Consider the following 48,101-nt stretch of genomic DNA (forward strand, 5'->3'; position numbering starts at 1 on the left):
ATATTTGGAAACAGCCCGTGCAGGAACGTATTACTATGGTGTATGCAGCTGCAATGGCAGCTATTACAGCCGTACGGATACGAATACTAACCCGAACAGAAAGGTGGAATATAATGAATAAATGGCAGGAATTCCGACAGGCTTCAAGAATGCACTTTGTGCCGCTGATGGCGATCTGTATCGTACAGGGGACACTGGCCGCCTGGGTCTGGAATGGAACGTTTAATGTATGGATTGCACTGATTACGATGATAGGAGCCTGTGCAGCGCATATTTTCTCCATGATGATTAATGATCTGTGGGATTATCGCAGCGGCGCAGATCAGGCGGCCTATGAATCGGATGAAGCGATCTCGACCGATTCGGGATATCTGACTTCCGGCAAATGGAGTGAGCGCAATTATGAAATTGTCTCCTGGTGTGTACTGGGAGTCGCACTGATCTGTGCGGTCGTGCTGTATATCATCAGCGGATGGGGAGTGCTGTTGCTTGGCGGGCTCGGCTGTTTTATGGCGCTGTTTTATGTGGTGCCGCCGGTACGCTATGGATATGTCGGCAAAGGCATGAGCGAGATGGCGCATCTGCTGTCATTCGGTATTTTCCCGGTGATGGGTTCTTATTATGTGCAGACCGGTTATTTTGATCCCCGGCTGTGGGTACTATCGCTGCCCATGGGCATACTGACCACACTGACTTTTTTCAACCATCACTTTTTACACTGGAAAACGGACAAGCAGGTAGGTAAACGTACACTCGTCGTAAGATGGGGCGTTACCAAATCCTTCTACTTCTCTGTGGTTCTTCTGTCGCTTGCTCTGCTGAGCATCATCATGTGCGTAGTTACCGGCGTTATACCGGTCTATGGCATACTGGCACTGATCGTCGCCTGGCCGCTGTGCCGGATGTACAGGGAGATGAAGGGTGAGAAGCGCAATCTGCAGAATCATCAGCGGCTGCTCTGGCTGTCACTGCGAACTTCTCTGCAGTTTGGCGGTCTGCTCATTTTGCTGCAGCTGATTAGCCGCTGGTTTGGAAGCTGATTGGTGCTGCTACAGAGTATGTGACAATAAGGTTGGCAGCAGGAAAAGGAATGCATTACAGGTGCATACTCATAATCCAAATCCGATCGAAAAGCGGTAACACACAATACATCGCATAACTAACGGCGCAGTCCTGGATCCAACAGGCTGCGCCGTTTTGGTCTGTGCGGTGATAGCCCAATTACTACGTAATTTGCCGGTTTGCTGATGAACTTGGGAATTAGCATAGACATCCATTCAAAAGTTTCTTAAAATGTATGTACAACTCTATTTAAATGCAATAATTCCAAAAAGTCATACATACAAGTAAAAGGCGATTTGGAAATGTAAGCGGTATCTTTGGGTGGTGAGATCAGAACGGCGGCATTCAATGCATCAATGAGCAGTATCCGGTCAAAAGCCAGACATATGTCGTTATTCCGCTCTATGGTAAAATAATAAAAATAAAATGTATACGTTCGGAGGAACCATGGCTGCAAAATACAGACAAGTAAGAGATGAAATACTTTCCTGGATTCACTCTTCCCGATTGCTGCCGGGCAGTCGTTTGCCATCTGAACATGAGATTGCCGAGCAATTTAGTGTCAGTCGGCAGACCGTGCGTCAGGCACTGGGAGAGCTGGTGCGTGAAGGCTGGTTGAACCGGATGCAGGGCAAAGGGACATTTGTAGCCGATCCGGTTGCCAAGCCGCAGGAAGATAATCGTATCGTGGGAGTTATTACAACTTATATTTCGGATTATATTTTCCCGCAGATCGTACAGGGAATTGAGACACGGCTGCGTGCAGAAGGCTATCGTCTGCTGCTGGCGAGTACCGAAAATGATCCGGTCAAGGAACGGGAATGCCTGGAGATGATGCTCAACCAGTGTCCGGCTGCACTGATTGTGGAACCGACCCGCAGTGGGGAACGCAGTGCGAATCTCAACTATTTTCTGACGATGGAGAATCGCGAGATTCCCTATCTGATGATTAATGCCAGTTACGAAGAGATGGATTCTCCCTGTTTGCGCATGGATGACGAACAGGGCGGATTCCTTGCGGCAGAGCATCTGATTGAACTGGGCCACCGCCGGATTGCCGGATTTTTCAAAACGGATGATATGCAGGGAGTACGCCGGATGCGCGGCTTTGTCGCTGCTCATCGCAAATATGGTATTCCGCTGCAGCCTTCATTGATTTTTACCTATACTACCGAGGACAAACATATCGCTCCGCTGGAACAGACCCGTCAACTGATCCGTCAGTCCGAGCCTGAGCGGGCGACCGGCTGGGTGCTGTATAATGACGAGCTGGCGATCAACCTGCTGCAGATCGTTCGTGAAGCCGGATTGTCCGTACCAGATGATCTGTCGATGGTTGGATTTGATGATTCTTTCCTGGCTACAGCGACAGAAGTCAAGCTGACCACGCTGAGTCATCCCAAGCATGCGCTCGGGACAGCAGCAGCCGACATGATTTTGCAGATGATGAACGGGGCCAGCAGCTGGGAAGAGAAGATTCATACCCCTGAATTGATCCAGCGGGATTCCACCTCGGCGCCTACGGTTGTGTCCAGCTGAGATGTGACTGTTGGGATTAATGCCATAGACGAGCTGACGATAAGCTGAATATGGCTGGCCGAAGCAGGCAGGAGATTATCACCTTTCCGGGAGCCGTTCGGCAGCAGGCAGATCAGTAGATAAAATATGTACATTTATAGGTATAAAATCGTATAAAACGCGTCTAACCGGATTAAGTTTTTAATCAGCTTATTAAATGTCCAGACAAGTAAAGCCCCGCCTGGCACCCAAAACGGTGAGTAGGACGGGGCTTTCTTTTTTATCCTGTACAGTGGACTCTATAGACGCCCCTGTTTAAAGCTGTATTTCTGCCAACTCCGGTTCACTCTCTTCTCCCAACACACAATCAGCGAACAAAACGGATTTTGGAATACGGAAAAACTGTTCCGTTTTCTCCTGGAAAGCAGGGGATGGCAGAGTGGCCTGATGCAGCCATTTGCGGAATGTTCCCGGATGAACGCCGATCCAGTGGCTCACATCGGTAACGGAAAGATCATGGACCATGCATAAGCCGGTAAGAATATGATTACGCACTGGTGAACGAGTAATAGTCCGTTTCATAAAACGGGACGGGGCTTGCTGGCAAATCACCGGACTGTTATTAATAACCTGTTGGTTGAACAGGATATGATGCGGGTATCCGAGTTCCCGGCAGACTTTCTCAAGGTTGGCTTTGCCCGGTAGACGGCCTTCGTAGACCCAGGCGCTAACACTGCGTGATGAGACCGATAACCGTTCCGCAAGCTCGGATAACTTAATATCCTTCACCATCAGTACAGCCAGTAAAACGCGATTGCGGACCTGGCAGCGTGTAGGTCTGCGGAATCTCTTGACCCGGACACCTTTGCCTAGGTATTTACGGTTGATCAGAGACCACGCCTCTATAAAATGTCGTTCTGGTTGATTAGGCATATTTCCTCCGATAAATAATTATTCATATTTTTGCAGGTGGTTTTATGGTCCTTTCAACATCCTACAACACCCGGACGCTCGTTTCAAGCAGACTTTTACTAAAATAAATACCATTCTTAAAGGAAATTTAACACAATAATTCAACTTGTATACAAAATGACATAAACCTGAGTATTATTGTCTGGCGATAAATGATTATTGCCAGTCAGGGATGAAGATGGTTACATAAATTAAGAATAATCATATTGCAAAAGATGATACTGCTTATCATTCAGCAAGAGATACGTTCAATACATTTTTCTTAAAAAATTCAGGGGGGGAAACCGCTGCCAGAGCTGGTCTTACGGCAATACACATTATGAAAAAAAGCAGCAGGGTGATACAAATATCGTCTATGCGGGTACATAAGAATAATGACCAGTAGCTCTATCACTGGATCGATTGCACTATGTGAATAGCAAATATCGTTCATAATTTAGGGAGGTCAATACTTATGAGTACAAACACGAAAATTCAAGCCGAAAAACGTGAAGAAACAAAACATTCCGCCATTCGTGCGCTTCGTCAAAGCGGACGTACACCCGGCGTAGTATACGGACCTGATCTGGGAAGTATCCCGGTGCACGTAGATAGCAAGCAGCTGCAGGCCCAGGCTCGTCGCGGAGGCGCAGATATTTTCTCGCTGACACTCAGTGACGGCAAAAATGTTCAGGTACTGCTCAAGGATATCCAGCGCCAGGAAGGACGCATTCTGCATGTGGACTTTATGCAGGTGTCCTCCAGCAAATCCATCAGCATTAACGTGCCGCTGGATTTTCACGGTACAGCAGCCGGCACCAAAGCAGGCGGTGTATTCCAGCATCAGACGACAGAACTGGCATTGTCCGGTCTGGCCAAAGATCTGCCTAACATCCTGACCGTTGATATTTCCAATCTGGAAATCGGCGATAGCATTACAGCCGGCGATGTGGAACTGCCATCCGGCGTAACCCTTGATTCCAGTCCGGAAGAGATTATCGCTTCCGTAGCCGTACCGCGTGTAGCGGATGAAGATGTAGAAGCCGATGAAGGGGCTGCACCTGAAGGCGGCACAGACGCCGAGTAATTCAGGCATATGCACCGTATGCAATGTTCTGGATGCAGAACTGGACACCGCTATCGGAGCATATACCATGAATGCAGCCATTTTATAACAAATACAGTACAGTTATGATCAACCATCATCAATAAAGAAGGGAACCTCTTTCGTAGAGGTTCCCTTTATTTTTGCACAGTGGCATATATACAATTTTGCCGGCAGCAGCATATCCCGGTCTGCATCTCCGGGTGTGAAAGATTTCATTTAATAAATAAGGGTGGAATATGATACCATAATAGAGTACATATTCCGGTGAACCGTATGCTGGAATGGAATCCCAACTATCAAAGGAGACATTCTTGTTATGATCAAACATATTGTACTGTTCAAATTCAAAGAAGCTTCCCCAGCCGTGATCGATACGGTTGTTTCCGGACTACGCAATCTGGAAGGCAAAGTGGAATCCCTGCGTTCAATCGAAGTGGGGATTGATCTGGTGCGTAGCGAGCGTTCCTATGATGTGGCCCTTGTGACTACATTTGATGATATGGATGGACTGCAGGCTTATCAGGTTCACCCGGAGCATGTCAAAGTAAGCGATTATATCGGTACGGTCAAAGAATCGACGATTGCTGTTGATTACGAATATTAAGGCGGTGCTGCACTATGTATTATGTCAATCGTGAACAGATCGAACGCCGCATCCGGGCGCTGGATGATGTACGGACCGCATTAACACAGGTATCTTCCGACTGGGATGGCAGCCTGACCTCCGGCATGGTACAGGAGCGTGCGCTGCATCTGGCTGTGGAGTGTGTAACCGATATCGGCAGTTATCTAATCGATGGATTCATTATGCGGGATGCCAGCAGTTATGAGGATATCGTGGATATTATGCTGGACGAGAAGGTTGTCGATCCGGATACCGCTGCCCGACTGATGGAGCTCGTTCGTCTGCGCCGTCCGCTTGTGCAGGATTATTATGACTGGCCGCGCAGTGAGCTGCATCCGCTGACACCGATTATGCCAGAGACGCTGCACACTTTTATCCAGCAGATCAGCAGCTATCTGGATCAGGAGCTGGGAACGTCCTCATCTTCCTGATGGCTGCAGCCGCTGACAGCATTTGCCGATTAGATGAGTTTTGAATTTACATCCCCAACCGGATAAGCTACAATAACGGTATTATTAAAGGGATGATGTGACCCTTTTCGCTGACAACGGCGAACAGGGTCATTTTTATTTTAATGCAAGGGGGTCAGGGGATGAAATCCAACCAGGAGCCGTCGACCCGGCGTACCATCATGATGATTTTAAAAACCCGGGGCCCGGCAAGTGTAGCCGATCTGGCCGGTGAGCTGAATCTTACCGAAATGGCGGTTAGACGTCATATTCAGGCGCTGGAGCAGGAAGGCATGCTGCTGGCGGAGACGGTAAAGATTCCGACAGGACGACCGTATCTGCGCTTTCGTCTCAGTGAACGGGCAGAGGAGCATTTTCCGCATAATTATCACCAGCTGGCGCTCGATTTGCTGGATGAGTTGGGAGAAGAAGAGATTACCAGAGTATTTGAAGGCCGCAAGCGCAAGCTGCTCAGTCGTTACCAGCCGCTGATGGAACAGCAGACTCTGGGAGAGCGGGTCGCCACATTGACCGAGATTCAGCAGAATAGCGGCTATATGGCGAGTTATGAGCAGACCCGTCCGGATGAATTTACGATCTATGAATTTAACTGCCCGATCAACCGGGTGGCCGATCAATATAATGTCGCCTGTCATTGTGAACAGGAATTGTTCGAGACTCTGCTGGACGCCCGGGTGACGCGCACAGAATGTATCGCCAAAGGCGGACAATGCTGCGTCTATCGTATACAGAAATAAAAAACAGCCTTTTCTCGGGATCAACCGGGAAAAGGCTGTTTTATGTAAACATGAGCAGTACTGGATTCATATGCCGTTGAGCCTGTATTTGGCGGAATTTTTGATTCCAAAGACATAAATATGTGTCCGTTTTCACAAAAGTGGGATAATTGCTATCTATGTGGGTAATATAGAGCAGAGTACATTTTACGAGAATGGGAGAGATAATAATGGAACAGCAAACATCGAAACTGGTATACGGTATGATCGCAGGAGCATTGATTGGCGCAGGGGTAGCAGCACTGCTGTCTCCAAAAACAGGCAGAGAAATGCGTGCCAGCCTGATGGAACTGGCTGAACTGGTCAAAGAAAAAGGACCGGTAATGAACGAAAAAGGCCATGAAGTTACCGAGAAAGGCCGCGAGGTGGTCGAAGTGGTCAAAGAATCCATCGGCGTAGCCAAAGAGTGGAAAGAGCAGATTCAGACAGCTACCGAAGAAGTGAAAACAGAACTGGCCGAGTTCAAGGAAAGCCAGGACGAAGACAGCAGTTCGGAGCAGTCTTCCAATTCCGGTTCTACAGTATCCGCTGGCTCGACTTCATCTTCCAGCAGCACATCGACCGGATCTTCCACACCAACAGGCGGTGCCAAAACAGGTACAACGCCGCCAGCCGGCACAAACAAAAACAGCAACTACAGCGTCTAATCCGCACATAACGGATAATGGACCAAATGCAGATATAAATCAAAGCGCCCATCCAGTGGATGAGGCGCTTTTTTGTGGAAATCAACTGCATTTATAATTCCAAATACTGGTTGAAGCGTTTATATTACCAGATACTATGGTTAATTATGTAAGTAATTAAAAGGAACGGACTATACGACTAAAGGAGGTGTATTTCTGATGAAATACAGGATTATCGCATTGCTGATGGCCTTATTCCTCTATATATTCGTACATCTGAATGATACGAATACAGTGCACCAGTCGTATACGTACAAGCAGGCAGCTGCAGGCGCCTCGTACAGCAAGTCTTTAGCTGTCCAGCAGGATGGACCTTTTTATTATCCATGGCGGATGTGGAGACAATTATTCAGCCCGGATTAAAATGAATTTATACAAAAAAATGAAACTTTTTGACAGCCAAACGTATTATACGAAGAGATGTCCCTATGTCAGCTACGCTTTTGGTGTGCGGTGAGGATGTCTTTTTTTGCAGGAAGATAAATTAATTCTAATTCACATATATAAGGGAGAGATCTGACTTGTCAAAATGGACCCGATTATTCTCAGCCAAACAATGGATGAATGTTTTCAGAAAACTGCCCGGACTGCTGACTTCCAGAGAGCTTCCGCTGCGGGAGAAACTGCTGTTTGCCATACCGGTACTGGTATACTGGGTAATGCCCGATGTGATGCCTTTTATGCCGATTGACGATATTGGAGTGACGCTGCTCATGATGAACTGGTTCGTATCCAGAGCGGAGACCAAGCTGGCACCGATCGACTATAATCCACAGCGCTAAGGCCTGGTTTATCCTTGCGTAATGCAGATGCCGGTTATACAATAGTAGTATTGTGTCCTGCTCTGCTGCAGGCAAGTTGATTCCAAGGAGCTGATCTCATGAAAGTCAAAATTACCCGTAATGCTGTCAAAGTTCTGAAAAAAGAAATAGACAAGCCGGAAAATGAAGGCCTGAAACTGCGCGTGTTTGTAACGCATTCTCACGGAGACCATGTGCATTATGGTCTTGACCTCGGCGAGCCGCAGGCGAACGAAGTCATCGTAACTACCGATAAAGAAATTGATGTGGCTGTTGATCCTAACGAATCCTGGCTGGATGGCGTCAAAATCGACTATCTGTACACCGGAGAAGAAGGCTTTGTTATTACGAATCCTTCCAAAGGCGACCACGGTCATCATCACCACTAAGATGATCAAGAAGGGACATTTTCATGGCTAACGATATACGCGTATGTGATGAATGCAATCATATCCGTCTGAAAACGATACTACCCAAGCTCGAAAAGCTGGCACCGGATGCCGAGATCAAGATCGGCTGCAAATCCTACTGCGGGCCCTGCGCCAAGCGTGCCTTTGTATTTATCAATGGCAGATACGTCAGCGCTCCAACCGAAGATGAAGTACTGGAGAAAGTCGCCAAGTTTGTCAAAAAGCCTTCGGCTCAAGCATAAACTGTAGCGTCTGATCCTTTGCAATCGAACGTTCCCATTACAGCTGATAGTTCAGCAGCCATAGACGGCTGCATTCAGTGGTGATGATCAACAAAAGCCTCCGTTCTACTACTCCTGCGGGAGAAGTGAACGGAGGCTTTTTGGTTTAGGATTACTTTATAAAAAGCAGAAGTACAGGCTTGGCAGTATCCGGATGATCGACTCTGCTGCTTTATTTGGCAGCTGCCTCATTGTGGAACTCGCGAATCAGATCATGAGTGATCACTTCATCCGAGACGTTCAGCCGCTTCTGAGCTTCGTCATAGCTGTCACGGGCACGCTCGACATCGGTAAGCTCACGGGTCTTCATGTCGTAGGCGGTACCATGTTCGAAGATACCATCGGCTGACGGGATGTAGAACACTTTGCCATCGGCAAAGGCTCCGGTACGCAGCACAACCAGTTTCTTTTCCTTATCATTGAACATATCATTGCCCATCAGGTAATATGGACTGGCATTCACACCAAGCAGGTGCAGGATCGATGGCGTCATATCCAGCTGTCCGGTTGGAATGTCGTACGTACCGGCATGTTTGCCATCCGGCAGGTGAATCAGCATCGGTACCTGATTCATGAGCTGTTCCATATCCAGATCGGTCAGCGGCTTGCCGAGAAATTCTTCCATCGGTGCCTTGTCCTTGAGTGAATTGTCATGATCGCCATAGAACAGCAGGATCGTATTATCCCACAATCCCTTGTCCTTCATTTCCTGTTCCATTTCACCAAGAGCGGCATCCACATAATGAAGAGACTGGATATAGTCGCCAAAAGTTGTACCGGTCAGATCACCCATATCCAGCTCCTGCACCGAAGCGGGCAGTGTATACGGGTGATGGCTGGACAGCGTGATCAGGAACGAGTAGAAAGGCTGCTTTTCGGCAGACATTTTCTCGATTGACTGGCGGAAAAAGGATTTGTCACCGAGTGACCAGCCGAGCGGTTCATCGATCGTAAAGTCCTCTTTGCTGTAGAAATGGTCATAGCCCATATTCTGGTACATGACCGAGCGATTCCAGAAGCTTGGCTCATAGGCATGGAATACATACGAACCATAGCCTTCTTTGTGGAGAATCGATGGCAGTGTATCATACTGATGATCCGCATACCGGGTGAAAATGGAACCGGTCGGCAGCGGATGCAGGGAAGCATTGGAAGCCATATCCGCATCGGATGTGCGCCCTTGTCCGGTCTGATGATAATACTGGCTGAAATACATGCTGCTCTTCATCAGACGATTGATATTGGGTGTGATCTCCTGGCCGTTAAAGCTTTTGCCGACCACAAAGTTCATAAATGCTTCACCCTGCACAACGATTACATTGCTGTCCTTGTAGGCACCAAACAGAGCATCGTCGCCTTTTTGGGCACGATTTTTCTGCTTGTCGTCAAACCACTCTTTGACTTCGTCTGTCGCCTGGGCGGACAGCTGGTTGCCGTTGCCCCAGTGATCCTGTGCATAACGATATACATCATAGCCATGGAAGCCGAGCAGTCCGGTTACATTGTACAACGACATATTCCACCAGTTGCCGACGAACAAGCCAACCGCCCACGTAGACGTGGCATATTTGATCGGGGCAAAAGTCAGCACCCATCCGAGCGCGAAAATCACTGCTCCCTGAATAAGGCGTGTTACGATACGACGGCTGCGGCTCTGCGCATAACCGTTATCCGCTCTGTACGTGCCGGCACGGTAGTCACGGCGACGTCTGATTCGGCGTACGATTCCATATACCGCCGCACCGATCAGCACGATCCAGTCTGCGAATAGCCATACATCCGAAGTATGGATCAATTCACGAATGCTGCCACCCAGCGATTCGACCTGACCAGCCTGCATCAATACCGGAATCGTAATGAAATCCTGGAAATAACGGAAGTAGACCAGATCCGCGAACATGAGGAAGCTCAGCAGCACATCCAGTACAATTAGTGCGGCGATACGTCCTCGTCTGGGCAGCCATAATGTCCAGAACGAAGCCAGCAGCACCGAACCGAGTGCAGTGACTTTATCAAGTGTATTCATATCAATATTTTGCACATGCAGGTTACTGTGCAGATAAATCAATTTGCCCATCATCAGGATCAAAAAGAGAAGATAGTCTATTCTGACCGGGGCAAAGGGCCACAGTATACGCTGAAGCCAGCTTTTTCGCTGTGGACGGGAAGATAGATATTCCAAAATATAGCCCCCTTGCTGAAAAGCCAGGTGTTCTGCAATATTTTCTTACCTGGCGTTTACATAATAAGATAAGTAAACACATAGCACAGCGGCGAACCGGGCTGCTATAAGCAGAATTCGCCGCTGTGCGGTGTGTAATATGGAGTACTACCGGTAACCCGGATTTAACACTCTGTTTTCCAAATTAATCTGTCGTTTACAAATAATAGTGTGCAGAGGGCCCAAGGCCATCTGTACAGGCGTTGCTGCTTCAGGCAGGGCAATGATTGCTTCCGCCGCTGTATCATTTTGTATTTCCGATAATCAGCGATGCAGCACCAACCATAAACATATGATTAATGTGCAGCGGATTCTTCCTTATTGGGACGCGGTGGCAGCGGACCGAGATACTGAAGGAACTGACATTCGATCCGGCCGTTATACAGCTTGCGGCGCTTGGTTGCTTTGCGGCCAAAGAACTGTTCAAAATGACGTGTTGGCGTGATAACAAACACGGACCAGTCCGGCAGGTAAATCGAGGATTTACCCAGATCGCGAATCATCGCTTCAACTTCCTTACTCTCACTCAGACGCTCGCCGTATGGCGGGTTCGTAACGATACAGCCGAATTTGCCCTGCGGCTGGATGCGTGATACCGGCATTACTTTGAACTCGATCTCGTTGCCGAGTCCGGCACTTTTGGCGCAGGCTTTGGCGATTTCGATGGCTTCCGGATCAATATCACTGCCGGTAATCTGCAGTGGAATATCATCTTTGACCGCATCAAATGCTTCATCACGGGCTTGTTCCCACAGTTCATCGGGGATAATGCTCCAGCCTTCGGACGGGAAGGTACGGCGCAGTCCGGGTGCGATATTCCAGCCGATCATGGCGGCTTCAATCAGCAGGGTACCGGAACCGCAGAATGGATCATACAGTGGGCGGTGCGGGCCCCAGCGGCTGAGCAGGATCAGTGCGGCAGCCATTGTTTCCTTGAGCGGGGCTTCGGTCGCATGCTTGCGGTATCCACGCTTGTGCAGGGAAGGACCGGTGGTATCCAGGGTAATCAGCGCCGTATCTTCATACAGCGATACATCGATCGAGTACAAAGCGCCGTCTTCCTGGAACCATTCGGTACCATAGGTCTGAGTCAGCTTGTCCACGACTGCCTTTTTGACAATCCCCTGGGAAGCCGGAACACTGCTGAGCTGCGATTTCTGGGAGCGTCCGGATACGGGAAATTCGCCATCTTCCGGGATAAAGTCTGCCCATGGAATCGCTTTGACCCCTTCAAACAGTTCGTCAAAGGTTGTTGCCGGGAATTCACCCATTTTGATGACGACCCGATCTGCTGTACGCAGCCAGTAGTTACAGCGGCAAATATCGATAAAATCACCGGTAAATCGGACACGTCCATTCTCGGTGCGGGTATCTTCATAACCGAGCAGTTTCAATTCACGTGCAACCACAGCCTCGATACCCATCGGGCAGGTTGCAATCAGTTCCAGCTGTTTCATTATATATGTTCAACTCCTATAGCTTTTCACAATTCAACTTGTGAGTTCGGTCTCAAAACCATACAATCTAGTATAGGTGAATGCCGGAATACTTACAAACGTTTCTCCAAAATTTTGGCGGAATTTATTTATTCATCGGCAAAATGAATTTCGACGGTCTGCAGGCTCTCAGTACAGTATCGGCAGACTCGGACGAAAGATTAGGATTGAAGGAGCTAAATAAGAGATGACAGACAGAAATGTAATAGGTGCAGAAGAATATATGGAGCAGCTGATCGAGGAAGATGAGCTGCTCCTGCAGATCAAACAGACGATTCGTGAAAAAGGCATGCCCGAAGTATCTGTTGTACCGGGCTACGGCAGGCTGCTGACCATGCTGATCCAGCTATCCGGAGCCAAGCGGGTGCTGGAGATCGGTGCACTGGGCGGCTACAGCGGCGTATGCTTGGCCCGTGGACTGGAGAAAGATGGGAAGATTGTCTCGCTGGAGCTGCAGCCAGCATATGCCCAGCTGGCTCATGAGCATCTGCGTCTGGCTGGATACGGTGATCAGGTAGAGTACCGCGTAGGTGAGGCGATGAAAAGTCTGCATCAGCTGAAGGAGGAAGGACAGCGATTCGATTTCTTCTTTATTGATGCGGATAAACTGAATTATCTGAATTATCTGGATTATGCTATCGAGCTGGCGAACCCCGGTGCGATTATCGCCGGAGATAATCTGCTGCTGCGGGGCAGAACGCTCAATCTGGACCGTAATGGACCTGCCATACAGGCGGTACGCGAATTTAACCGCCGCATTGTATCCGATCCGCGTCTGACGGGAACGCTGCTGCCGGCTTTTGATGGGTTGGCACTGGCACGGGTCAAAGGCTAATCTAATACAGGGTTTGAGCAGACTGCTGCATAGGGCGGCATGAGCGCTTTGTTAATCGGCTGTTTCTTGATGCTGAAGAGGTGAGTCAGCATCCTTTACAGAATGGGATTAGATCATGTCCTCCGGTAGAATCAGGAAATCCGCAATGGAAGAGAAGGTGGATTCCCTGGCTTCAAGGTCGTCCATTGACCCAATTCCCATTTCTTCACTCTGATGTAGTATTCACTAAAAAAAGAGGCTTCACGATCCTGGTGATGGGATCGGAAGCCTCTTTTTGCGTTATGGAGATGGGAGAATATGCTAAAAAATAAAATGTTGGCATATCCGCGGTCTAAGCAGAACGATGATGCTTGCCGGCAGTTGGGCGGGTATACAGTTTGGTTCGTACCCATAGCATATTGAGCAGCAGCATGATCCCCGACATGATGAACAGCCCCTCGATACCGATAAATCCTGCCAGTACACCGCCCATGATGGAGCCGGTCATATTGCCGAGTGCGGTTGTACTGCTGTTAAAGCCGAAAGCCCGGCTCTCCATGCCGTCCGGGGTATAATATCGAATCAGTGAATTGACGCTTGGCAGCAGACCGCCCATACATAAACCCATCAGGAAGCGTACGGCAATAAGCTGGCCGACGTCCTGCACAAAAGCCTGTGGGATGAGCATCAACCCGGCGCCAATCAGGGAAAAGGTAAGTACCCTGTGGGCTCCATATTTGTCGCTGACTTTGCCGAGTATCGGAGCCATCAGCATATTGGACAGACCGGTCACCGCGCTGACAAGACCTGACCAGAAAGCGAGATTCTCCACACTGCCCTGCAGCTTTTGCACATACAGCGGCAGCAGGGTCATCGGACTGATCATGGCAAACTGCAGCAGCAGGGTGACCGTGAACAGTGCCGGCAGCTGCGGAGTCAGACTCAGCTCGCGCAGCCCGGATAATACGGATACCTTGGGCATCTGGGCTGCAGCAGTGCGGTCGAATTTCTCCCGAACGAGGAACAGGGCCAGCAGACTCGCCATAAAAATACAGGCGCCTGTAATATAGAAAATATAGCGGAACCCCACGGTATCCGCCATAATCCCGCCGATCAGCGGTCCGAGAATGCTGCCGGCTACGGTACCGGATTGGCTGATCCCCATCGCAAAGCCCATCTTTTCCTTGGGCGTATTGCTGGAGATCAGTGAGGTGGACGCCGGGTTAAAGCCCGAGATCGTCCCGTTGATCAGCCGCAGCACCAGCAGATGCCAGGCCTGGGTGGCAAAGCCCATCGCGGTAAATACGATCGCCATCCCGAAGCCCGAGCGCAGCAGCATTACTTTGCGTCCGTACTGGTCAGACAGCTTGCCCCAGAGTGGCTGAAAAATAAACGAAGTTACGAAGTTAGCCGCAAAGATCACTCCGGACCAGATCGCAATCTGATGTTCACCCTGCACACCGATGTCCTGCGACAGATACAGGGCAATAAAAGGAACGATCATCGTCGTACCTGCGTTAACGAGAAATTGGCCAAACCACAGCACCATCAGATTGAGCTGCCAGGCTGCCAATTTTGATTTTGAAAAGCGCATCCTGTTTCACTTCCTTAAAAAAGTCCATTCTATAATTATACCATATTTTATACCCACTCCGCCGGGGTTATAGCAGATTAATGCAAAAAAATAAAACCTTTTTTCACCTATTGAAACTTCCGGCTGTATTTATTTTATTTTTGCCTCCCTTCGCTTGTCCATCCCCGTTCATAGGATTGTCATTGGATATTCATAGTAGGGAGGTTGTTACCTCTCCGGAAAAAGCGCATAATTAACTTGTGAATATTTTTATTGCGGAAAATAATTTGGATGTGTTTGACAGCAGGAACGTCAAGCTCATTAACTACTGACGCGGAGGACCCATTCATGACCTATAATGACTCCTTCATACGCGCCTGTCGCAAGCAGGATATCGACCGTCTGCCGGTCTGGTATATGAGACAGGCAGGGCGCTATGATCCGGACTATCAGAAAATCAAAGAAAAATACAGTCTGCTGGAAATCTGTCAGCAGCCTGAGCTGGCGGCCGAAGTGACCCTGATGCCTGTTCGCAAGCTGGGGGTCGATGCGGCCATTTTATATTCGGATATTATGAATCCTGTCGCTTCGATTGGCATTGATTTTGATATCGTCAAAAATATCGGACCTGTGATCGACAACCCGATTCGCACGGCAGCCGATGTGGAACGTCTTACCCCGATAGATGTGGAAGGCGATCTGTCCCATGTGCTGGAGACAATCCGTATTCTGGACCGGGAACTGGATGTGCCGCTGATTACCTTTGCCGGCGCACCGTTTACCATTGCCAGTTATCTGATCGAGGGACGTCCATCCAAGAGCTACATCCGTACCAAGACGATGATGTACAGCGAGCCGGAACTGTGGCACAGTCTGATGCGCAAGCTGGGCGATATGGTCGCCACCTATCTGCGCAAGCATGTGGAGAACGGCGGCAAAGCCTTCCAGCTGTTCGACAGCTGGGTCGGTGCGCTTTCGCCACTTGATTTCAGAACCTATGTACTGCCGACCATCCGGTATATTTTTGATGAACTGCGCGATCTGGATGTACCGAAGATTTATTTCCCTGGCGTAAGCTCAGGCGAACTGCTGCCGGAGCTGAATGGTCTGCCGGTGGATGTGATCGGTCTCGACTGGCGCGTCTCGATTAATGAAGGACGCCGCCGACTGGGCGGCAGTTATGCGGTACAGGGCAATCTGGACCCTTATGTGCTGACCGGTCCGTCCGAGCTGATTCATCAGCATGCCAAGCGCATTATCGATGAAGGACTGCAGCAGCCGGGCTATATTTTCAACCTCGGCCACGGGCTGTTCCCGGAAGCTTCGATTGATAAATTAAAAGAATTGACCGACTATGTGCATGACTATTCTGCACAGGTCCTGAAGCAGCGTACAACATCCCAATGACCGTCTACTACTTTGACTGAGGTGATCTGTAATGGTAAAGAAAAAAATTGGTGTTCTCGTAATGTCTTATGGTACTCCTGCCAGCCTGGAAGATGTTGAAGCGTACTACACGCATATTCGCCGGGGCAATGCGCCAAGCCCGGAACAGCTCAAGGAACTGAAAGACCGCTATGAAGCGATTGTCGGCGGGGTATTCCCGCTGCGTGAAAATACGGACAACCAGGTAGCCGGTATGCAAAACGCGCTGAACGAGCTTGCAGCCGATACCGATGTGGAATTTGTATGCTACCAGGGGCTCAAGCATGCATTTCCGTTTATCGAAGACGGTGTGGAGCAAATGGTAAAAGAAGGCATTACCGAAGCGATAGGCATCGTGCTGGCTCCTCATTATTCGACGATGAGTGTAGGTACGTATATCAAGCGTGCCAAGCAGACCGCCGAAGAGCATCATTTGAATATCTCGTTTATCGAGAGCTATCATATGCATCCGAAGCTGATCGAGACGCTGTCCAATCGTGTCAATGCCAAGCTGGAGCTGTTTGAAGAAGCGGGCGCTACACGCGATCAGGTACGTGTACTGTTCAGCGCGCACAGTCTGCCGGAACGCATCCTGAGTATGGGCGATCCGTACCGTGATCAGCTGCTGGAGACTTCAGCGGCGATTGCGGAGCGCGCCAACGTGCCATCCTGGCAGTTCACCTGGCAGAGTGCCGGTCGTACAGCCGAGCCATGGCTGGGACCGGATGTGCTGGATACGATGCAGGAACTGCGTGAGGAGCAGGTCGAGTACGTACTCGTCGCTCCGATCGGATTCGTCTCCGATCATCTGGAAGTGCTATATGATCTGGATATCGAAGCCCAGGAGCTGGCACAGGAGATCGATATGCGCCTGATGCGGATTGATTCCCTGAATACGGACCCGTTATACATGGAACTGCTCGCTGACGAAGTGCTGCGCAAATATAAAGAGGTGCATGTGTAATGACTTCATCCGAACGTCGTGTCGTAGTGATAGGCGGCGGAATTACGGGGCTGAGTGCCGCTTTTTATATGCGTAAATTTCTAATGGAACAGCAGCTGACACCGCAGATTACGGTTGTGGAGCAATCCGGAGCGCTCGGCGGCAAGGTGCATACGTTGCATCGTGACGGGTTTGTGATCGAGAAAGGGCCGGATTCCTATCTGGCCCGCAAGACGGCAATGACCGAACTGGCCGAGGAGGTAGGACTGGGAGACGATCTGGTAACGACCAATCCGAATGCCAAGAAAACCTATATTCTTCATGATGGCAAGCTGCATCCGATGCCATCGGGTCTGGTGCTCGGCATCCCGACCGAACTGCGTCCATTTATGGAAAGCGATCTGATCTCGATGGACGGCAAGATCCGCGCACTGGAAGATTTCCTGCTGCCGCCGAAAATGGACGGGGAAGATGAGTCGCTGGGCGACTTTATCGAGCGCCGTCTGGGCAAAGAAGTATTGGAAAATGTAACCGAGCCGCTGCTGGCAGGCATCTATGCCGGAGATACGCGCAAGCTGAGCCTGCAGGCGACATTCCCGCAGTTCGGCGCGGTGGAACGCGAGTACGGCAGTCTGATCAAAGGCATGAACACCGGGCGCAAGCCGGTTGAGACGCATACAGGCACCAAGAAGAGCGCTTTTTACACTTTTCGGGGCGGACTGCAGAGTCTGACCGAACGTCTGGAGCAGTCGCTGGCCGATTCGGTACAGCTGAAGCTGAATACGGGAGCGGCGTCGATTGAGTATAATAATAGCCGCTATACGGTCAGCCTGAGTGATGGCAGTATACTGGAAGCAGAGCATGTGATTGTAACGGTACCGGCTTTTGCCGCTGCTCCGCTGCTGCAGCCTCATGTGGATACGGCAGCACTCGACCGGATTAATTATGTATCGGTCGCCAATGTGGTCATGGCTTTTGACCGCAAGGATATCGAGACTGAATATGACGGTTCCGGCTTCCTCGTACCCCGCAAGGAAGGACGTACGATTACCGCATGTACATGGACATCGACCAAATGGCTGCATACCAGCCCGGATGATCGTGTATTGATGCGTTTCTACGTAGGCCGTGCAGGGGATGAAGAGGTTGTCGATGAGAGTGATGAGGAGATTACCCGCCGCGTTCTTCATGATATGAAAGAACTGATGGGAATTGAGGCAACGCCGATTTTTACAGAGATTACACGGCTTCATCGTTCGATGCCGCAGTATCCGGTGGGTCACATGAATCATATTGCGGCACTGCGCGCCGAACTGGCGGAGCGGCGTCCAGGATTGATTGTGCTGGGTGCCGGCTATGATGGTGTCGGATTGCCTGACTGTATCCGTACAGCCCGCGATGCAGCTGCTGCAGAAGCCCAGCGTGTTGTGCAGCAGCTAAACTGGGTACGCTAATCAGCCAGGGGTTCTGCAGAATGGATCATCGTATCATTCAACCGGAATATCCAGGCTGCAGAATCTTTCATTTAATGAATAAAACGAATGAACAGAATGAATGAATAAAGTCATACAGCAAAAGCCCTTCATGTTCATAATGAAGGGCTTTTGTATGTGCAGAATAATACACCTCAATTTGCCGATGCAGCAGTGGCAGTATCTATCGCGATATCAGCTATAGGATATGTATCTGACACGTATCCCGTTTATAATTCGGCCATACGCTCTGTGCTTTCCGCCTGTAAGTGTAACCTGCTATAATAGACAGGACGTATCATCAAAGGAGTATTTTATGTATACCACAAGATCAGAACAATCCCGTCAACAGAGACTGGATACCAAAAGACGGCGCAGACGCCGGATTCGGCTATGGGTGATGCTGAATACCGTACTCGCACTTGCGATTGTCCTGGTCGGAGCGTATTACTTGCACGTTGTACAACCACAGGAACAACAGACGGCAGCCGATTTCCCGGCAGCGGAACAGCCTGTCGATTGGTCGGGGCAGTTATCGGATGTGTCTGACCAGATGGCAGCAGCGGCAGATTCTGTCAAAGATACCGCAGCACCATCTGCCAACCAATCAGAATCTTCGGCCGCCGATTCGGTTCATGCCGATAGAGAGTCCGATCAGACTCTCTCCCCACAGGGACAGCCGGACAAATTATCCGCCGAGCCTTCCGAAGGCCTGCAGCCTGCGACCGATACAGCACTATCCGGACAGACCATTACGATGAACTTTGGCGGCGACGTTATGTTTTCCGGTAAAGTCGGTGAACTGCTGGCTCAAAAGGGATATGATTATCCGTATGAGTACATTCACAAGCTCTTCACATCCGACGATCTGTCGGTCGTCAATCTGGAGACGCCGGTAACGGATTCGGCGACCACGGCTGCGGATAAAACCTATGCTTTCAAGTCGTCCCCCCAGGCCCTTCCGCATATGGCCGCAGCAGGTATTGATGCGGTGAATCTGGCGAATAATCATATTCTGGATCAGGGCATTACCGGGCTTCAGGATACGATCAGCCAGCTGGACAGCAGTGGGATCAGCTATGTAGGCGCAGGCAATGACAGCAAGCGTGCCTATCAGCCTGTCTATTTCCAGCGCAAAGGTATCAAAATCGCACTGCTCGGCTTCAGCCGTGTTATTCCGGAGACCAGTTGGAATGCCGGAACCAATCAGCCTGGCGTAGCAACTGCCTACGATGCCACCGCTGCAGAAACGGCTATCCGTGAAGCCCGTAGTGAGGCGGATCTGGTCGTTGTTATCGCTCACTGGGGCGTAGAACGTTCGGATACAACAGCAGCGCATCAGAACGATTTGGCCCATCGCTTTGTCGATGCCGGAGCCGATCTGGTCATTGGTGGACATCCGCATGTGCTCCAGGGACTGGAGCAGTACAAGGGCAAATGGATCGCCTACAGCACTGGCAATTTCATTTTCACCCGTTCCCTGACAGAGAAAACGTGGGATACCGCGGTATTCCAGGCAAAATGCACGGTGAAGGGAGACTGCAGCATGCAGGTTATTCCTTATGCGGCTAATCTGGGCCAACCAGTGCCGATGCCTGAACAACAGGCTCAGGCGCTGCTGAGACGATTGCAGACGCTGTCTGGTACAATCCGATTTGATGTCAAAGGAAACGCCATCTCATAGCTTTCACAGCTTGCATAGATCGAACCAATTCATATACAGAGGAGAATGTTCAATGACTGCCATTCAAAACGTATACTGTGTAGGCCGCAATTACCGTCTTCATGCCGAGGAACTGGGCAATGAAGTTCCTACGTCACCGATGATCTTTTTGAAGCCTTCCCATGCTGCCGTGAAGCTGGAGGGTGCCGAATTGAAGCTTCCTTTTAATCAGGGAGGCATTCATTACGAAGCAGAACTGGTCGTACGGATCGGTCGTGATTATGAGCCGGGCATGACAGCCGAGCAGCTCGTGGATGGTCTGGCGTTGGGCATTGATTTTACCCTGCGTGATGTACAGACGGTGCTCAAGCAAAAAGGGCACCCATGGACCGCAGCCAAAGGATTCAAAAACTCGGCGCCGGTAACGGAATTTATTCCTTTCCCGGACAATGATGCCTGGCTGAATCAGGAGTTTGCGCTGCTCAAAAACGGTCAGCAGGTACAGTTGGGATCGACACGTAATATGATTTTCCCATTGGATACGATCCTTGCGCATATCGGTGAGACATATGGTCTGGCAGCGGGCGATATTATTTTCACCGGTACACCGGAAGGTGTAGGCCCTGTCGCAGCCGGTGATACATTCGAACTGATCTATGCAGGTACGTCTTTGGGAACCTGCCGGATCACGGAATAATGATGGATTGGCTGATTGGCTTCGTATGCGCCGGTCTGCTCGCGGCGCTCGGTTATCACAAGCACTGGCTGTCGACTTCCGGCGCGCTCGCGGCGATGGTAATGGGAACCGTATACTACGGAGCAGGCAATCTGTTCTGGTTCGGTCTGCTGATTCTGTTCTTCATCAGCGGCAGCGTATTATCCCGCATGAAAAGGGAACGCAAGCGCAAGATCGAACAGGATTACGCTAAAGGTTCCCGCCGGGATGCGGGGCAGGTATTTGCCAATGGCGGGCTGGGCATGCTGCTCTGTATCGGCAATGCCATCTGGCCGCATCCGGCTTGGACGCTTGCTTTTATCGGCATTATGGCTACCGTGACCGCCGATACGTGGGCAACCGAGATCGGCAGTCTCAGCCGCAGGCCGCCACGTTCCGTGCTGAATGGCCGTGTATTGGAGCCAGGAGCATCGGGCGGCGTCTCGGTGCGCGGCACGACAGCTGCGGTTCTCGCGGGTCTCATTATCGGCCTAGCGGCCTGGCTGTTTGCGACCCTGTCGCCGCTGCCGACTGCCAGCAGTATGGCGATGGAATCCTCTTGGCTGAACAGCGGCTGGCTGATGCTGGCGGCTGGTCTCGTCGGCGGTCTGGTGGGCTGTTTTGCCGATTCTTATCTGGGCGCGACCGTACAGCTGATGTACCGCTGTGAAGTATGTGGCAAGCAGGTGGAGACCCGTATTCACTGTGGTCAGCCGACCGTATATGATCGCGGCTGGCGGTGGATGAATAATGATATGGTCAATGCGGTCAGCTCCATTATGGGTGGAGCGGCTGCGCTGTTATTTTTAATTTAGCTTAAGCCTGCACCGGATTGGGGTAAGCTGTAGATAGAGGAGGTGGGCGGATGAGCGGCACAACAGGAGACAAACTTGAACTTATACTGGACGCTGCCTATGAACTTTTCGGACTGGACGGTTTTTACGAGACGAAAATTTCAGACATCGCGCATCGGGCCGGAATTGCCAAGGGAACGGTATATTTATATTTTAAAAGTAAAGAGGAACTGTGTCTGGCTGTCACCCGGCGCGACTGTGAGCAGTTCCTGGAGAAGCTGCAGGAAGCGCTGAAGCACTGTCAGCAGTTGGCGGACCAACTGCATGTGATTGCAGCCCATCATACGACGTATCATTTTGAACGGCGCAAGTATACCAAGCTCGTGTTCCGTGCACCGAACAATGATCCGGAACTGATGGCCTACATGCGTGATTTTATTTTCCGGTATATGGAGGTTGTACAGCAGATCCTTATCGACAGCAATGTACAGCAGCCGCGCTGGTGTGCGGAATCCTACATCGGGATGCTGGACCGGGTCAAGATGGATATTATGTTCAACCCCGAGTTTACGGAACAGGAGCTGCATGAGCGCACCTCGTTTGTGGCCGGATTATTTCTGGAAGGGTGCATGCAGCAGATTAACAGGGAAGATCAATTAGCGGGACAACGTTCCCAAGAAGGTGAGTCCACATGAACATATTGACGGTAGAAGCGCTGAGCAAAAGCTTTGGCGATAAAATATTGTTTGATAACGCATCCTTTGGCATGGAGGATCGCGACAAGATTGGCATTATCGGCGTAAATGGTACGGGGAAATCGACTTTTCTCAAAATTATCGCAGGTCTGGAAGAACCGGACAGCGGCAACGTCGTGGTCAATAACAGCGTACGCATCCGCTATCTGGCACAGAATCCGCCTTATGATCCTGAAGCAACCGTACTCCGCCAGGTATTTGAAGGTGGCGGAGAAGAACTGCAGACGGTCAGCGCCTATATGAATGTGATGGAGCAGCTGGAGCTGCATCCGGAAGATACGGATGTACAGAACCGTCTCGTGCAGATCAGTCAGGATATGGACCGTCTGGATGCCTGGTCGCTGGAAAGTGAAGCCAAAAACATTCTGTCCAAGCTCGGAATCAGCCGTTATGACGCTCTGATGGGTACACTGTCCGGCGGTCAACGCAAGCGGGTAGCTCTCGCTTCAGCGCTGATCCAGCCGGCAGAACTGCTCATTCTGGATGAGCCGACCAACCATATTGATCATGATTCGGTGACATGGTTGGAGCAGTATCTGCAGAAACGGCGCGGCGCACTGCTGATGATTACGCATGACCGGTATTTCCTGGATCGTGTAGCGACTGTCATGCTGGAGCTGGATCATGGTCAGCTGTATCGTTATGAAGCCAACTATTCCCGTTATCTGGAGCTCAAGGCCGATCGGGAAGAACGTGAAGCGGCTGCCGAGGACAAACGGCAAAATCTATTCCGGCGCGAGCTGGCCTGGATTCGCCGCGGGGCCAAAGCACGTACGACCAAGCAAAAGGCACGGATCGACCGTTTCGAACAAATCAAAAATGATGCACCCGGCCGCCGGGATGAATCGATGCAAGTATCAACCGTCTCCTCCCGTCTGGGCAAGCAGATTGTCGAACTGGATCATGTCTCCTTAAGCCTCGGTGGACGCGAACTGATTCACGATCTGACCTATCATGCCGTATCTGGCGACCGAATCGGTATCGTCGGACCGAATGGACGAGGCAAGTCAACGCTGCTTAATCTCATTTCCGGCCGCCTGACACCGAGCAGCGGTAGCGTAATTGCCGGACAGACCGTCAAATTCGGCTACTTTACCCAGGAACATCAGGAAATGAATGAGACGATGCGGGTGATCGAATATATCAAGGAAGTGGCAGAAGTGGTCAGTACATCGGATGGCAGCTCCGTAACCGCCTCCCAGATGCTGGAGCGCTTCCTGTTCACCCCTTCGGCCCAGTGGACGCCAATTGCCAAACTGTCAGGCGGAGAGAAGCGCAGACTGTATCTCCTGCGTGTGCTGATGGGCGCACCGAACGTGCTGCTGCTGGATGAGCCGACCAACGATCTGGATATTACGACACTGACCGTATTGGAAGATTATTTGGATGACTTCCCTGGCGTCGTGCTGGTCGTATCCCATGATCGGTATTTCCTGGATCGCACCTGCGACAAGATCTTTGCCTTTGAAGGAAACGGTATCGTCAGTATTCATGCCGGCAACTACAGTGAATACGAAGAACGTACCGCTCACCAGGCCAAAACAGATGCTTGGAATGATCAGGGGATCACAGCTGCTGTAGGCAAAAACAATGCAGCTCCTGCAGCAGCCGGTGATACGGCAGAGCAGGGCAGACGCAGTACTTCCCGAGACAAGTTGAAGTTCAGCTATAAGGAACAGCGGGAATACGAGCAGATCGACAGCATGATCGAAGCGGCCGAACAGAACCTGAGCCGGATCACCACCGAGATGGAAGCTTCCTTCAACGATTCGGTACGTCTGCAGGAACTGATGGCCGAACAGGCCGCAGCCGAGCAGGAGATGGAACGGCTAATGGAACGTTGGACCTATCTGAATGAACTTGCCGAAAAAATCGAGCAGCAGTAATATACAGGTCACTTATCAGCTCCAAATAGACAGGCAATAATCAAAGAACCCTCTGTTCTACGCAGGATTCTCTTATGGAGAATATGCGGAACAGAGGGTTTTTTGGTATGTCATTTTAATGATAATCTGCCTGTATAATCAGACAACTGTTATTTGGAGACTCGGACAAGAGTATAATTATGCTGCATCATTTCAATAGCCAAACGATACTGTTAACCATGGGAAATAGCATCCGCAAGAGCGAATAACAGTCATTACAGATCCGCAGTGCACCTTCAGAATCACTCAACTAACAACCATCTCAAGCCGTAATATAAGAACCCAGCAGACGAGCGGTATTGATAATGGCATCACTGTGCGTACGCTCCATCGAATGTGAAGCATGAACACCCGGACCGATCAGTGCCGCCCGGATATTGTTGCCGGCACGCAGAGCAGCCGAAGCATCCGACCCGTAATGAGGATACACATCCAGGGCAAATGGAATCTGCTCCGCACGTGCCAGATCAGCCAGCTTGCCGGTCATATGATAATCATACGGGCCTGTCGCGTCTTTGACACAGATAGAGACGTCTGTTTCCTTGCAGCTGAGATCATCACCGATACAGCCCATATCGACAGCGATCATTTCATCGATTTCACCCGGAATATAAGCGGCACCATGACCGACTTCCTCATAGTTGGAAATAAGGATCTGTACCCGGTGCGATGGCTTCCAGTTATGGGTATGCGCCGATTCCAGCAATCCGAACAGCGCAGCTACGCTCGCTTTGTCATCCAGATGACGGGACTTCACATAGCCGCTTGGCGTAATGACCGGACGCGCGTCAAAGGAAATATAATCACCGACCATAATGCCCAGCTGTTCCACATCTTCCCTGGAAGAGACAAGCTCATCGATACGGACTTCCATATTCTCTTCGGTACGCTTGTGCTGTTCGGCATCATCATACACATGCACCGACGGCTTGGTCGTCAGAATCGTGCCGGTATAAGTCTTTCCACCGCGGGTATGGATCGTGCAGTATTCATTCTCGATGCTGTTCATACTGAAGCCGCCGACGATGCTCAGACGAATCGTGCCTTCCGGCTTGATCGACCGTACCATGGCGCCCAGGGTATCGACATGACCACTAAGAGCGATCGTCCGGGAATGATCCTGTCCATCCAGAGTAATGATCAGACCGCCTTTATGATTAAGGGAGGTGGTAGTACCGAGCTTGTCTGCTTCTGCACGAAGACGCTCGATTAGATGGTGGGTATAGCCGGTAGGACTTGGAGTGGACAGCAGTTCCTGCAGCAGAGACAGGGTATATTCACGGTTAATTGTAATGGACATGGGCAATCTCCTTTGATCTTAACTAATGTAGATGAAACGAATATATGTGAAAAAATGGATAAAGGCGTTGTCATGAAAAATCCACTTACTGTCCGGCAGAGATACAGATTGCCGGGAAGCAAGTGGATTTTTCCATACGGTAGAGCGGAATTGGATTATAATTTGCGTTCCGAGAAATGCGATGACGAAGCAGTCTCTGTCGTATCATGCATCGCATCAAAGTTCACATCATTCATGGAGGTACGGTCACCTGTTACCGATCCGGCGTTCAGTTCGGCAACCTGCGCCTGAAGCATCTTGATCTGACGCTGCAGACGATACTGACGGTAGATGCCATAAAAGCCGACAATCAGACCGCCGACCAATGCACAGCCCAGAATCAGCAGAATCAGGGGAATCTGTACCATATCAAACAGCAGATTGACCTGTACCGGATCTACGTTAATGACGGCAAACACCGCAATGATCAGCGCAAAAATCAGTCCCAAAATTAATAGCCATTGAAATTTCATTCTAAAATAACCCCCTTCGAGATCGTCTAAGGTCAGCAAACACCTTATTCACTTATATAAAGTATTCGGACCTGACATAAACATTTCCTGCTTGCTTTATTTGGCACCATTAAAAAGGATACGAATAAAAAGCTGGAAACGAATTAATCGCTGGGGGAGAAGTTGTATTATTTCGCCAGCTGCTCCATCTCGCTGACCAGCTTCTCAAATACGCTCATCGCTTCGCGAATCGGTTCCGGAGTGGACATATCCACGCCTGCTTTGGTCAGGATATTGATGGAATAGTCACTGCCGCCGCTTTTTAGGAAGCCGAGGTAGCGATCGACAGCCGGTTGGCCTTCTTCCAGAATCTGCTTGGAGAAGCTGGTCGCTGCGGAGAATCCTGTCGCATATTTGTACACATAGAAGCTGTTGTAGAAATGGGGGATACGTGCCCATTCCATTTCGATATCCTGATCTACGGTCATGCCTTCACCATGATACTTCACGTTCAGGTCATAGTAGATTTTGGACAATTCCTGCGGAGTCAGCGATTCTCCGGCTTCGGCGCGGGCATGTACGAGCATCTCGAACTCGGCAAACATCGTCTGACGGAATACGGTGGTACGGAACTGATCCGCATAATAGGTCAGCAGGTACATTTTTTCTTTTGGATCTGTGGACTTCTTGAGCAGATAATCCATCAGCAGCGCTTCATTGGTAGTGGAAGCGACCTCAGCCAGGAAAATGGTGTACTGTGCATCACGATAGGAGAGCGCATTGTCGGAATAATACGAATGCAGCGCGTGACCCATTTCGTGAGCCAGTGTGAACATGCTGTTCAGGTTATCCTTGTGATTCAGCAGCACATACGGATGTGTGCCATAAGCGCCCCAGCTGTAAGCGCCGGTACGTTTGCCTTCATTTTCGTAGACATCAATCCAGCCTTCGTTATAACCCTTGTTCAGGGAAGTGAGATAGTCGTCACCGAGCGGCTTGAGTCCTTCGGCGACGATCGCTTTGGCTTCCTCATAAGTAATATCCATTTTAAATTCTTCCACGAGCGGGGCGAACAGATCATACATATGAAGCTCATCCACGCCGAGCAGCTTTTTGCGCAGCGCCATATAGCGATGCATAATCGGCAGACCTTCATGAATGGTATTGATCAGATTCGTGTATACATCCTTGGGAATATTGTCACCATACAGCGACATTTCCAGCACGGAAGGATACTTGCGCACCGTAGAGTAGAAGATATTTTTGTTTACATTGGCGCTCAGTGTAGCGGCAATCGTATTTTTCTGGCGAGCATATGTCGAGTAGACGGCTTTGAAGGCACGTTCACGTACTTCACGATGCGGGCTTTCCAGGAACTGAATATAGCGGCCATGCGTCAATTCCACTTCATTGCCATTTTCATCGATGATATTGGGGAATTTCAGATCCGCATTGTTCAGCATGCCAAAAATGGTCTGCGGTGCCTGGGACAGGTTGCCCACTTGAGCGAGCAATGCTTCCTCCGCCTGGGTCAATACGTGCGCTTTCTCACGTTTCATTTCCTGCAGGGTGAAGCGGTAAGATTCCAGTTCGGCAGCATTCAGCAGCTCGTCCAGTTTTTCGTCGGACAGACCGAGAATCTCCGGCGTAATAAAGGAAAGAGCCTGACTGGCATCCACGCTGATTTTTTTGGCCTTCTGGGTGAGTGCCTGATATGTAGGATTGGCGGTATCCTCATCCTGACGCATATGGGCATAGACATATAGACGTTCGACCTGAAGAGAGACACGATCTTCCAGTTCAAAAGCGGATTTGACCGCTTCTGCTGTATTCAGCTTGCCCTGCAGCTGCTCCGCTTCGGGCAGCATGGATTTTACTTCATCATAAGTCTGGTCCCAGGCCTGCTGGTCTGCGAACATATCATTCAGATTCCAGCAGTTTTCCGGAGATACCTCGGAACGTTTCAGTACTTTCTGCATACGTAATTCCTCCTCAGATCATTGGTGTAGTGAAGCCAAGTGTAGAGCTTTATGTGCCCGGATTGGCAGCCATCAGTATTCCCCAGATCATCAGGAAAAAGGCCAGCAGCAGCATCACGATGGCGAAGATGGCCAGCCAGCGCTTGAACTGCGGCGGAATGCTGTTCTTGTAGGCAATCAATATAAAACCCTGCACAAAGGCAAGGATAATAAAAATAACAATAGCAGTATAGTTCATCCGGCGAATCAGACCTCCCGGAAGGCGTTCATCAGTTCTTCCCATTCCGCTTCCGTATCGAATTTTTCCTTGGGAAAACGGTCACTTGCCCACTGCATCATTTCCGGACGACTGATGAATTTATGCGTCTCCTCGCCCCATTCATCGGAGATCTCGCGCAAAATCAGCTCGCGCCCATTCACTTCTACGGTCATCATGTTCCAGTTGTCTTTTTTGTAAATCAGATGTTTTTTGATCATTTCATTAGCTCCCTGTTCTTTTGCTAAAATCATACCCTTTGCCCCCGGGAATTGCAAATCAAAACGCTTTAACTTCATTGCATTTTGAAATCGTTTGCGATATAATAAAGTCATGCGTCACAGATGGCGCTATTTTAGGAGGTTGTTTACGTGAAAGGTACAGTTAAATGGTTTAATGCAGAAAAAGGTTTCGGTTTCATCGAAGTTGAAGGTAGCGAAGATGTATTTGTACACTTCTCTGCAATTCAAGGCGACGGTTTCAAAAGTTTGGACGAAGGCCAAGCAGTAGAGTTCGACATTACTGAAGGTAACCGCGGTCCTCAAGCAGCTAACGTTGTAAAATTATAAGACTGATATCCGCTAGCGGATCACTTATACATTGAACATCTTAGAGTAGTCATCCATATGTTAGTTACAGCACAAGACTCCTTGTTCTCAAGGAGCTTGTGCTTTTTTTGTGCCAAAAATCTTGTATACATAATATACTACTTACTGATAACAATATGTGTTTCCTGATCCGGTAATAAAGTGGGTATCTGACTGCAACAAACTGATTGACCATACTGGCAATAAAATGAGCTGCCAGCAGATCAGAAGGAATAGGAACTGAACATCGTTGCTTTTTTATAAACAGTCACTACAACAAACAACTAGCCAGCAACCTTTATATATTATTTCTCCAATATCTTGAGCAAAATCGGGAAAAAGATGTTGCAAAAACTGGCCTTAAGGGTCAGTACAAGTAAAGATGAACGTATGCCCACACATACGGGATGTACCGACATCTCTACCGATGAGTATGAGCAGGGAGGAAAATATAATGGATTCAAATTCGGAAGCATCCGCAATGCTATCCCCCAATATGATCGTTCCCCGGGGCGTCAAAGAGACAGGTTCAGCCTTTGCATGGTATGCCCAGATGCGTCAGCAGTCCCCGGTTCACTATGATGAGGAAAGAAGAAGCTGGGATGTATTTCTGTACGAAGATGTACACCGCGTCATGTCCGATTACAAATCATTCAGTTCGCAGACCCGACGGGGTATGGATGGCCAGCAGTCAGACATGCTGCTCATGATGGACCCGCCCAAGCACAAAAAATACCGTTCCATCGTAAACAAGGCATTTACCCCGAGAGCTGTCGAAGCGATGGGTCCGCGTATTGCCGAGATTACGCATGAACTGCTGGATCAGATAGAGGGAGCAAAAGGGATGGATATTATCCGCGATCTGTCTTTCCCTTTGCCGGTCATTGTTATTGCTGAGCTGCTTGGTGTAGAAGAAAAAGACCGCGCTCTGTTCAAAGGATGGTCGGATACGCTGGTGGAAGGCTTCAGCGGTACGGAAGAAACCCCGCAGCAGCTCGCAGCCCGCAAAAATCAGGCTTCCCGGGAGCTGTACGGCTATTTTATGCAGGTGATTGAGCGGCGGAGACAGCAGCCGCAGCAGGATCTGGTATCGGCTCTGCTGGCTGCCGAAGTGGAGGGGGAGAAGCTGGATCTGCCGCATCTGCTCAGCTTTTGCCTGCTGCTGCTGGTCGCCGGTAATGAGACGACGACCAACCTGATCGGCAATGCAATCATCTGCCTGACCGAAGAGCCGGGACGCTGGCGCCAGCTGGCAGACAATCGGGAACTGCTGGATACGGCGATTGAAGAATCACTTCGTTATCGTTCACCTGTACAGGGTATGGTACGCAAAGCTGTAGCAGATGTGGAGTTGGGCGGTCAGCTGATCCGCAAAGACCAGCTGATTACCGCCTGGATGGGCTCTGCCAACCGTGATGAGCATAAGTTTGAAGCGGCAGACCAGTTCCGGATCGATCGTCACCCCAACCAACATATGGCCTTTGGTATGGGGGTGCATTTCTGTCTGGGCGCTCCGCTGGCACGATTGGAAGCACGTACAGCTTTGAATGTACTGCTGGACCGCTTTCCTGATCTTCATGCCAAGCAGGGACAGGAATTGAAGCTGCTGCCAAGTCCAATGGTATATGGGGTGCAGCAGCTGCCGGTCCTTTTCTGAATTTAACCGTATTTTAGCATCTATCGGAGTCGATCCTGCCGGCTTACTGGTCCTGCTGTCCAATACAGGAGTGGGCCGGTAATCCGGTTGGAATCCGGTAAACGTGCTTTGATCTCTAATATAGAGATTACGGCGGTATTCCAGATTGTTATAAACCTAACAGCAGATAACAGAAGACACTTGCGAGTAAATAATACAATTATTTCTTTAATGTCATATATTTAGCAAAGTTGGGTAAATATAAAATATTCAAAATGAATGTTTAAGATGAGAGGGGGACAGATGATGAACAAAAAGTTACTGCACAGCCTATGGCGTATATTGCTGCTGCCGATGGCTGTTCTGCTGCTGGTTACCGGCTGCGCAGAGAAAGAGAAGTTGGCGGATGGTACCGAATTGATCGAGAAGGACAAATTTATCTTTACCGCGTCAGGAGAATTCCGCCCTTTTAGCTATCTGAATGATGATCTGACGATGTCAGGCTTTGATATTGAGGTCGGCAACGCCATTGCCAAAGAGCTGGGACTTGAACCGATACCCAAGCGCATGAAGTTTCTGGGTCTGGTGCAGGGGGTCAAAACGGGGCGCGCCGATGCAGCGGTTGCCAGTCATACGATCAATGAGCTGCGCAAAAAAGAAGTCTTTTTCTCCACGCCGTACTATTATTCGGGACCGCAGATTTTCACCCGTCCGGATAGTGATATTAAGACCACGGATGATCTGGCCGGCAAGGAAGTGGCTGTTGCCAAAGGTTCTACCTATATGGATATCGCCAAGCGTTATACAAATAACGTGAATACATATGACAGCGATATTACGGCCCTGCAGGCGCTCAGCGATGGCCGCCATGACGCTGTCATTACCGATTTCGTTACCGGCAAAAGTGCGATCAAGGAAGGCTTTAAAGTAAAAGAACAGCAGTTGATTGAACGAAGTGAACAGGCTGTAGTGGTGCCGATGGACAATCCCATACTGCTCAAAAGAATCAATGAAGCATTGGAGCATATGCGCCAGGATGGCACACTCAAGCGAATCAGCATCGAATACTTTGATGAAGACATTACCGTCAAACCCAAGTAACGCTCAAGTAAAACTACTCACCCATACCAATGAACCCCGCGAAAGGAAGTGAAGGGATGAACGAAATTGCCCACTTTTTTGAAGCGTTTGGCAGCAGCAGCAATCTGCTGGTCAAAGCGATGCTGCTTACGCTAGAGCTTACGGTCGTATCGATTCTGATCGGGATTGTAATCGGATTGTTTTTTGCCCTGTTGAAGCTTTCGCGTTTTCGGGTACTTACCCTGATCGCAGATGTATATATTTATCTGATTCGCGGCACACCGCTGATCGTACAGATCTTTATTCTTTATTTTGGTCTGAGCGGATTGTTCCTGATCCCAGACTTCTGGGCAGCCTCGTTGGCACTGGCTTTTCATAACGGGGCCTATATTGCCGAGACTTTCCGCGGTTCGATCCAGTCGATTGACAAAGGACAGATGGAAGGAGCGCGTTCGCTCGGGATGAAACCTTCTCTGGCGATGCGACGCATTATTTTACCGCAGGCCCTCCGCCGAGCCCTGCCGCCGCTGGGCAACCAGTTTATAATCGGCCTCAAGGACTCCTCGCTGGCGGCGTTCATTTCCATGAATGAATTGTTCAACGTAGCGACCACGCTTGGCTCCAACAACTTTGACGAGATGACCTATCTGCTGATTGCGGCTCTTTATTATCTGATTCTGGTCGGTATTCTCACACTTCTGATACGCATGTTCGAGCGGAGAATGGCGGTCAGTGAACGATAGTTATCGGTAGATATTCTCTATCCTGAGACACAGTACAGAAGGGAAATGATTGATGATGCCGGAAAAAGAAATGATATCGATCGAAGGATTGACCAAATCGTTCGGAGAACTCCAGGTTCTAAAAGGAGTGGATCTTACGATTGCCGAAAGTGAGGTTGTCTGTCTGGTCGGAGCCAGCGGATCGGGTAAAAGTACACTGCTCCGCTGCCTGAACTTTCTGGAAAAAAAGGACGGCGGCATTATCCGCTTCGAAGGCAAGGAGATTGATCCGAAAAAGGATGATCTGAACAAAGTGCGTGAAAAAGTCGGCATGGTGTTCCAGCACTTCAATTTGTTTCCGCACAAAACGGTGCTGGAGAATATTATCGAAGCTCCTATCATGGTCAAAAAGGTTCCCAAGCAGCAGGCCATACAGGAAGCGCGTGAACTGCTGCGCAAAGTCGATCTGGAAGACAAGGCGGATGTATATCCGAATAAGCTCTCCGGCGGTCAGAAACAGCGGGTAGCCATTGCGCGAGCTCTGGCGATGAAGCCTGATATTATGCTGTTTGACGAAGCGACGTCTGCACTTGATCCCGAGCTGGTCGGTGAAGTGCTCAAGACGATGAGGGAACTGGCCGAAGAAGGGATGACGATGGTCGTCGTTACCCATGAGATGAATTTTGCGCGGGAAGTTGCCGATACGGTAGTCCTGCTGCATGACGGCAATATTGTCGAAAAGGCATCTGCCGAGCAGTTTTTTACCGCTCCCCAGGAAACGCGTACACAGGAATTTTTACAGAAAACCGTGCTGAACTGATATCAGCAGGCAGACAAGAACATACCCGTGACCCTGTTTTTTGAAGGTCAAAAAATAAAGTGGGCAAGGAGATCATCTCAGGGCCCGCTTTATTTTTGTGAAAATAACGAAACGGCACGAAAAAACAGGGTAATGGGTATTATGTAACGTCAATTTCACATTTGGATTATATTGTTGAGTAATTCGATGTTTGGGTAAATCGAATCCGGAAAAACAACTAATCTAATCTCGTTATGTTACCTTTTCCTGTGAAAAATGTGGGTTTGTTTATCGTTCCCCACAACGCCTGTCAAAAGGAGGAAAATGACCGAAAAACCCGGTCTGGCGCAGTGTGACGAAACGGGTTGCCACGTTGTGGGAGTAAATAATATGATGTATGATAATGGAGATAGGTTCAACAGACAACCAAGTGGAGGCAGCCCATTGAATGATATGATGCAAAGTCGTTACCCGTTTCCCCGCAATGCGATCTCGCTGATGCAGCGGGTGTATAAGTATGGTTTGCCGGAGGTACGCCAGGAGCTGGACGTCTGGCGCAGTATGGCAGAACGTATGCCGGACGAGGAACTCAGGAAACAGGCGCTTGCAAGTATCGCTACCAAGCAGTTTCACTGTGAAGGGGGAGCCATCTATGCGGTGGCCAACATATCCCAGCGTCATATTCTGCTTCCGTTGATCGTCGCGTTTCAGACCATTAGTGATTATCTGGATAATCTGTGTGATCGCAGTACATCAATGGACCCGGATGACTTTCGTCTGCTGCATCAATCGATGCTGGACGCAGTTACGCCGGATGCGCAGCCGGTGAATTACTACAGGCTGCGAAGTGAGCAGGAGGATGGTGGCTATCTGGAAGCGCTGGTGACAACATGCCAGCAGAACATACGCAAGCTTCCTGATTATGATGCAGTACTTCCTTACGTACGTGATCTGGTAGGATTATATTGTGACTTGCAGGTGCACAAACATATTGCTCCTGAGCTGAGAGAGTCTGCACTGCTTAACTGGTGGTCGGAAAATAAATACCGTACTCCTCATTTGCAATGGAATGAATTTGCTGCTGCGACAGGATCGACTCTGGGTGTGTTTATGCTGTTTCTTGCGGCAAGCGGCTTCGGTCTGGATGATACAGGTGCCAAGCAGGTCTATTCCGCATATTTCCCGCATGTATGCTGTCTGCATATTATGCTGGATTATGTGATTGACCAGGAGGAAGACCGCCGCGGCGGTGACCTGAATTTCTGCAATTATTACGATTCGCCGGATACGATGTATGAGCGAATCGAGCAGATTGTGGACTGGGCACGCAGGGATGTCGACAGCATCCCGGGAACTTCCTTTCATCGTATGATTATTGAAGGATTGGTAGCCCTGTATTTATCGGATCCCAAAGTGAGTGAGCAGCAGGAAGTGCGAACCGTCTCCAGGCGTCTCATGCGTAAAGGCCCGTTAACACGTGTCTTTTTCATGGTGAACAGCCGCTGGATTCGTAAGTATATGTATGAACATTAACAAGGGGGACATCACAATGTCAGCAGTAGAATCAGCAGTCAAAAAAATCGCAGTATTAACAAGTGGAGGAGACTCCCAGGGTATGAACGCAGCCGTACGCGCCGTTGTGCGCAGCGGTCTGTACTATGGTCTTGAAGTATGCGGCATTCAGCGCGGTTACCAGGGCCTGCTCAATGAAGACATTTTTCCGATGGATCTGCGCAGCGTAGGTGACATTATCCAGCGTGGCGGAACGATTCTGCAGTCCGCACGCTGTAAAGAGTTCATGACGCTCGAAGGCCAGCAAAAAGGCGCCGATATTCTGCGCAAACATGGTATCGAAGGTCTAATTGTTATTGGTGGCGATGGTTCCTACCAGGGTGCCAACAAGCTGAGCAAGCAGGGCATCAATACGATGGGACTGCCGGGTACAATCGATAACGATATTTCGTATACCGACTACACGATCGGCTTTGATACATCGGTTGGCGTTGTTGTGGATGCGATCAACAAGCTTCGTGATACGATGTCTTCCCACGAACGTGTATCCATCGTAGAAGTTATGGGTCGTCACTGCGGTGATATCGCCCTGCACGCGGGACTGGCTTCCGGAGCGGAATCCATTCTAGTACCTGAAGTTCCGTTCGATCTCAAGGAAATCGCCGATCGTATGCATCACAATTTTGCCTGCGGCAAGCGTCACAGTATCATTATCGTAGCCGAAGGCGCGGGACGCGGAGAAGATGTGGCAGAGCAGCTGCATCTGCAGTACCCGAACCTGGAGCCTCGCGTAACGGTACTTGGCCATATCCAGCGCGGTGGAACGCCAACACCACGTGACCGCAACCTGGCGAGTCTGCTCGGTGACTTTGCGGTACGCAAGTTAATTGAAGGCGAGTCCGACAAAGCCTGCGGCGTCATCAAAGGCGAACTCGTACTGACCGATATCGACAAAGTCGTTAACAGCAAAAAAGAATTCGATCATGCCACCTATGAGCTGGCTCTGCGTCTGTCCCAATAACGGACAATCGGTGATCGAGCATAGAACATGTATACAGCCTGCACGGTTTTCCGGAAGCAGGCTGTATGTATTTTTTCTGCTAACAGTGATTATTATTACACATTAATTCATTTTAAGTATCACTTCTGCAAGAAATTGTAATTTAACGGTAATTATTTTGCTTAAAAGTTAGAAGATAGCAGAAAATTATTGTACTATAAGGTAGAAGGATGTATTACATCTTAAAATTACTTACTGAGGATGAAGAGAAATCGTAAAGGGGGATACCACACATTGGCGAGAGAAAAAGGAGCGAAAGGAAAGGAGAGCCGTTTACGTCTTTTACATGCAGCGGCCAAACAATTTGCAACTCATGGATTCTACACGACAAAGGTCAGCTCAATTGTAGCAGAGGCTAAGTTATCTCAGCCTGCGTTTTACCTGTATTTCGAGAGCAAGGATGCCGTATTTGAGGAACTGGTGGAGATGTTCCGTTCCCGGCTGCAGGCTGTGATCAACGACAGTCAGCTTCCCGAACAAAATGGAACCAAGCATAGTGCACTCGATCAACTGTGTCATACCCTGCAATCGATGTTTGAGTATTTTTACAGTCATCCCGACCTGACTCGTATCGGGTTCTACCTGTCGCCGGATGCGAATGAGATTAAGCTGGAGCTGGTGCAGGGCATTGAGAAAATGCTGCGCCATGAACAGCAGAATTCCAATTTTGCCAGTGATATCCCGATGAATTTGGTCTCCGAGTGTCTCGTAGGCACGATTGAACGTATCGTATTTACCCAGCTGCTGCCCGGTCATATTACTTCCGAAGAGCTGGCTGTCAATATAGTACGGCTTTACGTATCGGGTCTGGCTCGGAATCAGAGCAAAGTATAACCTGCAGGAGGAATTATTTTCATGATTACAGTCGGTTTGACAGGCTGGGGAGACCACGATTCCCTCTATTTGACGAGAGAGGCTTCCAAGCATAAGCTGCCCACATACAGCAGCCTATTTCCGGTCGTAGAGGTGGATAGCTCCTTTTATGCCATTCAATCCCGGCGTAATATGGAAAAGTGGACCGAGGAAACACCTGCTTCCTTCCGGTTTCTGGTCAAGGCGTATCAGGGCATGACCGGTCATACCCGGGGCAAGATTCCGTTTGATTCGGAAGAGGAGATGTTTGAAGCCTTTCGTTTATCGATCAGTACAATGGCCCAGGCAGACAAGCTGATGGCGGCACTGTTTCAGTTTCCGCCCTGGTTTGACTGTACCCGGGAAAATGTAGGGATCTTGCGGCGTATCCGTGAACGTATGGGAGAATATCCATGCGCGCTCGAATTCCGCCATCAGAGCTGGTTTACCCCGCAGATGCGTGACAGGACACTGAATTTTATGCGGCAGGAGAAATGGATTCACAGCATATGCGATGAACCGCAGGCAGGCACAGGTTCTGTGCCGACTGTCGAGGAAGTGACAGATCAGCGCTTGACGGTAGTACGTATGCATGGTCGTAACGCATCCGGCTGGAATTCGGCCGGACAGCCGAACTGGCGTGAAGTCCGCTATCTGTACCGCTATAATGAGGATGAACTGGCAGAATGGGCAGCACGGCTGCAGCGTCTGGAACAGCATTCCGATGAAGTATGCATTATTTTTAATAACAATTCCGGTGGGGATGCTGCAGATAATGCCAGACAGCTAATGCAGATGCTGGAGCAGCAGGTGCCCGAGATCCCACGTGAACAGAAGCCGGAAGCGGAGCAGATAGATTTGTTCGATTTGTAGCAGTTTATCCTATCAGAATAAATATTCGCCTCGATGATTAAATATTCGTCATTGATTCGTATATGCTATTTGCTGCAAGCGGTTATAACATAATCGTATTGCATAATCATACTGCAAAAAGAAGCCGTTCTCCTTTGGGAAGAACGGCTTCTTTTTTAATGAGCAGCCTGACGGCCAAACTGGCGCTGTACCCATAACAACCGGGATAGCAGAGTCACTGCACCTACCGCGAGACCGATACTCAGTCCGACCCAGTAGCCATAAGCAGCCAGCTCGGTAGAATTGGCGATCCAGTAACCGACCGGCAGGCCGATCACCCAGTACGACAGGAAAGTAAGAAAAAAGGCAGGATTCACATCCTTGTATCCCCGCAGAGCACCTTGTACAGGTGTGGCAATCGCATCGGACAGCTGATAGAAGCTGGCAAAGATCATAAAATGAGCAATCAGCTCGATCAGCATCGGATCGGATGAATACAGTGCCGATACCTGATAACGGAAAGCCAGTAAAATCACCGCCGTGCATACCGATAGCATGACGGCTGTACCAATACCGAGCAGACTGTACTGACGTGCATCCTTCAACCGTCCGGCTCCAACTTCATAACCCACCAGAATGGTCAGTGCTGTACATATACTCAGCGGAAGCATATACAGGGTCGAAGCAAAATTCTGGGCGGCCTGATGGGCTGCGATCGTCATCGTGTCATAACGGCTCATAAGCAGAGTGACGCCGGCGAAGATCGCTGTCTCAAAAAAGATCGCAAACCCCATTGGCACACCCAGCCGCAGAATCTCCAGCCATTTCTGACCGGATGGACGATGATACCGGCTGAATATACGGTCATCCCGGAACGGACTGGCCAGTAATACCACGAATACAGCGATCAGGAATACACACCAGTAGGTAATGGCCGAAGCGACACCTGCACCCACGCCACCGAGCCGGGGAAATCCCAATTTACCGAAGATCAGCAAGTAATTCAGCCCCACATTAATCGGCAGCGAGCAGAGAGTGATCATCATGGAAAAGCGTGTCTGTCCGAGCGCATCAATATAGCTGCGCAGCACCGTATAGCCAAACAGCGGCACGATCCCGGTAGACAGGGCAATCAGGAAATGAAGTGCAACTTCATGCACGCGGGATTCCAGACTCATCGCATTCAGGATAGGCTTTACCGTCAGGACGCCGATAATCAGAATAATCAGCGACACCAGCACGGATAGCAGCAGCGCCTGGTACACATCAAAGCTGATCTTGGACCGCTGACCCGAACCGACGAGCTGGGAGACGATTGGGGTAACCGCGACCAGAATACCGCTCAGTCCTGCCTGGATGGGTACCCAGAGACTGGAGCCGATCGCGACACCTGCCAGATCCTGGGCGCTCGCATGACCGGACATATTGGTATCAAAAAAGGTCATCAACGACAATGCAATCTGCGTGATCAGCACAGGAAACAGAATTTTGAGAAACAGACCATACTTTTGTGGCAATGTGGCAGTAGGTATCATATTCATAAACCTCGTTAAGTAGAATTGGAGTACACATACATATATACATAAGAAATCCCCCATATGCTGCACCATATCCTGTAAGCAGGATGATGCGGCATATGGGGGAGGCCCTATTATTCGGTACGTCTAGAAATTGGCGTTGGAAGTGTAACGGTTGGTCGCATTCCACAGCAGATACTCTTCGACACCCATATCTTTCATGGCACGAATCTGCTCATCAACCTCTTTTTTACCGTATTGGATATAGTGACCGCCACCGAGCCAGCTGGCGGTGAAGTCCTGAATCCATGGACGGATAATCGGCTTTTGCTGACCGAGAGGGTCCAGCTTTTTGAGTGTATCCTTCATGGAACCCTTGATCGTTACATACGGATTTTTGTCCGGATCTTTTACACCATACCAGCCGGTCGTGTAATGACTCGGATAGACCATCGGGCTGATAACATCCACATTTTCCGAGATTTTGGCGAAATCCTGTCCGATGCCTTCGGCAGCCGGTACGGAAGCCGCATAACCGAAGATATCCACCGATACCCGTACACCCAGTGGAGCAAGCTCCTTGCGTGCATACTGCACGAATTCGGCGACCACATCGACACGAGACTTGTCGTTCTTCTCGAACTTCAGTTCACTTTCGTGATTTTCAAAGCCTTCCGGGAAGCGAACATAGTCAAACTGGATTTCCTTAAATCCTTTGGCAGCCGCTTCTTTGGCCAGCTCGATATTGTAATCCCATACTTCTTTTTTATAAGGATTCACAAAGTTGTCGCCCTTGCCGTTGCTCCATACCTGTCCGTTACTTTTGACAAAGGACAATTCCGGATGCTTTTTGGCAAGTATGGAATCCTTGAAGACAACAATACGTGCGATCGGATAGACCTCATGTTTTTTGAGACGGGTCATCAGTTTATCAATATCACCGATAAACTTTTGCGGACTGCCCATCTTTTTCAGTTCAGGATTTTCGGTTTTGTACGTTATGTATCCGGCATCATCCTTGAGGTCAATAACCATTGCATTCAGCTCGGTCTTGTCCAGCAGATCGAGCAGAGTTGTCATACGGGAGCCGCCGGCACTATAGGCGGTCACATAGACACCCTTCACCTTGGGAGCATTGGTCTGCGGATCGATTTTGGCAGGAGGATTGTCAGCGTCCACCTGTGTGTTGTTCATTTGGCCCTGAATGGCCACCCGGTTCATAATGGATTCCAGCGATGCATGTTGATTGGTGCCCTGTGGTTGAGCAGCCTGGTCACCGCCAATGGCGGAAGAAGCGGCCAGCATAAACGCCCAGAAAATATTCATGTAATTTAACCCTCATCTCTTATGTATAATCGTGACAGTATCAGAAAACACCTTAAGTATAACGCATCAAAACCCCATGTTAAAGCCAAGTCTGGAAATGACTGACGGGTAATATGCTGATCGGGAACATAGTCCTTTCCAAGCGTTTTTGATGCACTTTGCTTAAAGTATTTCATTCAACATATTTAAACCAAGCTGCAGCAAGTTAAACAGGAAACAGAGGAGAATTGGTTTGATTTCTGCATAAGCAGAAAAACCGCTTTTGCCCGGCGCATATAGCGTGAGGACAAAAGCGGTTTTGGACTTATCGGCCAGTGAACGGTATCAAGCTGGACCTGACCGGGTTTTTCATTCAGCCAAATGCTGATCATACATTAAGAACAAGCGTTTATTGCAAAAATTGTTGATCCTGGTTCTCGCAGATACTGTACTGAATAATCTCCATGGCATCGTTGGGTTCCAGAATCCGCAGCCCATCACGCAGAACAATAAGTGAATTAAGTTCCTGTTGTTTCAGGGAAGGCATCATATCTGGAAAACACTTCATGACAATTTGTGACAATTTGACTGTTTCCACTTCCACAATAATCATCCTTTCCTATCCTGGAATCGTTTCGCTTAAAAATGTACGAATTATTCGAACGGGAACTTAGGAAAAGCATGGTTGTTCATTAAGAAAAGGGACAGGACACAAACTTCAAATCAGGTATGATGCGGCGGCGTGTACTGATTTTACTATATATAACGACAAAAAGCGACTTTCAGTGAATAGCAAAACATAACTCTTCCGAAAATTTCAGCTTTTTCGGAATGAACCCATAATGCCTACAGTCTCGACCATATTTACAAAAGCGTTAGGATCGGTTTCTTTGATGATACGGCGCAGCTCAGCCAGCTCATAGCGAGTTGTGACAGTCATCAGCATATCCTTGGGAGTATGCGAGAAGGCACCTTCCGCTTTGATCATGGTCACGCCGCGCTGCAGCGGCATCAGTTTCTCCAGCAGCAGCTCGGTATGGTTGGATACGATAAACAGGGTGATCTTGATATGGTGAACATAGATCAGATCGAGCACTTTGCCTCCGATATAGATGGATACCATCGAAGCAAGCGCAATATTCCAGTCATTGGACAGATACCCCATCGCGAGAATAACGAGACCGTTCAAGCCGACAATCACATTACCGACCGGGAAATCACGATACCGGGTAATAATGGAACCCAGAATATCGAATCCGCCGGAAGAACCGCCGACCCGGAAGGAAATACCCACCCCTATACCAATCAGCACACCGCCAAATACCGATGAAATCAACAGATCTGTAGCGGCAGCCCGTACAGGGATAATAGTCATTAACCACGTTGTTGCGGCTACAGACACAATACTGAGAAAAATATATCTTTTTCCGAGCAGGAACCATCCGGCCACCAGCAGCGGGATATTATAGACAAAATAAAGCATACTGATATTAAAAGGTGTGAAATAACCCGTTAACATAGCAAGACCTGACACCCCTCCGCTTAATAATTGGTGAGGAATCAGGAACAGGTTGAACGCAGCAGCTGTAAAAATGGAGCCAAGGATGACAACCAGCAGCGGCAGTATTTTTTTCGACATGAAGTTCACTCCTAGTGTTAGTTAGTTATGGAAAGTGTGCGTAACCATTTATGGGAAGTTTCTTTCGCAAAAGTAATTATATTATGTTTCAGCTAGGCATAACCCTGTATTTTGTGGTATAATGATTTAGATATTCTTGAGTAGGGATGTTTTGCTGAATGAAGTTCAGAATATTTTATAAATGCAAGACGGGTTTATTTCATCATAGAGAGTATTGAATAACTCTTTATTACAAAAATCATTACTCCAGATGCTCTGGCAGTGAACGGATTATTCAATATCGACACCAGATAACGGGATATGGTGGTCTGTGAGACCTCCTGATAAGCAGCTATATGCTACTCAATTGCTACTTAAGAATACAAACAAGTTAGTGGATTGTCCACCATCATAGAAGGAGTTTGAATATTTTGACTAAATTTGTAGACTTTGGGTTAGACGAAAAGGTATTAAAAGCGGTAATGGAACTGGGATTTGAGGAAGCAACTCCAATCCAGTCCAAAGCCATTCCAATTGCGATGAACGGTAGTGACTTGATCGGACAGGCGCAGACAGGTACGGGTAAAACAGCAGCATTCAGTATTCCTATTATTAACAAGATCGAACGTTCGGAAGAAAAAATCGTTGCACTGGTTATGGCTCCAACACGCGAGCTGGCTATCCAGGTAGCGGAAGAAATCGAAAAACTGGCACGCTTCAAAGGCATTCGTTCCCTGCCTATCTACGGCGGACAGGAAATTGGCCGTCAGATTCGTGCCCTGAAAAAGAAACCACAAATCATTATCGGTACACCGGGTCGTTTGCTTGATCACATCAACCGCAAAACGATCAAACTGGAAGATGTACAGCACGTTGTACTGGATGAAGCGGATGAAATGCTGGACATGGGCTTCATGGAAGATATCCAATCCATTCTGAAGCAGGTACCGGAAGAGCGTCAAACGATGCTGTTCTCCGCTACAATGCCGGCTAACATTCAGCGTCTGGCAAGCCAGTTCCTGAAAAATCCGGAACACGTATCCGTGATTCCAAAACAGGTAAGTGCACCACTGATCGACCAATCGTATATCGAAGTGAACGAGCGCCAGAAGTTTGATGCCCTGTCCCGCTTGCTGGACATGGAATCTCCTGAACTGGCTATCGTATTCGGACGTACGAAACGTCGCGTAGACGAACTGTCTGAAGCTCTGCAAAAACGCGGATATTCTGCAGACGGTCTGCATGGTGACCTTTCCCAGAATCAGCGCGATAACGTTATGCGCAAATTCCGTGACGGCAGCATCGATGTACTGGTTGCTACAGACGTAGCAGCACGTGGTCTGGATGTATCCGGCGTTACTCACGTAGTGAACTTTGACCTTCCTCAAGATCCGGAGAGCTATGTTCACCGTATCGGCCGTACAGGACGTGCAGGTAAAGAAGGCGCAGCTTATTCTTTCGTTACTCCGCGTGAGCTGGATCACCTGCACTTTATCGAGCGTATTACACGCCACAAAATCACCCGTAAACCACTGCCTTCTCTGGCAGAAGCGATTGAGGGTAAACAACGCATCACAGCTGAGCGTCTGCTTGAGCTTGTTCAGGACGACACTGCTCCACTGAACGAGTACAAAGGCATCGCGATCCAATTGCTGGAAAGCTATGATTCCGTTAACCTGCTGGCAGCTGCAATCAAGCTCCTGACAGGAGACAAAAAAGACGCACAGGTTGACCTGACACCAGAAGATCCAATCCGTGCAAAACGTCGTAAACCGGATGTTCGCTCCGGCGGACGCAAACCATCCGGCAGCTACAACCGTAGCGGCGGTGGTTACAAAGGTAACAACGGCAGCGGTGGCAGTCGTGGTGGATACGGCAGCGGCGGCGGTGGCTACAAAGGCGGAAGCCGTGACAGCGCTGGCGGCAGCAGCCGTGAAGGCGGACGTGACTACTCTCGTGACCGCAAACCACGCAGCAACAATGGCAGCGGCAGCGAAGGACGTCGTCCTTCCACAACCAAACGCCCGGATTCTTTTGAATAATACGCAATAGTCAATAACAGATGATTCATATAGGGAGGAGCCGACTTTTACAGTGGGCTCCTTTTTATATAGGATAAGGGTATACATAAGATCACAGCGTATGCAGGGCAGCAAGCAGCGAAAGCATAATCCGGTGATATCTATACTGGTATTTTTATGGAGTCTTGGGTTATATTTAATATAGTTACGACCAGAGATAGCGGCTTTGTAATGCCGGTACGCATAAGAGGGGGAAGATGACGTGGAATTTAGAGGGGTAATGGGTGGTCTTTACAGGTTGTCAGAATGGGTCATGCGTCTGGCAGGGAGCAACCTGTTATGGGTAATTTGTTCTTCACCATTTTTATTCTTTTTGGTTTTTAGATTTTTGTTTATGCAGACAGGTGCAAGTCAGAATGATATCCTTCAGACGAATTGGCTTTTGGGAATAGTGACACCGTTTACATTATTTCCGGCTACAGCGGCCTTGTTTACCGTCGTTCGTAAATGGGTGATGGGTGATGGCGATGTCTCGGTATTCAAGACGTACTTCCGGGGTTATAAAGATAACTATAGACAGAGCATGATCGGCGGCATTTTCTATACGCTATTGTTCGTTATTATGTATGTGGATTATACCGTATACATGAACCAGTTCCCGAATCTGCAGCTGCTGGGCATCATCATGCTGATTTTCCTGCTGGTGTTATTTGTATCCCTGTTCAACTTCTTTTCAATGATTGCTCATTACCATATGGGGCTAAAAGATATTATTAAAAATGCAATTCTGCTGTCCATTGTCCGTCCATTCCGGTTATTCTCCACACTGCTTGGTACAGTGGCTCTGTTATTTATCGGTACCAAATATCCGGTATTGTTTATTTTCTTCCTCGCTTCAGCGATCGCCTGGTTTGCTTTCTTTAACTTCTATGGCGTATTCCTGAAAATGCAGGAACAGTCCGAAAAGCAGGCTGCAGCAGAGAAGGAGAAGGAACTTCAGGCAGATGAACAGCTGGCGATTGGGGATGAAGCTCCATCTGTACAGGCGCAGCGTATCGATATTGACTCGGTATCGCAGCAGTCCATGGACGAAGATGTAAAGAAGAAATTGATTGATGAAGCCGAAGTAGATGAGACCGATACGAAAAAAGGAAGAATATAGAAATCGACTTTACAAACGTCGGTACGAAGTTTATAATAAATTTACATCCTGCAATGCACGCCTCGATTTCTCGTTGTTTTGAACCAATGATGATGTCTCGGGAGATTCATATTTAATTGTTGCTGACCGGCCCTATCCATTGGATGTGGGGACTTCAAAAACAATTGTGCGATCACCCACCTGCTTAGCAGGTTCGAAGACAATGTTATCGGACGGCATATGCGGGACTTATTTAAACTTCTTTAGCAAGAGGCAGGTGCCGACGTGATGTCGACAGATTTTTGTAGAAAACGCTCTGAATGAGGATTCATTAGAATCTATCAATCAGAGCGTTTTTCGTTTACGCTTACATAATATTAGTTTTCTTATGTCCGTACTAATGATACACTTAGATGAAGATAGGCCTGTATATGTAAAGGAGGAAAAGTCTTGTCATTAAAGAGAACGTTAGTGGGTATTATACGTAGTCAGGAAGGCACTGGTGACCGTGCCAAAGACCCTCAAATGAAAACAAGATATTATAATTTATCCCGCGAACGTGCATGGGAAGAAGTCTCTTCAACACTCAAGAAAATTCCCGGTTACAAAGTGCTGCATGAAGTGGCAAGCGTAGGTGAGATCACGCTGGAACGCCGGTCGAAATTGGGACGGGTTATGGATATTACCGTGTCCATTATTTCCGTCAGCCCGGTACGGACCGCAATCGATATTCACTCGGCATCCCGAGGATCGCTCGGTGATCTGGGAGCCAACTATCGCAACATATTGATCCTGTTTAACTCATTGGAGAAAAAGCTGTCCCAGTATCGGGTAGTGGAATAATTACACATAGACTGCCGTAACATGTACATGTATCAAAGCAGATTGAATGCGGATACATAGGATTTGGTTATATTATGGCATTTTGTACGTATAGATTACACTTGTAAATGGTGCCTGGCTGAGTGCGTCTGGAACTGGTATTCAAATGGGTGAATTAGAACATGGAATACCGACAAATGCGATAAATACTGTCAAACCAGATGTGGCGCATATTATGATAACAATAAAGAGCAGCCTCTCCCGCAGAGAAGCTGCTCTTTATTGTTATCATAATAAATTGATCGAAGTCAGAGATGGAAATGCATGCTGTACAAAAATATGATACTACAACGAACCCAGCACAACGCAATATTGTGAAGATATTTTGGCTCAGCAGCCAAGGGTGCTATAAGATGATATTGTACAGTTAAATCAACCCAGCAGCTTTTTAACAGCGTTGATCGCCTGATCGTAATTCGGATGCTCGCTCATTTCCGGCAGATACTCTACATACTGAATGACATCTTGCTGATCGACTACAAAAATCGCACGCATATCAATCACGAACTCCTTGATCAGTACGCCATAAGCTTTGCCAAACGAGTTGTCACGATAGTCTGAGAGCGTCACTACACGATCTACCCCTGCAGCACCACACCAGCGTGCCTGTGCAAAAGGAAGATCTGCACTGACCGTAATCACGACAACGTCTTCACCCAGCTCGGAAGCTGCTTCATTAAAGCGGCGTGTTTGTGCATCACATACGCCGGTATCCAGGGAGGGCACTACGCTGATCAGTTTGATTTTACCGGCAAAATCCGATAAACTTGCCTGCTCCAGCAGATTTTTGCTGAGGGTAAAGGATGGAGCGGAATCGCCCACTTTTAGTTCGGGACCAATCAGTGTAATCGGGTTACCTTTGAAAGTAGCAATACCTGTACGTTCCTGTGTCATAATGGTATACCTCCTATTTAAATGCAGACGTGCATAAAATGCCGTCCTTTTTCGCAATCACAGTCAAAATTCATTATAATTGAGTATATAGTAGAAATCAAAATAATAGCCTGCCAATCGGCATAAAGGAGAAACTATGTTATTTGTACGGTATGAAAACTGGAAAAGCTTTATGCGGTTCTATCCGCTTACCACGCTAATCCTCATCGCCAATGTGGTCGTGTTTATCTTGTTAACGATCAATGGGGGATCACGAAATCCTGTGACACTGGTAGAGTACGGTGCATTAACCAATTACGTAGGATATGATCAATGGTGGAGAACGATAACAGCCATGTTTGTGCATATCGGTTTTGATCATTTGCTGTTTAACAGCTTTGCCCTTATCGTATTCGCGCCTCCCCTGGAACGCCTGCTGGGTACCTGGCGGTATGGAATATTGTATTTTGCCAGTGGTATTATCGGTAATGTGATCAGCCTTGAGCTTTATCGGCAGTCGGTAGATAATCATCTGGCAGCAGGAGCTTCCGGAGCCATCTATGGCATCTATGGAGCTTTTCTCTATATTGCCCTATTCCAGCGTAACATGATCGATCGGGTTTCCCGCCAAACGATCTATACCATTCTTGGTCTGGGCCTTGTATATACGTTCATTATGCCGGGTATCGGAATATGGGCACATCTTGGCGGCCTGATCGCTGGCTTCTTCATCTATGGTCTTCTGCTCCGCTTAACCGGCCTGCGAAGAAGATGGGACAAGATTTTCAGCCGCCAGCCAGAGCCAGAGCCTCACGATAAACATCATAATTTATAAAATATGTATTGAAGACCATCCCTGTTAACTGTAAATCATAATCTGCAACAGAAAAACAGAATTCATAACTACAGAACGAAAGAAAAGAAATAAGGGAGATGGACGACCTTTAAGCCTGTAGATCTTTTTTACCTTATTCAATATTAGATCTCCAGGCTTAACCGCAGGACATTCCCTTATTCTTTTCTGAAGTGAATGAAGCAAAAAAGCCTTCCTGAACTAGTGAACTGCACCCCTTAAAATGGACATTAGAAAACCCCTCGGTTAAACTAATGAGCATTTGGGGGTGCATTTTTCATG

At 48.9% G+C, this 48,101-nt stretch carries 47 protein-coding genes and 1 other RNA gene; 34 read left to right on the forward strand and 14 right to left on the reverse strand.

The genetic code is table 11. The features are described 5' to 3' along the window. Nucleotides 1–113: 113 nt before the first annotated feature. Both WH45_RS17080 and WH45_RS17085 read left to right on the forward strand, forming a co-directional pair. Entirely contained in the window at nucleotides 114–1,040 is a 927-nt protein-coding gene (locus tag WH45_RS17080) for a prenyltransferase (protein ID WP_046215620.1), read from the forward strand. A gap of 469 nt (nucleotides 1,041–1,509) precedes the next feature. Then, a complete protein-coding gene (locus WH45_RS17085; RefSeq protein WP_046215621.1) occupies nucleotides 1,510–2,601 on the forward strand; it encodes a GntR family transcriptional regulator in 1,092 nt (363 codons plus the stop codon). A 294-nt stretch (nucleotides 2,602–2,895) separates the two neighbouring features. Here WH45_RS17085 and WH45_RS17090 read toward each other — a convergent pair whose 3' ends face one another. Further along, nucleotides 2,896–3,513, reverse strand: coding sequence for a hypothetical protein (locus WH45_RS17090; RefSeq protein WP_046215622.1), 618 nt, complete (start codon nucleotides 3,511–3,513; stop codon nucleotides 2,896–2,898). Between the two features lie 493 nt (nucleotides 3,514–4,006). Here WH45_RS17090 and WH45_RS17095 point away from each other — a divergent pair, with 493 nt between their 5' ends. The 9 genes from WH45_RS17095 to WH45_RS17135 all read left to right on the forward strand — a co-directional run bounded on the left by WH45_RS17095 (nucleotide 4,007) and on the right by WH45_RS17135 (nucleotide 8,648). Beyond that, the gene (locus tag WH45_RS17095) at nucleotides 4,007–4,618 is read left to right on the forward strand and encodes a 50S ribosomal protein L25 (protein WP_046215623.1); all 612 of its coding nucleotides are present in this window, start codon (nucleotides 4,007–4,009) and stop codon (nucleotides 4,616–4,618) included. Between the two features lie 337 nt (nucleotides 4,619–4,955). Beyond that, nucleotides 4,956–5,243 carry a Dabb family protein gene (locus tag WH45_RS17100; RefSeq protein WP_046215624.1) on the forward strand — a complete coding sequence of 96 codons (288 nt, stop codon included), beginning with the start codon at nucleotides 4,956–4,958 and terminating at the stop codon, nucleotides 5,241–5,243. 14 nt (nucleotides 5,244–5,257) lie between these two features. Next, the gene (locus tag WH45_RS17105; protein ID WP_046215625.1) at nucleotides 5,258–5,695 is read left to right on the forward strand and encodes a DUF86 domain-containing protein; all 438 of its coding nucleotides are present in this window, start codon (nucleotides 5,258–5,260) and stop codon (nucleotides 5,693–5,695) included. Nucleotides 5,696–5,856: 161 nt separating this feature from the next. Further along, nucleotides 5,857–6,471: a helix-turn-helix transcriptional regulator gene (locus WH45_RS17110; RefSeq protein ID WP_046215626.1), complete on the forward strand. Its 615-nt coding sequence runs from the start codon at nucleotides 5,857–5,859 to the stop codon at nucleotides 6,469–6,471. A 209-nt stretch (nucleotides 6,472–6,680) separates the two neighbouring features. Continuing rightward, nucleotides 6,681–7,157 carry a YtxH domain-containing protein gene (locus tag WH45_RS23215; protein WP_082096913.1) on the forward strand — a complete coding sequence of 159 codons (477 nt, stop codon included), beginning with the start codon at nucleotides 6,681–6,683 and terminating at the stop codon, nucleotides 7,155–7,157. 198 nt (nucleotides 7,158–7,355) lie between these two features. Beyond that, on the forward strand, nucleotides 7,356–7,559 hold the full coding sequence (locus WH45_RS17120; protein WP_046215627.1) for a hypothetical protein: 204 nt from the start codon (nucleotides 7,356–7,358) through the stop codon (nucleotides 7,557–7,559). A 197-nt stretch (nucleotides 7,560–7,756) separates the two neighbouring features. Further along, on the forward strand, nucleotides 7,757–7,978 hold the full coding sequence (locus WH45_RS17125) for a hypothetical protein (protein ID WP_046215691.1): 222 nt from the start codon (nucleotides 7,757–7,759) through the stop codon (nucleotides 7,976–7,978). 98 nt (nucleotides 7,979–8,076) lie between these two features. Then, nucleotides 8,077–8,385, forward strand: a complete 309-nt coding sequence (locus WH45_RS17130; protein ID WP_046215628.1) for a heme biosynthesis protein HemY — start codon at nucleotides 8,077–8,079, stop codon at nucleotides 8,383–8,385. A 23-nt stretch (nucleotides 8,386–8,408) separates the two neighbouring features. Continuing rightward, nucleotides 8,409–8,648 (forward strand): YuzB family protein, encoded by a 240-nt coding sequence (locus tag WH45_RS17135; RefSeq protein WP_046215629.1) that lies wholly within the window; start codon nucleotides 8,409–8,411, stop codon nucleotides 8,646–8,648. A 211-nt stretch (nucleotides 8,649–8,859) separates the two neighbouring features. Here the strand turns inward: WH45_RS17135 and WH45_RS17140 are convergent, their stop codons facing one another. Then, nucleotides 8,860–10,869, reverse strand: a complete 2,010-nt coding sequence (locus WH45_RS17140; RefSeq protein ID WP_052723832.1) for an LTA synthase family protein — start codon at nucleotides 10,867–10,869, stop codon at nucleotides 8,860–8,862. A 335-nt stretch (nucleotides 10,870–11,204) separates the two neighbouring features. Further along, nucleotides 11,205–12,365, reverse strand: a complete 1,161-nt coding sequence (locus tag WH45_RS17145; RefSeq protein WP_046215630.1) for a THUMP domain-containing class I SAM-dependent RNA methyltransferase — start codon at nucleotides 12,363–12,365, stop codon at nucleotides 11,205–11,207. Between the two features lie 226 nt (nucleotides 12,366–12,591). On the opposite strand from WH45_RS17145, the gene WH45_RS17150 reads away from it, so the two are divergent. Further along, entirely contained in the window at nucleotides 12,592–13,239 is a 648-nt protein-coding gene (locus WH45_RS17150) for an O-methyltransferase (protein ID WP_046215631.1), read from the forward strand. Between the two features lie 331 nt (nucleotides 13,240–13,570). Here WH45_RS17150 and WH45_RS17155 read toward each other — a convergent pair whose 3' ends face one another. Beyond that, nucleotides 13,571–14,812, reverse strand: coding sequence for an MFS transporter (locus WH45_RS17155; protein WP_046215632.1), 1,242 nt, complete (start codon nucleotides 14,810–14,812; stop codon nucleotides 13,571–13,573). A 327-nt stretch (nucleotides 14,813–15,139) separates the two neighbouring features. Between WH45_RS17155 and hemE the strand changes: the two genes are divergently transcribed. The 8 genes from hemE to WH45_RS17195 all read left to right on the forward strand — a co-directional run bounded on the left by hemE (nucleotide 15,140) and on the right by WH45_RS17195 (nucleotide 24,444). Continuing rightward, the gene (gene hemE / locus WH45_RS17160; protein WP_046215633.1) at nucleotides 15,140–16,198 is read left to right on the forward strand and encodes a uroporphyrinogen decarboxylase; all 1,059 of its coding nucleotides are present in this window, start codon (nucleotides 15,140–15,142) and stop codon (nucleotides 16,196–16,198) included. A 31-nt stretch (nucleotides 16,199–16,229) separates the two neighbouring features. Next, nucleotides 16,230–17,180 carry a ferrochelatase gene (gene hemH / locus WH45_RS17165; RefSeq protein WP_046215634.1) on the forward strand — a complete coding sequence of 317 codons (951 nt, stop codon included), beginning with the start codon at nucleotides 16,230–16,232 and terminating at the stop codon, nucleotides 17,178–17,180. Next, nucleotides 17,180–18,613 (forward strand): protoporphyrinogen oxidase, encoded by a 1,434-nt coding sequence (hemY, locus tag WH45_RS17170; protein ID WP_046215635.1) that lies wholly within the window; start codon nucleotides 17,180–17,182, stop codon nucleotides 18,611–18,613. Before hemH ends, hemY begins: the two co-directional genes overlap by 1 nt. Before the next feature lie 334 nt (nucleotides 18,614–18,947). Further along, nucleotides 18,948–20,315 (forward strand): CapA family protein, encoded by a 1,368-nt coding sequence (locus WH45_RS17175; protein WP_046215636.1) that lies wholly within the window; start codon nucleotides 18,948–18,950, stop codon nucleotides 20,313–20,315. A gap of 52 nt (nucleotides 20,316–20,367) precedes the next feature. After that, nucleotides 20,368–20,991, forward strand: a complete 624-nt coding sequence (locus WH45_RS17180) for a fumarylacetoacetate hydrolase family protein (protein WP_046215637.1) — start codon at nucleotides 20,368–20,370, stop codon at nucleotides 20,989–20,991. Nucleotides 20,992–20,993: 2 nt separating this feature from the next. Continuing rightward, nucleotides 20,994–21,824 carry a DUF92 domain-containing protein gene (locus WH45_RS17185; RefSeq protein ID WP_046215693.1) on the forward strand — a complete coding sequence of 277 codons (831 nt, stop codon included), beginning with the start codon at nucleotides 20,994–20,996 and terminating at the stop codon, nucleotides 21,822–21,824. A 50-nt stretch (nucleotides 21,825–21,874) separates the two neighbouring features. Continuing rightward, nucleotides 21,875–22,498 carry a TetR/AcrR family transcriptional regulator gene (locus WH45_RS17190; RefSeq protein WP_046215638.1) on the forward strand — a complete coding sequence of 208 codons (624 nt, stop codon included), beginning with the start codon at nucleotides 21,875–21,877 and terminating at the stop codon, nucleotides 22,496–22,498. After that, the gene (locus tag WH45_RS17195; protein ID WP_046215639.1) at nucleotides 22,495–24,444 is read left to right on the forward strand and encodes an ABC-F family ATP-binding cassette domain-containing protein; all 1,950 of its coding nucleotides are present in this window, start codon (nucleotides 22,495–22,497) and stop codon (nucleotides 24,442–24,444) included. The genes WH45_RS17190 and WH45_RS17195 overlap by 4 nt, the downstream gene beginning before the upstream one ends. 301 nt (nucleotides 24,445–24,745) lie before the next feature. Here WH45_RS17195 and WH45_RS17200 read toward each other — a convergent pair whose 3' ends face one another. From WH45_RS17200 to WH45_RS17220, 5 genes are all read right to left on the reverse strand, one after another. Then, nucleotides 24,746–25,783, reverse strand: a complete 1,038-nt coding sequence (locus WH45_RS17200) for a M42 family metallopeptidase (RefSeq protein WP_046215640.1) — start codon at nucleotides 25,781–25,783, stop codon at nucleotides 24,746–24,748. Between the two features lie 155 nt (nucleotides 25,784–25,938). After that, entirely contained in the window at nucleotides 25,939–26,295 is a 357-nt protein-coding gene (locus tag WH45_RS17205) for a LapA family protein (protein WP_046215641.1), read from the reverse strand. A 167-nt stretch (nucleotides 26,296–26,462) separates the two neighbouring features. Further along, the gene (gene pepF / locus WH45_RS17210) at nucleotides 26,463–28,253 is read right to left on the reverse strand and encodes an oligoendopeptidase F (RefSeq protein WP_046215642.1); all 1,791 of its coding nucleotides are present in this window, start codon (nucleotides 28,251–28,253) and stop codon (nucleotides 26,463–26,465) included. A gap of 49 nt (nucleotides 28,254–28,302) precedes the next feature. After that, nucleotides 28,303–28,491, reverse strand: coding sequence for a hypothetical protein (locus WH45_RS17215; RefSeq protein ID WP_046215643.1), 189 nt, complete (start codon nucleotides 28,489–28,491; stop codon nucleotides 28,303–28,305). Between the two features lie 8 nt (nucleotides 28,492–28,499). After that, nucleotides 28,500–28,730: a hypothetical protein gene (locus WH45_RS17220; RefSeq protein WP_046215694.1), complete on the reverse strand. Its 231-nt coding sequence runs from the start codon at nucleotides 28,728–28,730 to the stop codon at nucleotides 28,500–28,502. Between the two features lie 150 nt (nucleotides 28,731–28,880). On the opposite strand from WH45_RS17220, the gene WH45_RS17225 reads away from it, so the two are divergent. The 9 genes from WH45_RS17225 (at nucleotide 28,881) to WH45_RS17265 (ending at nucleotide 37,630) form a co-directional block, all read left to right on the forward strand. Continuing rightward, nucleotides 28,881–29,078 (forward strand): cold shock domain-containing protein, encoded by a 198-nt coding sequence (locus WH45_RS17225; protein WP_046215644.1) that lies wholly within the window; start codon nucleotides 28,881–28,883, stop codon nucleotides 29,076–29,078. A 472-nt stretch (nucleotides 29,079–29,550) separates the two neighbouring features. Beyond that, nucleotides 29,551–30,753: a cytochrome P450 gene (locus WH45_RS17230; RefSeq protein WP_046215645.1), complete on the forward strand. Its 1,203-nt coding sequence runs from the start codon at nucleotides 29,551–29,553 to the stop codon at nucleotides 30,751–30,753. Between the two features lie 282 nt (nucleotides 30,754–31,035). After that, entirely contained in the window at nucleotides 31,036–31,833 is a 798-nt protein-coding gene (locus tag WH45_RS17235) for a transporter substrate-binding domain-containing protein (RefSeq protein ID WP_082096914.1), read from the forward strand. 56 nt (nucleotides 31,834–31,889) lie between these two features. Beyond that, nucleotides 31,890–32,555, forward strand: coding sequence for an amino acid ABC transporter permease (locus WH45_RS17240; protein ID WP_046215646.1), 666 nt, complete (start codon nucleotides 31,890–31,892; stop codon nucleotides 32,553–32,555). Between the two features lie 52 nt (nucleotides 32,556–32,607). Beyond that, entirely contained in the window at nucleotides 32,608–33,354 is a 747-nt protein-coding gene (locus WH45_RS17245; protein WP_324292941.1) for an amino acid ABC transporter ATP-binding protein, read from the forward strand. A 423-nt stretch (nucleotides 33,355–33,777) separates the two neighbouring features. Next, nucleotides 33,778–34,866, forward strand: a complete 1,089-nt coding sequence (locus tag WH45_RS17250; RefSeq protein ID WP_046215647.1) for a tetraprenyl-beta-curcumene synthase family protein — start codon at nucleotides 33,778–33,780, stop codon at nucleotides 34,864–34,866. A 16-nt stretch (nucleotides 34,867–34,882) separates the two neighbouring features. Further along, nucleotides 34,883–35,866 carry a 6-phosphofructokinase gene (gene pfkA / locus WH45_RS17255; RefSeq protein WP_046215648.1) on the forward strand — a complete coding sequence of 328 codons (984 nt, stop codon included), beginning with the start codon at nucleotides 34,883–34,885 and terminating at the stop codon, nucleotides 35,864–35,866. 273 nt (nucleotides 35,867–36,139) lie between these two features. Beyond that, on the forward strand, nucleotides 36,140–36,739 hold the full coding sequence (locus WH45_RS17260; RefSeq protein ID WP_052723833.1) for a TetR/AcrR family transcriptional regulator: 600 nt from the start codon (nucleotides 36,140–36,142) through the stop codon (nucleotides 36,737–36,739). A 21-nt stretch (nucleotides 36,740–36,760) separates the two neighbouring features. Then, nucleotides 36,761–37,630, forward strand: a complete 870-nt coding sequence (locus tag WH45_RS17265; RefSeq protein WP_046215650.1) for a DUF72 domain-containing protein — start codon at nucleotides 36,761–36,763, stop codon at nucleotides 37,628–37,630. A 155-nt stretch (nucleotides 37,631–37,785) separates the two neighbouring features. Here WH45_RS17265 and WH45_RS17270 read toward each other — a convergent pair whose 3' ends face one another. The 4 genes from WH45_RS17270 to WH45_RS17285 all read right to left on the reverse strand — a co-directional run bounded on the left by WH45_RS17270 (nucleotide 37,786) and on the right by WH45_RS17285 (nucleotide 42,070). After that, a complete protein-coding gene (locus WH45_RS17270; protein WP_046215651.1) occupies nucleotides 37,786–39,144 on the reverse strand; it encodes an MATE family efflux transporter in 1,359 nt (452 codons plus the stop codon). Between the two features lie 129 nt (nucleotides 39,145–39,273). Beyond that, nucleotides 39,274–40,452, reverse strand: coding sequence for a putative glycoside hydrolase (locus WH45_RS17275; RefSeq protein ID WP_046215652.1), 1,179 nt, complete (start codon nucleotides 40,450–40,452; stop codon nucleotides 39,274–39,276). Between the two features lie 388 nt (nucleotides 40,453–40,840). Beyond that, on the reverse strand, nucleotides 40,841–41,044 hold the full coding sequence (locus WH45_RS17280) for a hypothetical protein (protein WP_017813846.1): 204 nt from the start codon (nucleotides 41,042–41,044) through the stop codon (nucleotides 40,841–40,843). Nucleotides 41,045–41,248: 204 nt separating this feature from the next. Further along, nucleotides 41,249–42,070 (reverse strand): YitT family protein, encoded by an 822-nt coding sequence (locus tag WH45_RS17285; protein ID WP_046215653.1) that lies wholly within the window; start codon nucleotides 42,068–42,070, stop codon nucleotides 41,249–41,251. 410 nt (nucleotides 42,071–42,480) lie between these two features. Between WH45_RS17285 and WH45_RS17290 the strand changes: the two genes are divergently transcribed. The 4 genes from WH45_RS17290 (at nucleotide 42,481) to WH45_RS17300 (ending at nucleotide 46,054) form a co-directional block, all read left to right on the forward strand. Beyond that, entirely contained in the window at nucleotides 42,481–44,091 is a 1,611-nt protein-coding gene (locus tag WH45_RS17290; RefSeq protein ID WP_046215654.1) for a degradosome RNA helicase CshA, read from the forward strand. Between the two features lie 241 nt (nucleotides 44,092–44,332). Beyond that, complete coding sequence (locus WH45_RS17295) at nucleotides 44,333–45,232, forward strand: YesL family protein (RefSeq protein ID WP_046215655.1); 900 nt, start codon at nucleotides 44,333–44,335, stop codon at nucleotides 45,230–45,232. Nucleotides 45,233–45,274: 42 nt separating this feature from the next. Further along, a non-coding RNA gene (gene ssrS, locus WH45_RS23220) (6S RNA) lies at nucleotides 45,275–45,464 on the forward strand. Between the two features lie 197 nt (nucleotides 45,465–45,661). Further along, nucleotides 45,662–46,054 carry a DUF1499 domain-containing protein gene (locus WH45_RS17300; protein WP_046215656.1) on the forward strand — a complete coding sequence of 131 codons (393 nt, stop codon included), beginning with the start codon at nucleotides 45,662–45,664 and terminating at the stop codon, nucleotides 46,052–46,054. Between the two features lie 411 nt (nucleotides 46,055–46,465). Here WH45_RS17300 and tpx read toward each other — a convergent pair whose 3' ends face one another. Continuing rightward, the gene (gene tpx / locus WH45_RS17305; protein ID WP_046215657.1) at nucleotides 46,466–46,987 is read right to left on the reverse strand and encodes a thiol peroxidase; all 522 of its coding nucleotides are present in this window, start codon (nucleotides 46,985–46,987) and stop codon (nucleotides 46,466–46,468) included. Between the two features lie 136 nt (nucleotides 46,988–47,123). Here tpx and WH45_RS17310 point away from each other — a divergent pair, with 136 nt between their 5' ends. Then, nucleotides 47,124–47,801 carry a rhomboid family intramembrane serine protease gene (locus WH45_RS17310; RefSeq protein ID WP_046215658.1) on the forward strand — a complete coding sequence of 226 codons (678 nt, stop codon included), beginning with the start codon at nucleotides 47,124–47,126 and terminating at the stop codon, nucleotides 47,799–47,801. The last annotated feature ends 300 nt before the right edge of the window (nucleotides 47,802–48,101 follow it).

The sequence above is a fragment of the Paenibacillus wulumuqiensis genome (assembly GCF_000971965.1).
Taxonomy (GTDB): domain Bacteria; phylum Bacillota; class Bacilli; order Paenibacillales; family Paenibacillaceae; genus Saccharibacillus; species Saccharibacillus wulumuqiensis.

What these genes read in the sequence shown, in the direction of transcription:
- WH45_RS17265 (WP_046215650.1), top strand. Translation starts at nt 36,761, where the DNA reads ATGATTACAGTCGGTTTGACAGGCTGGGGAGACCACGATTCCCTCTAT.
- hemY (WP_046215635.1), top strand. Translation starts at nt 17,180, where the DNA reads ATGACTTCATCCGAACGTCGTGTCGTAGTGATAGGCGGCGGAATTACG.
- WH45_RS17180 (WP_046215637.1), top strand. Translation starts at nt 20,368, where the DNA reads ATGACTGCCATTCAAAACGTATACTGTGTAGGCCGCAATTACCGTCTT.
- WH45_RS17215 (WP_046215643.1), bottom strand. Translation starts at nt 28,491, where the DNA reads ATGAACTATACTGCTATTGTTATTTTTATTATCCTTGCCTTTGTGCAG.
- WH45_RS17155 (WP_046215632.1), bottom strand. Translation starts at nt 14,812, where the DNA reads ATGCGCTTTTCAAAATCAAAATTGGCAGCCTGGCAGCTCAATCTGATG.
- WH45_RS17090 (WP_046215622.1), bottom strand. Translation starts at nt 3,513, where the DNA reads ATGCCTAATCAACCAGAACGACATTTTATAGAGGCGTGGTCTCTGATC.
- pepF (WP_046215642.1), bottom strand. Translation starts at nt 28,253, where the DNA reads ATGCAGAAAGTACTGAAACGTTCCGAGGTATCTCCGGAAAACTGCTGG.
- WH45_RS17230 (WP_046215645.1), top strand. Translation starts at nt 29,551, where the DNA reads ATGGATTCAAATTCGGAAGCATCCGCAATGCTATCCCCCAATATGATC.
- WH45_RS17175 (WP_046215636.1), top strand. Translation starts at nt 18,948, where the DNA reads ATGTATACCACAAGATCAGAACAATCCCGTCAACAGAGACTGGATACC.
- WH45_RS23215 (WP_082096913.1), top strand. Translation starts at nt 6,681, where the DNA reads ATGGAACAGCAAACATCGAAACTGGTATACGGTATGATCGCAGGAGCA.
- WH45_RS17110 (WP_046215626.1), top strand. Translation starts at nt 5,857, where the DNA reads ATGAAATCCAACCAGGAGCCGTCGACCCGGCGTACCATCATGATGATT.
- WH45_RS17280 (WP_017813846.1), bottom strand. Translation starts at nt 41,044, where the DNA reads ATGATTATTGTGGAAGTGGAAACAGTCAAATTGTCACAAATTGTCATG.
- WH45_RS17270 (WP_046215651.1), bottom strand. Translation starts at nt 39,144, where the DNA reads ATGATACCTACTGCCACATTGCCACAAAAGTATGGTCTGTTTCTCAAA.
- hemE (WP_046215633.1), top strand. Translation starts at nt 15,140, where the DNA reads ATGACCTATAATGACTCCTTCATACGCGCCTGTCGCAAGCAGGATATC.
- WH45_RS17130 (WP_046215628.1), top strand. Translation starts at nt 8,077, where the DNA reads ATGAAAGTCAAAATTACCCGTAATGCTGTCAAAGTTCTGAAAAAAGAA.
- WH45_RS17120 (WP_046215627.1), top strand. Translation starts at nt 7,356, where the DNA reads ATGAAATACAGGATTATCGCATTGCTGATGGCCTTATTCCTCTATATA.
- WH45_RS17145 (WP_046215630.1), bottom strand. Translation starts at nt 12,365, where the DNA reads ATGAAACAGCTGGAACTGATTGCAACCTGCCCGATGGGTATCGAGGCT.
- WH45_RS17310 (WP_046215658.1), top strand. Translation starts at nt 47,124, where the DNA reads ATGTTATTTGTACGGTATGAAAACTGGAAAAGCTTTATGCGGTTCTAT.
- hemH (WP_046215634.1), top strand. Translation starts at nt 16,230, where the DNA reads ATGGTAAAGAAAAAAATTGGTGTTCTCGTAATGTCTTATGGTACTCCT.
- WH45_RS17285 (WP_046215653.1), bottom strand. Translation starts at nt 42,070, where the DNA reads ATGTCGAAAAAAATACTGCCGCTGCTGGTTGTCATCCTTGGCTCCATT.
- WH45_RS17235 (WP_082096914.1), top strand. Translation starts at nt 31,036, where the DNA reads ATGATGAACAAAAAGTTACTGCACAGCCTATGGCGTATATTGCTGCTG.
- WH45_RS17190 (WP_046215638.1), top strand. Translation starts at nt 21,875, where the DNA reads ATGAGCGGCACAACAGGAGACAAACTTGAACTTATACTGGACGCTGCC.
- pfkA (WP_046215648.1), top strand. Translation starts at nt 34,883, where the DNA reads ATGTCAGCAGTAGAATCAGCAGTCAAAAAAATCGCAGTATTAACAAGT.
- WH45_RS17150 (WP_046215631.1), top strand. Translation starts at nt 12,592, where the DNA reads ATGACAGACAGAAATGTAATAGGTGCAGAAGAATATATGGAGCAGCTG.
- tpx (WP_046215657.1), bottom strand. Translation starts at nt 46,987, where the DNA reads ATGACACAGGAACGTACAGGTATTGCTACTTTCAAAGGTAACCCGATT.
- WH45_RS17220 (WP_046215694.1), bottom strand. Translation starts at nt 28,730, where the DNA reads ATGATCAAAAAACATCTGATTTACAAAAAAGACAACTGGAACATGATG.
- WH45_RS17105 (WP_046215625.1), top strand. Translation starts at nt 5,258, where the DNA reads ATGTATTATGTCAATCGTGAACAGATCGAACGCCGCATCCGGGCGCTG.
- WH45_RS17185 (WP_046215693.1), top strand. Translation starts at nt 20,994, where the DNA reads ATGGATTGGCTGATTGGCTTCGTATGCGCCGGTCTGCTCGCGGCGCTC.
- WH45_RS17240 (WP_046215646.1), top strand. Translation starts at nt 31,890, where the DNA reads ATGAACGAAATTGCCCACTTTTTTGAAGCGTTTGGCAGCAGCAGCAAT.
- WH45_RS17100 (WP_046215624.1), top strand. Translation starts at nt 4,956, where the DNA reads ATGATCAAACATATTGTACTGTTCAAATTCAAAGAAGCTTCCCCAGCC.
- WH45_RS17125 (WP_046215691.1), top strand. Translation starts at nt 7,757, where the DNA reads ATGAATGTTTTCAGAAAACTGCCCGGACTGCTGACTTCCAGAGAGCTT.
- WH45_RS17245 (WP_324292941.1), top strand. Translation starts at nt 32,608, where the DNA reads ATGATGCCGGAAAAAGAAATGATATCGATCGAAGGATTGACCAAATCG.
- WH45_RS17205 (WP_046215641.1), bottom strand. Translation starts at nt 26,295, where the DNA reads ATGAAATTTCAATGGCTATTAATTTTGGGACTGATTTTTGCGCTGATC.
- WH45_RS17275 (WP_046215652.1), bottom strand. Translation starts at nt 40,452, where the DNA reads ATGAATATTTTCTGGGCGTTTATGCTGGCCGCTTCTTCCGCCATTGGC.
- WH45_RS17080 (WP_046215620.1), top strand. Translation starts at nt 114, where the DNA reads ATGAATAAATGGCAGGAATTCCGACAGGCTTCAAGAATGCACTTTGTG.
- WH45_RS17085 (WP_046215621.1), top strand. Translation starts at nt 1,510, where the DNA reads ATGGCTGCAAAATACAGACAAGTAAGAGATGAAATACTTTCCTGGATT.
- WH45_RS17200 (WP_046215640.1), bottom strand. Translation starts at nt 25,783, where the DNA reads ATGTCCATTACAATTAACCGTGAATATACCCTGTCTCTGCTGCAGGAA.
- WH45_RS17195 (WP_046215639.1), top strand. Translation starts at nt 22,495, where the DNA reads ATGAACATATTGACGGTAGAAGCGCTGAGCAAAAGCTTTGGCGATAAA.
- WH45_RS17095 (WP_046215623.1), top strand. Translation starts at nt 4,007, where the DNA reads ATGAGTACAAACACGAAAATTCAAGCCGAAAAACGTGAAGAAACAAAA.
- WH45_RS17135 (WP_046215629.1), top strand. Translation starts at nt 8,409, where the DNA reads ATGGCTAACGATATACGCGTATGTGATGAATGCAATCATATCCGTCTG.